At 51.2% G+C, this 57,671-nt stretch carries 56 protein-coding genes, 3 tRNA genes, 3 pseudogenes and 1 other annotated feature (1 of these 63 running past the window's edge); of the genes and pseudogenes, 31 read left to right on the top strand and 31 right to left on the bottom strand.

The window, feature by feature from the left end; genetic code table 11:
• Positions 1–1,484, top strand: the 3' portion of a protein-coding gene (gene pqqU, locus DW47_RS0107970; RefSeq protein ID WP_420911399.1) for a TonB-dependent receptor PqqU. 646 nt of this gene lie to the left of the window's left edge; only the last 1,484 of its 2,130 coding nucleotides appear in the window; the start codon falls outside the window, past its left edge; the stop codon is at positions 1,482–1,484.
• A gap of 38 nt (positions 1,485–1,522) precedes the next feature.
• Here the strand turns inward: pqqU and DW47_RS0107965 are convergent, their stop codons facing one another.
• Both DW47_RS0107965 and DW47_RS0107960 read right to left on the bottom strand, forming a co-directional pair.
• Entirely contained in the window at positions 1,523–2,581 is a 1,059-nt protein-coding gene (locus DW47_RS0107965) for an AbrB family transcriptional regulator (RefSeq protein WP_051150870.1), read from the bottom strand.
• 138 nt (positions 2,582–2,719) lie between these two features.
• Complete coding sequence (locus tag DW47_RS0107960; protein ID WP_029685872.1) at positions 2,720–3,274, bottom strand: helix-turn-helix domain-containing protein; 555 nt, start codon at positions 3,272–3,274, stop codon at positions 2,720–2,722.
• Between the two features lie 95 nt (positions 3,275–3,369).
• On the opposite strand from DW47_RS0107960, the gene DW47_RS0107955 reads away from it, so the two are divergent.
• Positions 3,370–4,629: a benzoate/H(+) symporter BenE family transporter gene (locus tag DW47_RS0107955; RefSeq protein WP_071846625.1), complete on the top strand. Its 1,260-nt coding sequence runs from the start codon at positions 3,370–3,372 to the stop codon at positions 4,627–4,629.
• A gap of 48 nt (positions 4,630–4,677) precedes the next feature.
• On the opposite strand, the gene DW47_RS0107950 is transcribed toward DW47_RS0107955, so the two are convergent.
• The 5 genes from DW47_RS0107950 to DW47_RS0107930 all read right to left on the bottom strand — a co-directional run bounded on the left by DW47_RS0107950 (position 4,678) and on the right by DW47_RS0107930 (position 7,731).
• Positions 4,678–4,956 (bottom strand): barstar family protein, encoded by a 279-nt coding sequence (locus DW47_RS0107950; protein ID WP_241430700.1) that lies wholly within the window; start codon positions 4,954–4,956, stop codon positions 4,678–4,680.
• Entirely contained in the window at positions 4,953–5,432 is a 480-nt protein-coding gene (locus DW47_RS0107945; RefSeq protein ID WP_029685869.1) for a ribonuclease domain-containing protein, read from the bottom strand. The genes DW47_RS0107950 and DW47_RS0107945 overlap by 4 nt, the downstream gene beginning before the upstream one ends.
• 234 nt (positions 5,433–5,666) lie before the next feature.
• A complete protein-coding gene (locus tag DW47_RS0107940) occupies positions 5,667–6,026 on the bottom strand; it encodes a helix-turn-helix domain-containing protein (RefSeq protein WP_029685867.1) in 360 nt (119 codons plus the stop codon).
• 174 nt (positions 6,027–6,200) lie between these two features.
• Positions 6,201–6,704: an RrF2 family transcriptional regulator gene (locus DW47_RS0107935; protein ID WP_029685866.1), complete on the bottom strand. Its 504-nt coding sequence runs from the start codon at positions 6,702–6,704 to the stop codon at positions 6,201–6,203.
• 97 nt (positions 6,705–6,801) lie between these two features.
• On the bottom strand, positions 6,802–7,731 hold the full coding sequence (locus DW47_RS0107930; RefSeq protein ID WP_029685865.1) for an ROK family protein: 930 nt from the start codon (positions 7,729–7,731) through the stop codon (positions 6,802–6,804).
• Positions 7,732–7,911: 180 nt separating this feature from the next.
• On the opposite strand from DW47_RS0107930, the gene tus reads away from it, so the two are divergent.
• Both tus and DW47_RS0107920 read left to right on the top strand, forming a co-directional pair.
• Positions 7,912–8,832 (top strand): DNA replication terminus site-binding protein, encoded by a 921-nt coding sequence (gene tus / locus DW47_RS0107925; RefSeq protein ID WP_029685864.1) that lies wholly within the window; start codon positions 7,912–7,914, stop codon positions 8,830–8,832.
• Between the two features lie 122 nt (positions 8,833–8,954).
• Complete coding sequence (locus DW47_RS0107920) at positions 8,955–10,454, top strand: YdgA family protein (RefSeq protein WP_029685863.1); 1,500 nt, start codon at positions 8,955–8,957, stop codon at positions 10,452–10,454.
• A gap of 140 nt (positions 10,455–10,594) precedes the next feature.
• Here DW47_RS0107920 and tnpA read toward each other — a convergent pair.
• Positions 10,595–11,052: pseudogene (gene tnpA, locus DW47_RS16310) on the bottom strand (IS200/IS605 family transposase).
• 179 nt (positions 11,053–11,231) lie between these two features.
• Positions 11,232–11,480, bottom strand: coding sequence for a hypothetical protein (locus DW47_RS0107910; protein ID WP_029685862.1), 249 nt, complete (start codon positions 11,478–11,480; stop codon positions 11,232–11,234).
• A 230-nt stretch (positions 11,481–11,710) separates the two neighbouring features.
• On the opposite strand from DW47_RS0107910, the gene add reads away from it, so the two are divergent.
• The 9 genes from add (at position 11,711) to dtpA (ending at position 21,426) form a co-directional block, all read left to right on the top strand.
• Positions 11,711–12,709, top strand: coding sequence for an adenosine deaminase (gene add, locus DW47_RS0107905; protein WP_029685861.1), 999 nt, complete (start codon positions 11,711–11,713; stop codon positions 12,707–12,709).
• 177 nt (positions 12,710–12,886) lie between these two features.
• Entirely contained in the window at positions 12,887–13,468 is a 582-nt protein-coding gene (gene rsxA, locus DW47_RS0107900) for an electron transport complex subunit RsxA (protein ID WP_029685860.1), read from the top strand.
• Positions 13,468–14,046 carry an electron transport complex subunit RsxB gene (gene rsxB / locus DW47_RS0107895; RefSeq protein ID WP_029685859.1) on the top strand — a complete coding sequence of 193 codons (579 nt, stop codon included), beginning with the start codon at positions 13,468–13,470 and terminating at the stop codon, positions 14,044–14,046. The genes rsxA and rsxB overlap by 1 nt, the downstream gene beginning before the upstream one ends.
• Positions 14,039–16,366 carry an electron transport complex subunit RsxC gene (gene rsxC, locus DW47_RS0107890; protein WP_029685858.1) on the top strand — a complete coding sequence of 776 codons (2,328 nt, stop codon included), beginning with the start codon at positions 14,039–14,041 and terminating at the stop codon, positions 16,364–16,366. Before rsxB ends, rsxC begins: the two co-directional genes overlap by 8 nt.
• The gene (rsxD, locus tag DW47_RS0107885; protein ID WP_029685857.1) at positions 16,367–17,425 is read left to right on the top strand and encodes an electron transport complex subunit RsxD; all 1,059 of its coding nucleotides are present in this window, start codon (positions 16,367–16,369) and stop codon (positions 17,423–17,425) included.
• A 3-nt stretch (positions 17,426–17,428) separates the two neighbouring features.
• Positions 17,429–18,058, top strand: coding sequence for an electron transport complex subunit RsxG (rsxG, locus tag DW47_RS0107880; protein WP_029685856.1), 630 nt, complete (start codon positions 17,429–17,431; stop codon positions 18,056–18,058).
• Positions 18,055–18,783: an electron transport complex subunit E gene (locus tag DW47_RS0107875; protein ID WP_051150869.1), complete on the top strand. Its 729-nt coding sequence runs from the start codon at positions 18,055–18,057 to the stop codon at positions 18,781–18,783. The genes rsxG and DW47_RS0107875 overlap by 4 nt, the downstream gene beginning before the upstream one ends.
• Positions 18,783–19,415: an endonuclease III gene (nth, locus tag DW47_RS0107870; RefSeq protein ID WP_029685854.1), complete on the top strand. Its 633-nt coding sequence runs from the start codon at positions 18,783–18,785 to the stop codon at positions 19,413–19,415. Before DW47_RS0107875 ends, nth begins: the two co-directional genes overlap by 1 nt.
• Positions 19,416–19,962: 547 nt before the next feature.
• Positions 19,963–21,426 carry a dipeptide/tripeptide permease DtpA gene (gene dtpA, locus DW47_RS0107865; RefSeq protein ID WP_029685853.1) on the top strand — a complete coding sequence of 488 codons (1,464 nt, stop codon included), beginning with the start codon at positions 19,963–19,965 and terminating at the stop codon, positions 21,424–21,426.
• Positions 21,427–21,474: 48 nt separating this feature from the next.
• On the opposite strand, the gene DW47_RS17360 is transcribed toward dtpA, so the two are convergent.
• The 5 genes from DW47_RS17360 to anmK form a co-directional block, all read right to left on the bottom strand.
• Complete coding sequence (locus tag DW47_RS17360; RefSeq protein WP_152473149.1) at positions 21,475–21,672, bottom strand: hypothetical protein; 198 nt, start codon at positions 21,670–21,672, stop codon at positions 21,475–21,477.
• A gap of 73 nt (positions 21,673–21,745) precedes the next feature.
• Positions 21,746–22,609 (bottom strand): pyridoxal kinase PdxY, encoded by an 864-nt coding sequence (gene pdxY, locus DW47_RS0107860; RefSeq protein WP_029685851.1) that lies wholly within the window; start codon positions 22,607–22,609, stop codon positions 21,746–21,748.
• Between the two features lie 67 nt (positions 22,610–22,676).
• Entirely contained in the window at positions 22,677–23,951 is a 1,275-nt protein-coding gene (gene tyrS, locus DW47_RS0107855) for a tyrosine--tRNA ligase (protein ID WP_038027353.1), read from the bottom strand.
• Positions 23,952–24,086: 135 nt separating this feature from the next.
• Positions 24,087–24,746, bottom strand: coding sequence for a pyridoxamine 5'-phosphate oxidase (pdxH, locus tag DW47_RS0107850; protein WP_029685849.1), 660 nt, complete (start codon positions 24,744–24,746; stop codon positions 24,087–24,089).
• Between the two features lie 63 nt (positions 24,747–24,809).
• Positions 24,810–25,946 carry an anhydro-N-acetylmuramic acid kinase gene (gene anmK / locus DW47_RS0107845; protein ID WP_029685848.1) on the bottom strand — a complete coding sequence of 379 codons (1,137 nt, stop codon included), beginning with the start codon at positions 25,944–25,946 and terminating at the stop codon, positions 24,810–24,812.
• Between the two features lie 252 nt (positions 25,947–26,198).
• Here anmK and DW47_RS0107840 point away from each other — a divergent pair, with 252 nt between their 5' ends.
• Entirely contained in the window at positions 26,199–26,666 is a 468-nt protein-coding gene (locus DW47_RS0107840) for an outer membrane lipoprotein (RefSeq protein ID WP_029685847.1), read from the top strand.
• Positions 26,667–26,788: 122 nt separating this feature from the next.
• Here DW47_RS0107840 and slyA read toward each other — a convergent pair whose 3' ends face one another.
• The gene (gene slyA / locus DW47_RS0107835) at positions 26,789–27,226 is read right to left on the bottom strand and encodes a transcriptional regulator SlyA (protein ID WP_029685846.1); all 438 of its coding nucleotides are present in this window, start codon (positions 27,224–27,226) and stop codon (positions 26,789–26,791) included.
• 184 nt (positions 27,227–27,410) lie between these two features.
• Entirely contained in the window at positions 27,411–27,650 is a 240-nt protein-coding gene (locus tag DW47_RS0107830) for a DUF1289 domain-containing protein (RefSeq protein ID WP_029685845.1), read from the bottom strand.
• A 232-nt stretch (positions 27,651–27,882) separates the two neighbouring features.
• Here DW47_RS0107830 and gloA point away from each other — a divergent pair, with 232 nt between their 5' ends.
• Entirely contained in the window at positions 27,883–28,290 is a 408-nt protein-coding gene (gloA, locus tag DW47_RS0107825; RefSeq protein ID WP_029685844.1) for a lactoylglutathione lyase, read from the top strand.
• A gap of 112 nt (positions 28,291–28,402) precedes the next feature.
• Positions 28,403–29,086: a ribonuclease T gene (gene rnt, locus DW47_RS0107820; protein ID WP_029685843.1), complete on the top strand. Its 684-nt coding sequence runs from the start codon at positions 28,403–28,405 to the stop codon at positions 29,084–29,086.
• Between the two features lie 80 nt (positions 29,087–29,166).
• Here the strand turns inward: rnt and DW47_RS0107815 are convergent, their stop codons facing one another.
• The gene (locus tag DW47_RS0107815) at positions 29,167–29,499 is read right to left on the bottom strand and encodes a Grx4 family monothiol glutaredoxin (RefSeq protein WP_029685842.1); all 333 of its coding nucleotides are present in this window, start codon (positions 29,497–29,499) and stop codon (positions 29,167–29,169) included.
• Positions 29,500–29,856: 357 nt separating this feature from the next.
• Between DW47_RS0107815 and DW47_RS0107810 the strand changes: the two genes are divergently transcribed.
• Both DW47_RS0107810 and DW47_RS0107805 read left to right on the top strand, forming a co-directional pair.
• Positions 29,857–30,651 carry a C40 family peptidase gene (locus tag DW47_RS0107810; RefSeq protein WP_029685841.1) on the top strand — a complete coding sequence of 265 codons (795 nt, stop codon included), beginning with the start codon at positions 29,857–29,859 and terminating at the stop codon, positions 30,649–30,651.
• Between the two features lie 51 nt (positions 30,652–30,702).
• Positions 30,703–30,999, top strand: a pseudogene (locus DW47_RS0107805) (helix-turn-helix domain-containing protein); the annotation flags it as partial.
• A gap of 87 nt (positions 31,000–31,086) precedes the next feature.
• Here DW47_RS0107805 and cydH read toward each other — a convergent pair.
• Positions 31,087–31,176, bottom strand: coding sequence for a cytochrome bd-I oxidase subunit CydH (gene cydH, locus DW47_RS17480; RefSeq protein ID WP_161606694.1), 90 nt, complete (start codon positions 31,174–31,176; stop codon positions 31,087–31,089).
• Positions 31,177–31,447: 271 nt separating this feature from the next.
• Here cydH and purR point away from each other — a divergent pair, with 271 nt between their 5' ends.
• A complete protein-coding gene (gene purR / locus DW47_RS0107795) occupies positions 31,448–32,473 on the top strand; it encodes an HTH-type transcriptional repressor PurR (protein WP_029685839.1) in 1,026 nt (341 codons plus the stop codon).
• Here purR and punR read toward each other — a convergent pair.
• The gene (gene punR, locus DW47_RS0107790) at positions 32,454–33,383 is read right to left on the bottom strand and encodes a DNA-binding transcriptional activator PunR (RefSeq protein WP_029685838.1); all 930 of its coding nucleotides are present in this window, start codon (positions 33,381–33,383) and stop codon (positions 32,454–32,456) included. The genes purR and punR overlap by 20 nt on opposite strands.
• 105 nt (positions 33,384–33,488) lie before the next feature.
• Between punR and punC the strand changes: the two genes are divergently transcribed.
• Positions 33,489–34,670, top strand: coding sequence for a purine nucleoside transporter PunC (gene punC, locus DW47_RS0107785; RefSeq protein ID WP_029685837.1), 1,182 nt, complete (start codon positions 33,489–33,491; stop codon positions 34,668–34,670).
• A gap of 305 nt (positions 34,671–34,975) precedes the next feature.
• Positions 34,976–36,124 carry a cyclopropane fatty acyl phospholipid synthase gene (cfa, locus tag DW47_RS0107780; RefSeq protein WP_029685836.1) on the top strand — a complete coding sequence of 383 codons (1,149 nt, stop codon included), beginning with the start codon at positions 34,976–34,978 and terminating at the stop codon, positions 36,122–36,124.
• A 76-nt stretch (positions 36,125–36,200) separates the two neighbouring features.
• On the opposite strand, the gene DW47_RS0107775 is transcribed toward cfa, so the two are convergent.
• Positions 36,201–36,842, bottom strand: coding sequence for a riboflavin synthase (locus DW47_RS0107775; RefSeq protein WP_029685835.1), 642 nt, complete (start codon positions 36,840–36,842; stop codon positions 36,201–36,203).
• Between the two features lie 181 nt (positions 36,843–37,023).
• Between DW47_RS0107775 and DW47_RS0107770 the strand changes: the two genes are divergently transcribed.
• The 6 genes from DW47_RS0107770 (at position 37,024) to DW47_RS0107745 (ending at position 41,208) form a co-directional block, all read left to right on the top strand.
• A complete protein-coding gene (locus tag DW47_RS0107770; RefSeq protein WP_029685834.1) occupies positions 37,024–38,397 on the top strand; it encodes an MATE family efflux transporter in 1,374 nt (457 codons plus the stop codon).
• A gap of 149 nt (positions 38,398–38,546) precedes the next feature.
• Positions 38,547–38,623: transfer RNA gene (locus DW47_RS0107765), tRNA-Val, on the top strand.
• 2 nt (positions 38,624–38,625) lie between these two features.
• Positions 38,626–38,702 (top strand) — tRNA-Val (locus DW47_RS0107760).
• An 18-nt stretch (positions 38,703–38,720) separates the two neighbouring features.
• Positions 38,721–38,797: transfer RNA gene (locus DW47_RS0107755), tRNA-Val, on the top strand.
• Positions 38,798–39,266: 469 nt separating this feature from the next.
• Complete coding sequence (pykF, locus tag DW47_RS0107750) at positions 39,267–40,679, top strand: pyruvate kinase PykF (RefSeq protein WP_029685833.1); 1,413 nt, start codon at positions 39,267–39,269, stop codon at positions 40,677–40,679.
• 292 nt (positions 40,680–40,971) lie between these two features.
• Positions 40,972–41,208 (top strand): major outer membrane lipoprotein, encoded by a 237-nt coding sequence (locus DW47_RS0107745; protein ID WP_029685832.1) that lies wholly within the window; start codon positions 40,972–40,974, stop codon positions 41,206–41,208.
• A 119-nt stretch (positions 41,209–41,327) separates the two neighbouring features.
• On the opposite strand, the gene ydiJ is transcribed toward DW47_RS0107745, so the two are convergent.
• Entirely contained in the window at positions 41,328–44,384 is a 3,057-nt protein-coding gene (ydiJ, locus tag DW47_RS0107740; protein WP_029685831.1) for a D-2-hydroxyglutarate dehydrogenase YdiJ, read from the bottom strand.
• Positions 44,385–44,566: 182 nt separating this feature from the next.
• Between ydiJ and ydiK the strand changes: the two genes are divergently transcribed.
• Together ydiK and DW47_RS0107730 are read left to right on the top strand one after the other, a co-directional pair.
• On the top strand, positions 44,567–45,715 hold the full coding sequence (gene ydiK, locus DW47_RS0107735) for an AI-2E family transporter YdiK (RefSeq protein ID WP_051150868.1): 1,149 nt from the start codon (positions 44,567–44,569) through the stop codon (positions 45,713–45,715).
• A 307-nt stretch (positions 45,716–46,022) separates the two neighbouring features.
• Positions 46,023–47,069, top strand: a complete 1,047-nt coding sequence (locus DW47_RS0107730) for a 3-deoxy-7-phosphoheptulonate synthase (RefSeq protein ID WP_029685829.1) — start codon at positions 46,023–46,025, stop codon at positions 47,067–47,069.
• A gap of 8 nt (positions 47,070–47,077) precedes the next feature.
• On the opposite strand, the gene DW47_RS0107725 is transcribed toward DW47_RS0107730, so the two are convergent.
• The 10 genes from DW47_RS0107725 to thrS all read right to left on the bottom strand — a co-directional run bounded on the left by DW47_RS0107725 (position 47,078) and on the right by thrS (position 56,492).
• Positions 47,078–48,517 (bottom strand): protein adenylyltransferase SelO, encoded by a 1,440-nt coding sequence (locus DW47_RS0107725; protein ID WP_029685828.1) that lies wholly within the window; start codon positions 48,515–48,517, stop codon positions 47,078–47,080.
• Between the two features lie 94 nt (positions 48,518–48,611).
• The gene (locus DW47_RS0107720; RefSeq protein WP_029685827.1) at positions 48,612–49,073 is read right to left on the bottom strand and encodes a C40 family peptidase; all 462 of its coding nucleotides are present in this window, start codon (positions 49,071–49,073) and stop codon (positions 48,612–48,614) included.
• Positions 49,074–49,325: 252 nt separating this feature from the next.
• Positions 49,326–49,625: an integration host factor subunit alpha gene (gene ihfA / locus DW47_RS0107715; RefSeq protein WP_029685826.1), complete on the bottom strand. Its 300-nt coding sequence runs from the start codon at positions 49,623–49,625 to the stop codon at positions 49,326–49,328.
• Between the two features lie 4 nt (positions 49,626–49,629).
• Positions 49,630–52,017 carry a phenylalanine--tRNA ligase subunit beta gene (pheT, locus tag DW47_RS0107710; RefSeq protein WP_029685825.1) on the bottom strand — a complete coding sequence of 796 codons (2,388 nt, stop codon included), beginning with the start codon at positions 52,015–52,017 and terminating at the stop codon, positions 49,630–49,632.
• A 14-nt stretch (positions 52,018–52,031) separates the two neighbouring features.
• A complete protein-coding gene (gene pheS / locus DW47_RS0107705; protein WP_029685824.1) occupies positions 52,032–53,015 on the bottom strand; it encodes a phenylalanine--tRNA ligase subunit alpha in 984 nt (327 codons plus the stop codon).
• A gap of 71 nt (positions 53,016–53,086) precedes the next feature.
• Positions 53,087–53,212 (bottom strand) — a sequence feature (Phe leader region).
• Entirely contained in the window at positions 53,163–53,207 is a 45-nt protein-coding gene (pheM, locus tag DW47_RS17350) for a pheST operon leader peptide PheM (RefSeq protein WP_152473150.1), read from the bottom strand. It overlaps the preceding feature by 45 nt.
• Positions 53,213–53,325: 113 nt before the next feature.
• Entirely contained in the window at positions 53,326–53,682 is a 357-nt protein-coding gene (gene rplT, locus DW47_RS0107700; RefSeq protein WP_025901912.1) for a 50S ribosomal protein L20, read from the bottom strand.
• 41 nt (positions 53,683–53,723) lie between these two features.
• The gene (rpmI, locus tag DW47_RS0107695) at positions 53,724–53,921 is read right to left on the bottom strand and encodes a 50S ribosomal protein L35 (protein WP_004157374.1); all 198 of its coding nucleotides are present in this window, start codon (positions 53,919–53,921) and stop codon (positions 53,724–53,726) included.
• Between the two features lie 99 nt (positions 53,922–54,020).
• Positions 54,021–54,560, bottom strand: coding sequence for a translation initiation factor IF-3 (gene infC / locus DW47_RS0107690; RefSeq protein ID WP_029685822.1), 540 nt, complete (start codon positions 54,558–54,560; stop codon positions 54,021–54,023).
• 3 nt (positions 54,561–54,563) lie between these two features.
• Entirely contained in the window at positions 54,564–56,492 is a 1,929-nt protein-coding gene (thrS, locus tag DW47_RS0107685; protein WP_029685821.1) for a threonine--tRNA ligase, read from the bottom strand.
• A gap of 422 nt (positions 56,493–56,914) precedes the next feature.
• Here thrS and DW47_RS0107680 point away from each other — a divergent pair, with 422 nt between their 5' ends.
• Positions 56,915–57,151, top strand: a complete 237-nt coding sequence (locus DW47_RS0107680; protein WP_029685819.1) for a hypothetical protein — start codon at positions 56,915–56,917, stop codon at positions 57,149–57,151.
• A 107-nt stretch (positions 57,152–57,258) separates the two neighbouring features.
• A pseudogene (locus DW47_RS0107675) lies at positions 57,259–57,671 on the top strand (transposase); the annotation flags it as partial.

Here is a 57,671-nt window from a genome sequence, read left to right as displayed (position 1 = left end):
CCACCCACGGTTACCGCGACCACAGCAGTGCCCAAAAAAATCTAGCCAATGCCCGTCTCGGCGTGCGTATTGATGACCAGAGCACCCTTACCCTGCTGGTAAACAGTACCCATATCCAAGCCAATGACCCTGGTGGGTTGACCGAGCAACAGTGGCGGGATGATCCAAAACAGGTGGCGTCTAACGTGTCACTGTATAATGCCCGTAAGACCGTCGACCAGACCCAGGCCGGTCTGCACTATGAGCGTTCGATGAGCCCTAACGATGACCTGAGTGTGATGGCTTATGCGGGTATCCGGGAGATGACCCAGTATCAATCCATCCCTTACAAAGCGCAATCTAATAAGAATAAGTACGGAGTTATTGACCTTACCCGTCATTATCAGGGGGTTGATACCCGCTGGACACACCGGGATACGCTGTTTACCCTGCCAGTAAGTGCCACCGTTGGTCTTGACTATGAAACCATGACCGAAGACCGTCAGGGCTATCAGAACTTTTATTACGGCTCTTCCGGCATTGTGACCGGCGAGAAAGGTGCTTTACGCCGTAATGAACATAACCTGATGTGGAACCTAGATCCTTATCTGCAGACGGCTTGGCAGTTGTCCGAGCGCTGGTCTCTAGATGCAGGGGTTCGCTTAAGTACCATCAATTTCGATTCGGAAGATCATTATCTGTCTGATGGTGATGACAGCGGCAGCAAACGCTATCACCAATGGTTACCTGCGGCCTCCTTGAAGTACGCCATTGATGATAGTTGGAATACCTATTTGTCTGCTGGGAAAGGTTTTGAAACACCAACCATTACCGAACTTTCCTACCGTCCTGATGGACAAGCCGGTCTGAACTTGGGCCTAAAACCGTCCACCAATAAGACCATTGAGTGGGGCACCAAAAAGCGCATCGGCTATGGCCTGTTAAATGCCGCTGTTTTCCAGACCGATACCCGTAATGAGATCGTTTCTGCCGACAGCACCGATGGCCGAGCCACCTTCAAAAACGCTGGGGAAACCCGTCGCCGTGGTCTGGAACTAGGCTTTGAGCAGCAACTGGGAGAAAACTGGCAGTTAAACACCTCTTGGACTCTGCTGGATGCCCGTTACCGCAGCAATGCCTGTACCTCCGGTGACTGTAACGGTAACCGTATTCCGGGAATTGCCCGCAGTATGGCTTACGCAGGCCTGGAGTATGCACCAGGAGCAGGTTGGTACGCGGGCGGCGATATCCGTTATATGAGTAATATCGAGGCCAATGATGCCAATACCGTCAGTGCGCCAGCCTACACGCTAACCTCTCTGAACACCGGATGTAAATGGCTGGTTGAGAACTGGACCGTTGATCTGTCTGGCCGAGTCGATAATCTGTTTAACCGCAAATATGTCGGCTCAGTGATCGTTAACGAAAGTAACGGACGCTACTATGAATCGGCACCAGGCCGTAACTACGGTGTTGGACTGAACGTTAGCTACGCCTTCCAGTAATGGTGTAAAAAGACCCGCCTAGGCGGGTCTTTTGGGTGTCATAGCCACCGTACCATCCAACGGGCCAATGCTGGCCCCATAATTAACACCACTATAAAACGGCCGGTCTGCATCGACATCACAAACGGCTGATCCACATGGCTAGATGACGCAATAATCGCCACCGAATCGGCGCCGCCAGGACTGGTCGCCAGATAGGCCGTCAGGGGATCAATACCGGCAAAATGCACCAGCATCCAGGCAAACCCACAACAAATCAGTAACAGGGCACACACCGACAGCAGTACCCCCGGTAGCGCATGTAACGCATAGCGCAGGATCTCACCACTAAAACGCAAGCCAATGCTCCAACCAATCAGCGTATAGGCAATCGCTAGAAACCACAGTGGCAGTTCAATTTTCATCCCCGCGAAATTCTGCAGCAGACATCCGGCAATCATACTCAGCAGCATCGGCCCTGCCGGTAATCGGATTTTCCCCGCCAACAGAAAGCAGAGGACTATCACCAGCACCGTCAGTAAAAAATGAGGAACCTGCAAGGCTGGGAACAGCACCAGTGGTGGTGATGACTGGCCGCTGCCCGCGGCAAACACATGACTGACCAGTGTCGCCAGCAGCGCGACCATCAGTACCCGCAGATATTGCATAAAGGCGACCAGTCGTGTATCTGCGCCAAAGTCACCGGCCATGAGGGTCATTACCGTCGCGGCTCCTGGCGAAGATCCCCACAGGGCGGTACTGCCAGGCAGGATCTTCAATTTAGCCAACATTCCACCGAGGAGCGTGCTAGCCGCAATCACGCTGAAAACACTCAATAGAAACAGCAGCCAGTTATGGGCCATAGCAGTGAATACCTGTGCAGGCATAGCTCGTGCAATCATCATCCCTACCACCGCCTGGGCTAATTGCTGAGATATACGTGACAGTGTCACCGGATGCCCGGTAGAGGAGAACAAGATCGCAGCGAACATCGGCCCCAGTAGCAGGGCGGCGGGAAGGCGGAGCAACTCGAAGAATGTTACCAAGCCGATTGAGCAGACCAGTAACAGCAGCCAACGGGCCAGTAAGCGCGGGGCAGCGGCAGGCAGGTTTAGCATCCGTGAACGCTCCTGATCCCAATGGGCAGATGACGTGCAACCATGGTGTTCTCCTTCAATTAACTGTCTGGTTTGACAGCTTAAAATACGCGTTTCTTGGCAAACGGATGTCACCGGAAATGCGGATTACTGCGTTTATCACCCGCCACTGGCCGTGGATAGTGGATAGTGGATCAAACTATGAAAACTGACGGGCACTTGCAGAGGATTATGATAACGGTGGCAAATGTCGGCAGCGAAGCGCTTCGCTTCGCCACTGGCGAGTGCATAGTCAGTCTCCTCCAGCGACAAAACCAGACGGCCGCTGACCACAATCACTTGCTCTATCGCGCCCGCCGCATGACATGACTCGTGACTAACCGCCCCAGGAGCCAAGGTGATCAACAGGGTATCCATAGCCAAGTCGGTATCATAGGGCAACAGACTGCGGACAGTGATCCCCCCACCCTCAGCTCCCTGAGGTAGCGTTGTCGAGTTTGAGGGTGGTGGTTGAATAAACCATGAGAAAGGCACTTGCAGCCCATCTGCGATTTTCCATAGAGTGGCAACCGTCGGACCTGATTCGTTACGTTCTATCTGACCGAGCATAGCTTTACTGACCCCGGTCAAGGCGGCACATTGTGCCAGGCTGAGTTGTCGCTGGCGGCGCAAATTTTTCAGTGCTGTCGCGACAAAATAATCAACAGTTTGCATAGTACCTCCCTGTTATTACCGCCAGTGTAGCACTTGTGCGCTATAACGCACGGTGCTATGTTGAGCGTCAGCCCGCTTCTCGGAGTTTTCCCCCCATGTCGTTACGCGAAGATATCTCGCAAATCACCCTGCCGATGATTATTTCCGGCGCTGTGGCCGTGCTTGTGGGATACGCTAGTTCTGCTGCCATTATTTTCCAAGCAGCACGTGCCGCCGGCGCCAGTACTGCCTTGACCGGTAGCTGGTTGGGGGTGTTGGGCATTGGCATGGGGCTAACCTCTTTCGCCCTATCGCTACGCTATCGGATGCCGATACTAACCGCCTGGTCAACCCCCGGAGCGGCCATGTTGGCCACCAGTTTATCCGGTGCCAGCTTATCGCAAACCGTCGGTTTGTTTATTTTTACTAATTTGCTGATTGTGATTTGCGGCGTCACTGGGCTTTTTTCACGTCTAATGCGTCATATTCCGGCTGCTATCGCCTCAGCGATGCTGGCTGGGATCCTGCTGCATTTCGGCTTACAGGCCTTCGATGGATTGAAACAAAACCTGCCACTCTGTTTGACCATGTGTTTGGCCTTTTTGCTGGCGCGCCGCTGGCAGCCACGTTATGCGGTATTTATGACCTTACTGGCAGGGATCTTAGTGGTCATTGCACAGGGAAAAACTTCACTGGACCAGGTCAGTTGGCAATGGTCAGCCCCAGAATTTATCCTGCCATCATTTGATCTACCGTTATTACTGGGGGTCGGGCTACCTTACTTTTTGGTGAGTATGGCCTCACAGAATGCCCCAGGGATTGCCACACTTAACGCTCATGGATATTCGGTGCCAGTTTCACCGGTGACCACCACTACCGGACTGGTCGCTTTACTATTATCACCGTTTGGCGGTTTCTCTATCTGTATCGCTGCCATCACCGCCGCTATTTGTATGGGTGAGGATGTGCATTCCAACCGTGATAAACGTTGGATGGCAGCCGCCATCGCCGGCCTATTTTATCTGGTTACTGGGGCATTCGGTTCGGCGATTGCGGTGCTATTCAGTGCCCTGCCACCGGTATTTATCCACACCGTTGCCGGTCTGGCCCTGCTGGCGACGCTGGCGGGCAGCCTGCACCGCTGTCTTGAACGTCCCGAACAGCGAGATACCGCCATGGTCACTTTCTTGATCACCGCCTCCGGTGTGTCAATTGGGGGGATCGGTGCGGCCTTCTGGGGAATGATTGGTGGCAGCCTCTGCCACATTATGCTTAGCCGCCGCGTGGTGGTGATTGGTCAGACATCTTCTCGGCAGATGCCTCCGATCAACAAACACCGCCAGCCTAAACTTCCGGGTCGCTGGCGCAGAAAGTAATCAGCTCAGTATACTTGAGTTCTGATACCCAGCTGGGACATTGGTTGATCAGTCCGGCTTTTCCATATCTTGCAAGGTCAGTAAGCCGTCCAGTTCGCTGGCAGCCTGTTCGATAACAGCCAGTACTGGCCGCAGTGGCTCTCTGATCTCCTTCAGCCCCTGCAACTCAAAGGTTGCCGGTAACGGCATGCCCCCTGTTAACCAGTCCCAGAGCGCATCAAGGTTATCGCCGAACACAGTGTCGCAGTGGCTGTGTTTAACCAAGTGGTGATAAAAATCCTGACGGCTGTGAAGCCGATGAAAGTCAAAACGTATCGTCAGCATCATGGGATCCGGGTAAAAGTGCGGTAGTGGTCAGTGGTTAGAAACACCAAGCCGTCAGAGGAATAGAGTAGACGGTCAGCGTTGCGATGCCCGCAACGGTAATTAACATCGGCTTCAAACCAACGTCTACCGTTGGCATCCGGTAAGCGCCCTTCCCGGTTAGAGAAGTGATCGCCGCCAATCGCCCTGCCAGGCAACACATCACAAAGGTTAGAACGCGAGGGTTCCCAGCCGTCACGGCGGGCGTCACTTTTACGGATGTAATAATCGGGTAAACGGTGATTCTGATGGATCCACGCCGCCACCTTTTGTGGATTTGTCAGCGCAGCAATATCACTGCCATCTGCCGTCTGCCGTGGTGTGGAAACCGTCTGAGAGGCCGACTCATTATGATGGGCGATAGGGTGCTGGCCCGGCTTTAGGCCCAACCAACTGGCAATCAGGGCAATAATTAATGCGCCCCACAGTTTTTTCGACATAGTGATTTCCCTAATTTTTAGGGCCTTACTATACCTGATTTCTGTGGCGCTGGCAGCGTGTGAAACTGCTACAGAGGATGTTAGCAGATAAAAAAAAGCGCCCTGGTGAGGGCGCAGAGGGTCATACTGCAAATTATAATGACGGGGATGGCGGCAGGCGTTATGCCCTGGTGTGGCGTCTTAGCTACCGTCCTCTATCCGGCTGTTAGACGTTTCTCAGACAGGAGTACAGGATCAATGCAAAGTGTGTGAAGCAGTGTGTGAGGCGTGCTCGCCTCCGGAACGACGCCAAGTTCCAGGGGCCATACCAAACTCACGTTTGAAGCTACGATTGAACGATTGCTGAGAATCAAAGCCCATGGAAATGGCGACACTTAAAATAGGCTCATTAGAGGTGGTTAACCGTGCCGCTGACTTCTCCAGTTTTTTCTTGCGGATGTACTCCCCAAGTGCGTAACCGGTATGCTCTTTGAACATCCGTTGCAGGTGCCATTTAGAATAGCCAGCACGCTCGGCGACCAAGTCGAGGTTAAGGCGGTTTTCAATATGGCTGTCGATCCAGCCGATCAGGTCGTTAAAAAATGCACTGTTCATCTGTCTCTCCGTCTGAAAAGAAATAGTATCTGTTGCAGTTGCATTTAATGATGCGCCTGATATCGATAAAATGCAAACATTATAGTTGCATTAAATGCCGTACAGATGTCAGGGATATTCCTATGCGTTGGGAAAGATGACTCAGGCAGCTGTTAGGCTGCACAGGAGAAGCGTTTAGGCGCTATCGGACTGGGACTCAGGACATGAGATTTCGGCTGCAGCACCCCTATCCGACGCTGTCTCATGGGTCGCCGCCCGGCCAGTAATTTCCAGCAAGGCATCGGCGACAGAACGCTTGGCTAACACGTTCAGCGACGCCTGCTCCGCCTCTTCTGCCAAGGATTTAAAATACCAGCAGACATTGGCGCTGACCACGCAACAAGGCTTTTTAACATCCGGTCGCGAGTTAAGCAGTTTCTTTTCATCGGTGACCGACAGGTAGATATCCCGCAGGCTGATTTCCTGTGGCGGACGCGCCAAGTGGATCGAACCGGTACGGCCGAGGGTGGTGGCAATGATACCATCACGGGTCAGGGGAACCATCAGCTTACGAATTAGACTGGGGTTCGATTCCAGGCCCTGAGCGAGAATAGCACTGGTCGAGCGTTTTCCCTGTTGCTCTGCCATAGCAACACTAAGGACCATCTGCAGTGCTGTAGGAAAGCGATAATCTAACATTGATATTCCTCTTGTAGTATCTGTCCGAAGACAACAGCGAGTTTATCAAACTTACGTAGTACTGAGAAGCAACCGCCCCGGCAGACCGCACAGAACTTTAAGTCAGAGTACGGCCAAGCCAGCCAGCCCCGAGTAATCCGCCCTGCTGCTGATGCTGCCCCGCCACGATCAGCGGCTGTGTGGTAGTCCGTAAAATACGGCGGCGTAATTGTTCATCGAGCAGTGTCAATAGCGGTGCAACGCCAGTTAGGCCGCCACCTGCCACAATCCGATCCGGACCTAAGGTATTCACCACCACCGCTAAAACTTCACTAACCAGCTCACTCCACAGGGTGATGACTTGAATTGCACGTTTATTACCCGCCAGCCAATCAGTGACGATTTGCTTACTGTCTGCCGCGTACTGATTAAGATGAAGCCACAACCGCTCAATTCCCCGGGCGGCACCTAAGGTATCCAAGCAGCCCTGCTGACCGCAGCCGCAGGCCAAACGCGGCAGTTCAATACGTTGCCCTCGATAGTCGAAGTGAGTGCGTGTTATCGGACCGTGGCCCCATTCACCGGTTAACCCACCGGCACCGGTGATCAATTGGCGATTAATGACCAATCCGCCACCAACACCGCTACCGAGAATAATGCCCAGTACACTATCTGCCCCCTGTCCTGCCCCGGTTGTGGCCTCAGCAAGGGTAAAACAGTCAGCGTCATTACCGATAATGACCCGCCGTCCCAGTAGACGACTCAGTTCAGCACTGACCTGATGACCGGCGAACGCCGAAATATTTCCCGCCAGAATGGTGTCCTGACGGCTGTCGACCACTCCAGCCGCCGACAATGCCACCGGGGAATCCGCTGTCAGTAACCCTGCTGCGTCCGCGATCTGATGGTGTAATGCCTGACAAAAAGCGGACCAGTCGCGGGCAGGCATCGCCACACTACCGATGGGCTGTAAGGTATCATCGGCGCGTAATACGCCACTTTTGATAAAACTGCCGCCGATATCGAAGCACATTACCGCTGGGTTCATAGGTCACTCTCTGTTTGTCAGGCTTATCCGGCCACAGAGTATAAAGGGATAAGCCAGTGACGGAAATCCCTGCACTGTTCCCTGCCAGACCTATTGGCACGGTGCTGATACTGGATAAAGATAATAATTAATAGTATGTTGTAACTAATTTGAGTGCTAAACCGCTATAAGAGGTCGCCAATGCGTTATACCCTGATTTCTGAAATACGCGACTGTGTGGAGCAAATAGAACATGGCCTGCAACACCTCACGGCTCAACTTGCTGAAATGCCACTGGTCAGCGCGCGAGCGTTCCGCCTACCTGGCGTGCAAAAAGGCGATGAACTTTCTGAGATCAGCAGCCTAAAGGTTCAGCCGTTTCACGGTGAAGGTGCCCGCCGTATGGCACTGGAGCATCTGCGCTTACTGTTTATGCAACAGCAGTCAGAGTCCCTGAGCACCCGCTCTGCTTCACGCTTACCCGGTATACTTTGTGTCAGCGCAGATGCCGAGAGTCGCGCACGGTTAACCGATCAGGCCCAACAGATTAACCAACAGAAAGCACTGCTGGAAAAGCTGATTACTCGCGATTCAGGGCTGGCTCCAGAAGCGCGCTTTCCTTTTGTCCATCAACACTTGCCGGGGCTAATTACCCTGAATGCCTATCGAACTCTGACCCTGGAGGCCGCTCCGGCATCGGTGCATTTCGGTTGGGCGAATAAACATGTCATCAAAAATGTCACCCGCGATGATATCTGCCGCCAGTTGGAAAAAAGTCTCGCCGCTGGACGCGCCCGTGCCCCTTGGACCCGGGAACAGTGGGCAGAAAAAGTGGCTGCCGAACTGGAACTGATTTCCGGATTGCCGGTGGATGCACCATTGAAAATTAAGCGGCCGGTAAAAGTACAGCCGGTGGCGCGGTTGCGGGCCGAAGGCAGTGCTCGACAGCGACAACTGCCCTGCCCAATGCCACTGATTTTTTGTTGTGAAGGGACTACTGGTCCGGTGATAGGGGATCTGGGTGATTACGATGAAGCTTTGATTACCCACCGCCATATTCCTAGGGCTATCCCCATGCAGCTGATGATCCCACGGCTGTGGTTATGGCTGGCGGATGAGTAAGTGGTTCGGCATCTTTTTAAAAAAATGCTAAGGTGGTGGCAGACTGGTATATTTACACTCTCCCCTGGTTTATGTAACGCCAACACCAGGAAATTTAAGATTATCAAAAGGATGACCCGGTAATGAAAAAATCAAAAATTGCTGTCGGCGTAATCGTCGCTCTGGGCGTGGTCTGGACCGGCGGCGCCTGGTTTACCGGTAAACAGGTGGAATCCCATATCGGTGAGATGGTCACTCGGGCCAATCAGCAACTTAACAGCGAGTTTCCTGGCAGCCATCTGCAACTGACCCAGCAAAACTTCCAACGTGGCGTGTTCAGTTCACAGGTCCAGTTAGTGCTACAGGGCACTGCGCAGGCTGGCGAAGATGATGCCCTGCCAGCCGAGCAGAAAGTGATTTTCAATGAGACGATCGATCATGGCCCTTTGCCATTCGCTCAGCTGAAACACTTTAATCTGATCCCCGCTGCTGCCTCCATCCATACCGAAATTGAGAAAAACGGTACGGTGCAGGGTCTGTTTAGCCTGAGTAACGGTAACTCACCACTGAGTGCCGAGACCCGTCTCGGCTACGACAAATCCAGCCAGACCGATATTTCTGTGAAGCCTCTCCAGTATAGTGATGATACAGGCAAAGTCTCGACGCAACCGTCACAACTGCACCTGTCGGTGGACGGTGAACAAAACAACATTCGGGTAAATGCCGATATCGGTGACTTGAATGCAGGCTTCACTAATGACAGCCATCAACCAGTGACTCTTCAGGTCAACGGCCTACAGTTCTCCGGCGATACCCACCTTAGCCCAGAAGGATTGCGGTTAGGGAAACAGTCACTGGATCTCAAAGCTCTGAGTACCTCGGTAAATGGACAACCGATGCTGGCGGTAAGCGGCGTCACCCTCAACAGTGATTTCAATAATACCGCTGGTAAGACTAATGGCCGTATTGATTACAATGTTGATGATCTACAAATGAAGCAGCAATCACTGGGCAGCGCAGCACTGAAAGTGACCCTCAGTAATTTTGATACCCAGTCAGTAAAAACCTTTTATGATAACTACAACAATATTGTAAAACAAAACTTGGCACTGGCAGCCAGTAACGGTCAAGCAGACCCTCAAGTCATGCAGCAGGCAGCTAATGCAGCACTTTTACAGAACCTGCCATTGTTACTGAAAGGCTCACCGGTGTTGTCTGTCGATTCTCTGACGCTGAAAAATGACAAAGGGGTAAGCAGTTTCAGCTTAAAGGCCGATTTCAACGATCCTTCGACGGTTACTCAAGCCCCGCAGTCACTGGGTCAGGTAGCTGATGGGTATATGAAAGATCTGAATGCCTCATTGAGCATCAGTATGCCGATGGCAGAGCAATTACTGTCGGTTGTGGGTCAGTCACAAGGTTATCAACCGCAAGACGCTGATAAACTGGCACAGCAGCAGATCCAAGGCCTGTCAGCGATGGGAGAAATGTTCCATCTGTCGACAGTCAAAGATCAAAATATCGTCTCTTCGCTTCAATACAGCCAGGGTGATGTAACGGTCAATGGCGCGAAGATGCCTCTTGACCAGTTTATTCAGCGATATGTGCCGATGATGCCAGACAGCGAGGGCAGCCCACAGTAACTCTCCGCGCCCTTGCCCGTAGGCAGCCCTGCGCTAAACACCTCCGGCATAACCGGAGGTGTTTCATATGCGCCTATAAGGCTCTATTACTAGCCGCGCCCCATCAGGCGCATACGATCTGACATTTGCATCATCAACCGTTACTTACGGCCCGTCGGTATCGACAGTTGCTCTCCTAGCTTGTCCTGAGACAGTTGATGTCTTATATATTCCTGTATCTTCGTCGTTTTTTTTCCGCCGTATCAACATAATACCCATGGCACCAAAACTCCCTGTTTCGGTATTTAAATTTCAAATCGCCGAACTGCTCATACAGCATCAGGCCACTTTTACTTTTCAAGTACCCCATGAAGCTTGATGCACTCATCTTCGGCGGGATCTCAAGAAGCATATGAATGTGATCTGCACAATATTCAGCCTCACCAATGTGTACATTTTTCCACTCACACAACTTCTTCAAAATACGGCCTACAGCCCTACGCTTTTCCCCATAGAACACCTGCCGTCGGTATTTGGGTGCAAAGACGATATGATATTTACAGTTCCAGCGGGTGTGCGCTAAGCTTTTTTCGTCCCCCCATTGGGACCCCCTTTTGATTTCTTGTTGAACATTTGCAGTTGCCAGACCGCAAGATGTTTTAACAAGTCAAAAGGAGTTTTTATATCCGGCCGAAAGCTAAAAGCTTTACTGAACCCCATGGGGTTCTAGGCAAAAAAAAACGAACCCCATGGGGTTCGTTATTCACAAGCCAGCTAAGCTGGCGATCAGTATGGCGCTTAGAGCGCATCAGTCAGGCGGTCAACCACGATACGCCCGCTATTATCACGCTGGGTAATACGATAGTTGGCGGAATAAGAGCGACGACCATTCAGCTTATCAGACAGAGACACGGTGCCCTTGGGCTGACCATCTTTGCCGATAATCGTCCACTGGTTCACTTCTTCCTGACCTCGGTTTTTAAGCTTTACGACCTCTGCATGCTGCAGTTGGTCGCCATCTTCGATCTTAAGATAATCTTTTAACATTTTACCGCCCCCCGTTTGGCCTACCTACTATATTGCGATGCATTTATCTATTCAATCGAATATGCTAATCGAAATAGCCACATTATCGCTATGGTTATCTAGATTATTAATTAATACTAATCAATTGTATGAGGGATAAAAATGCCCTGAATGACGCTAAAAGTCTGGTATTTTACCTAAGGATATTTTTATAATGTGCCGCACTTTATTGATGATTTTTCGGGTGCACGATGATTGATACCACACTTCCCCTGACCGACCTCCACCGTCACCTCGACGGAAATATCCGCGCCGCCACTATTCTCGACTTGGGAAGAGAGTTTAATATCGCCTTACCTGCTGATAACCTCAGCGACTTGCTGCCGCATGTGCAGGTGATGTCGACTCAGCCGGATCTGGTTAGCTTTCTGCAAAAACTAGACTGGGGCGTAAAAGTGCTGGGTAACTTGGATGCCTGTCGTCGCGTAGCCTTTGAAAACGTTGCAGATTTAGCGATTGCAGGTATCCATTATGCTGAACTGCGCTTTTCACCAGGCTATATGGCAATGAACCATGGACTGCCCGTGGATGCAGTGGTCGAGGCGGTGATTGAAGGGGTACGCCAGGGCTGTGCTCAGTACGATGTACAGGTAAAACTGATCGGTATCATGAGCCGTACCTTTGGTGATAAAGCCTGTCTGCAGGAGCTGAATGGCCTGCTGGCGCACCGTGATCACATTACCGCCATTGATTTGGCCGGTGATGAGCTCGGCTTCCCAGGTGACCAATTCCGCAGTCACTTTACTAAAGCCCGCGACGCCGGTTTCCGTGTGACGGTACATGCGGGTGAAGCCGCAGGCCCAGAAAGTATCTGGCAGGCGATCCGTGAATTAGGCGCAGAGCGTATCGGTCACGGTGTCAAAGCGGTTCAAGACCCCGCATTGATGGATCATCTCGCCGAATATGGTATCGGTATTGAGTCCTGTCTGACCTCAAATATTCAGACCAGCACGGTGGCTTCGCTGGACGTGCATCCGCTGAAGCGCTTTTTACAACACGGCGTGATGGCCTGCCTGAATACCGATGATCCCGCGGTTCAGGGCATCGAGTTAGGCCATGAATATCAAGTCGCTGCGCCGGCGGCTGGCCTGAATGCCGAAGAGATCCGTCAGGCACAAGAAAACGGCCTGTTTATGGCGTTTCTCAGCGCCGAGGAGAAGCAGGCACTGCGCGCCAAAGTCGCCGCCTGACACTCCCTACCGACATCTCGTTGCTGACGGGGTGTCGGTTTTGGCCGCTATTTTTAGCCTCAGAGCTGTCACAATTTAATTCTGAGTGCGAAACGCTGTTACCAAGAGGTTCACAAGGTTGTTATACCGCGCCTTATCCCTGATAATACACACCTTTCAAACCCCCATGGCACGACAATGACTGATTATCTCTTGCTCTTTATTGGCACAGTATTAGTGAATAACTTTGTGCTGGTGAAGTTTCTTGGCCTCTGTCCCTTTATGGGCGTTTCCAAAAAACTGGAAACTGCCATCGGAATGGGGCTGGCGACCACCTTTGTTATCACACTGGCATCGATCTGTGCGTGGCTGGTGAACGATCTGATCTTGGTTCCCCTGGATTTGGTCTATCTGCGTACTATGGCCTATATCTTGGTGATTGCGGTAACCGTACAGTTCACCGAAATGGTAGTACGTAAAACCAGCCCGTCGCTGTATCGCCTGCTGGGAATTTTCCTGCCGCTGATCACCACTAACTGCGCCGTACTCGGTGTGCCGCTTCTGAGCGTCAACCTGAAACAGACCTTTTTGCAGGCAGCCCTCTACGGGTTTAGCGCCTCTCTCGGCTTCTCACTGGTGATGGTGCTGTTTGCTGGTATCCGCGAACGTCTCGTGTTAGCGAACGTCCCTGCTCCGTTTAAAGGTTCTTCGATTGCGCTGATTACCGCGGGTCTGATGGCACTGGCGTTTATGGGCTTCTCAGGACTGGTGAAATTCTGATGAGTGCCATTTGGATTGCGATAATTTCCCTGAGTCTATTGGCTCTGGTGTTTGGGGCCCTGCTGGGCTATGCGTCTCGCCGCTTTAAAGTCGAAGAAGACCCAATTGTTGAACAGATCGATGAACTGCTGCCACAGAGCCAGTGTGGTCAATGCGGCTATCCGGGCTGCCGTCCCTATGCGGATGCGGTGGGTAACCAGGGTGAGATGATCAACAAATGCGCGCCAGGGGGTGAGCAAACCATGCTGAAACTGGCCGCCCTGTTGAATGTTGAGCCACAACCGCTTGATGGCGATGAAGAGGCCAAAACGCCGATGCGCAAAGTCGCCTGGATCGATGAAGCCAACTGTATCGGTTGTACCAAATGTATTCAGGCCTGTCCGGTCGACGCTATCGTCGGCGCCACCCGTGCCATGCACACGGTGATGACCGATCTGTGTACCGGTTGCGATCTCTGTGTGGCCCCCTGCCCGACAGACTGTATTGAGATGCGTCCGGTGGCGACCACCACTGCAAACTGGAAATGGGATTTAGCCACCATTCCTGTCCGTGTTATTCCGGTAGACAATCATGTTTAATCTGTTTTCCCGTTTTCGTGCTGACAAAATTTGGGACTTCAAAGGGGGCATTCACCCGCCGGAGATGAAAACCCAATCAAATGGCACCCCGCTGGCAGAGATCCCGCTGCCAGCACAGTTTATCCTGCCCCTAAAACAGCATATTGGGCAAGAAGGCGAGTTATTGGTTAAAGCCGGTGATCAGGTGTTACGCGGTCAGCCGCTGACCTTCGGTAACGGCCGGATGTTGCCGATCCATGCCCCCACCTCAGGCACCGTCACCGCCATTGCACCCCATATGACGGCACATCCCTCCGGGTTGTCGGAGCCTTCGGTGTTTATACGTCCCGACGGCGAAGACCGCTGGATCGAGCGCCAACCTATTGCCGATTATCAGCAGGTCGATCGTCAGGTCCTGATCACCCGTATCCATGAAGCCGGTGTTGCCGGTCTAGGTGGCGCTGGATTCCCGACAGCGACCAAGTTGAAAGGTGGCCACGGGGTCAAGACCCTGATTATCAATGCGGCGGAATGTGAGCCATATATCACTGCCGATGATCGTTTGATGCAGGATTGCGCGGCTGAGATCCTGACCGGCTGCCGTATTCTGCGTTACGTGCTGCAAGCGGAAGAGGTGCTTATCGGCATCGAGGACAACAAGCCAGAAGCTATCCGTGAGTTGAAAGCGGCACTCGGTCAGGATACTGACCTGATTATTCGTGTTATCCCAACCAAGTATCCGTCGGGTGGCGCGAAACAGCTGACCCGTATCCTGACCGGACGCGAAGTACCGCATGGTGGCCGCTCCGCAGATATCGGTGTTCTGATGCAGAACGTCGGCACCGCTTATGCAGTAAAACGCGCCGTTGTTGACGGAGAGCCGTTAACCTGCCGCGTCGTCACCCTCACCGGTGAGTCTCTACGCCAGCCACGTAATGTCTGGGGTCGTCTGGGAACTCCAGTCAGTCATCTGTTACAACAGGCAGGTTTTACGGCCAGTGAACAGCAGATGGTGATCATGGGAGGCCCTCTGATGGGCTTTACACTGCCTTCTCTTGATGTCCCGATGGTTAAAATTACTAACTGTCTGCTGGCTCCCTCGGCAAGTGAGATGGGCGAAAAACAAGCAGAGCAATCCTGTATCCGTTGCAGCGCCTGTGCCGATGCCTGCCCTGCTGGCTTATTGCCGCAACAGCTGTACTGGTATTGTCAGGGTGGCGATCATGAGAAAGCCCGTGCCTACAACCTCAATGATTGTATTGAATGTGGGGCTTGTGCGTATGTCTGTCCAAGTAATATTCCACTGGTTCAGTATTATCGACAGGAAAAAGCGGAACTGCTTGAAATTGATCTCGAAGCACAGCGTACCGCCGAAGCCAAAGCACGTTTCGAAGCGCGTCAACAGCGTTTAGAACGCGAGAAACAGGCCCGAGAGGCCCGTCATGCGGAAGCGAAGCGTCGTGTCTCCTCGACAGACCAACAGCAAATCACGGCAGCATTAGAGCGGGTGAAGGCCAAAAGCGCCCCGGCCGGTGATGATGTGGTGGTGCAAGCCGGAGCCGTACCGGATAACAGCGCGGTGATTGCCCAACGCGAAGCACGCAAAGCGCAGGCGAAAGCCCGTCAGGCAGAGAAAACAGCCACTACTGCGTGCGACGAGGGTGATGCCCGTAAAGATGCCGTCGCTGCTGCCATTGCCCGGGCCAAAGCCAAAAAAGCGGCACAAGCGGCGGAAAGTGAGTCTGCCAGTGCTGAACCGGCGACAGTGGAAGAGGATCCACGTAAAGCCGCGGTAGCCGCCGCCATTGCCCGGGCCAAAGCCAAAAAAGCGGCACAAGCGGCGGAACCTGAGGCTGTCAGTGCTGAACCGGCGACAGTAGAACAGGATCCACGTAAAGCTGCGGTAGCCGCCGCCATCGCCCGGGCCAAAGCCAAAAAAGCGGCACAAGCGGCGGAAAGTGAGTCTGCCAGTGCTGAGTCGGCGACAGTGGAACAGGATCCACGTAAAGCCGCGGTAGCCGCCGCCATTGCCCGAGCCAAAGCCAAAAAAGCGGCACAAGCGGCGGAACCTGAGTCTGTCAGTGCTGAACCGGCGACAGTGGAACAGGATCCACGTAAAGCTGCGGTAGCCGCCGCCATTGCCCGGGCCAAAGCCAAAAAAGCGGCACAAGCGGCGGAACCTGAGTCTGCCAGTGCTGAGTCGGCGACAGTGGAACAGGATCCACGTAAAGCCGCGGTAGCCGCCGCCATTGCCCGTGCCAAAGCTAAAAAAGCGGCGCAGAGACAAGAACATCAACCTTCCGCGACGCCTGAGTTGCAAAAGACGACATCTGAGGACTAAATGGCTTTTCGTATAGCAAGCTCCCCCTATACCCATAACCGACGCAGTACTGACCGAATTATGACTCTGGTCCTGCTGGCTGCGGTGCCGGGTGTGGCGGCTGAATGGGTCTTTTTTGGTTACGGTAGCCTGATCCAGGTAGCACTGGCCGCCATTACCGCCTGGGTCTGTGAAGGCCTAGTCTTAACATTACGCAAGCAGCCGGTGATGCCGGTATTAAAAGATAACTCTGCCCTACTGACTGCACTGTTATTGGGGGTGAGTTTACCGCCGCTGGCCCCTTGGTGGCTGATTGTTCTTGGTACTGCCTTTTCAATCATTATTGCCAAACAACTATACGGCGGCCTCGGCCAGAACCCGTTTAACCCTGCAATGGTCGGTTATGTGGTGCTGCTGATCTCTTTCCCAGTGCAGATGACCAGTTGGTTACCGCCGGAATCACTGCAATCGGTCACTCCGGGACTGGCAGATAGCCTGAGTATGATTTTCACCTCTCACACCAGTAGTGGCTTGGGGATGCAGGCTCTGCAAATGGGGGTCGATGGCGTCAGTCAGGCCACGCCATTGGATGGTTTTAAAACCGGACTACGCGCTGGACACTCCGCTGAACAGCTGCTGGCTGAGCCTATCTTCCATGGTGTACTGGCGGGTCAAGGTTGGCAGTGGATCAACATTGGTTTCCTGTTAGGTGGGTTATTTTTACTGTCAAACAACACTATCCGCTGGCACATCCCGGTCAGTGTGCTGGCGTCACTGGCAGTCTGTGCCACCCTGGGATGGTGGCTGTCACCGGGAACCTTAGCGTCACCGATGATCCATCTGTTCTCCGGTGGCACCATGTTGGGGGCATTCTTTATCGCCACCGACCCGATTTCAGCGTCAACCACCGACAAAGGCCGCCTGATTTATGGGGCGTTAATCGGCCTGCTGACTTGGCTTATCCGCAGCTTTGGTGGCTATCCAGACGGCGTGGCATTTGCTGTATTGCTGGCAAATATCTGTGTTCCGCTTATTGATTACTACACTCAACCCCGGGTGTATGGCCATCGCAAGGACTAACCGATGCTCGATACTATCCGCAAAAATGGCGTTACCCTGGCGGTGTTCGCCGCCATTACCACCGGTATGACCGCGGTGATTAATATGGTGACCAAACCGACCGTGGAACATCAAATGGCCTTAGAGCAGAAATCTCTACTGGATCAGGTGGTCCCGCCTTCACTGTATAATAATAGGCTGCAGAAAGAGTGCTACGTGGTGCGTAACGCCGCATTGGGTAATATGGACCCACACCACCTCTACCTGGCCAGAAAAGATGGGAAACCGGTGGCAGTCGCACTAGAGACTACAGCGCCGGATGGTTATTCTGGTAATATTCAGATGTTAGTGGGTGCCGATTTTAGCGGCAAGGTGTTGGGAGTACGTGTTACCGAGCAACATGAAACCCCAGGACTGGGCGATAAGATTGAGTTACGTATTTCGGATTGGATCACCCATTTTGCTGGCGTAGTGGTGCATGGCGCTGACGACAAACATTTTGCAGTGAAAAAAGACGGTGGTGACTTTGACCAGTTTACCGGCGCCACCATTACGCCGCGCGCCGTGGTGAATGCCACTAAACGAACAACCCTGTTTATTGAAACGCTGCCTTCGCAGCTTTCATCGCTGCCTGATTGTGGAGATAACCCATGAGTGAAGCTAAAAAACTGGTGATTGGCGGGTTATGGAAAAATAACTCAGCACTGGTTCAGCTGCTGGGCCTGTGCCCACTGCTGGCAGTCACCTCGACTGCTACCAACGCCTTGGGACTGGGTCTGGCTACTACCTTAGTATTGACCATTACTAACAGTGCCATTTCGTTATCCCGCCGCTGGATGCCGGCGGAGATCCGTATTCCTATCTACGTAATGATCATCGCCTCGGTGGTGAGTTGCGTGCAGATGGTGATCAGCGCCTATGCCCACAGCCTTTATCAGTCACTGGGGATTTTTATTCCGCTGATCGTCACTAACTGCATTGTAGTTGGCCGTGCTGAAGCCGTCGCCTCTAAGTCGAATGTCGCGCTGTCGGCATTGGATGGCTTCTCGATCGGTATCGGCGCCACCTTTGCCATGGTCACCCTCGGCTCACTGCGTGAAGTGATCGGTAACGGCACTATTTTCAATGGTGCAGACCAGCTACTGGGGCCTTGGGCAAAAGTTCTGCGGGTACAGGTCTTCCATTTTGATTCACCGATGTTGCTGGCCATGTTACCGCCGGGGGCCTTTATCGGTCTGGGCATGTTGCTGGCGGCTAAATACCTAATTGATCAACGTAGCCGTGAACGTGCAGCCCGTAAGGCAGAGCAGGCGGTGAGCCAGCAGTCAGCAGCCCCTGCGGCGATGACCACGGCACAGGCTGGCTCAGGGAAAGCGTAGTGAATAAAGAAAAGCGTTATCAGATTTTAAGCCGGTTGCGGGACAACAACCCGCACCCCACCACCGAGCTTAATTTCTCATCACCTTTCGAGCTGTTGATCGCCGTACTGTTGTCCGCCCAAGCAACCGATGTCAGCGTCAATAAAGCGACAGTCAGTTTATTCGCTCAGGCGCCGACGCCAGAAAAAATGCTGGAACTCGGCGAAGAAGGTGTTCGCGAGGCGATTAAAACCATCGGCCTATTCAATACCAAAGCGGTCAATGTTATCAAAACCTGCCGCATACTACTGGAAAAGCATCAGGGCCAGGTACCGGAAAACCGTGAAGCGTTGGAAGCGCTACCTGGCGTTGGACGTAAAACCGCGAATGTAGTGTTGAATACCGCCTTTGGATGGCCAACTATTGCCGTCGATACGCATATTTTCCGCGTTTCTAATCGCACGGGGTTTGCTGTGGGCAAAAATGTGGACCAGGTAGAAGAGAAGTTACTGAAAGTGGTGCCAGCAGAATTTAAGGTCGACTGTCATCATTGGTTGATTTTACACGGTCGTTATACCTGCATTGCTCGTAAACCACGCTGTGGTTCCTGTCTGATTGAGGATCTTTGCGAGTATCGAGAAAAAACCGAATAGTCTCTCTTTCACCATCAATCCCGCTAAAACGTACCGTTTTTGCGGGATTTTTTTTATCTCAAATCAGTGAGTTAAGCGAGTTCTTTTTTAAAAGGCTAAAATAACCTTGTGATCCCTGCCTTTTTTTGTCAGATTTGACTCAGATTCCTCCTATCTTACATCAGAATACAATAAGCTAAAAATGGCATAATGGTAGGATAATTCACTTTGCATTAATCATTCGATGACATATTAAGTAATAGTTTTGCGATATAAATAGCACAGCATGCTTATTATATCTTTTTTGCATTCCGAGCGTGAATTTATTATGCTCCGCTGCGGAGAAATCATCACTTCACAACATTAAATAACACCGGGACCGGGGTTTTTGATGTTAACAGCTACCTTATCCTTCATGGGCGTGATTAAATCATAACCTGTGCACTGAGATGCCGTTGACTTCATCAAAACTCTGACTCTCATAAAACCACAAAGTCATGCCCGACATGAGGCATGGTATGTACTTAATTCCTGTCAAAAAACAGGAATACTTTACACAGAGGTAAATGTGTCCACTGCAAACAAACAAAATCAGGCACCCAGCCTGAATGCTTTTCGGCAACCTAAAGCGTTCTATCTCATCTTTACCGTTGAGTTGTGGGAACGTTTTGGTTATTACGGGCTACAGGCCATTATGGCGGTCTACCTAGTCAAACAACTGGGTATGTCGGAAGCCGAGTCGGTCACCCTGTTCTCTTCATTCAGCGCACTAGTTTATGGCCTGATCGCTATTGGCGGCTGGTTAGGGGATAAAGTCCTCGGTACCAAACGTGTTCTGACCTTGGGTGTGATTGTGCTGGCCATTGGCTATGCCTTCATTGCCTTCTCTGGCCACCAGACATCGATGGTTTATATTGGCATGGCGGCCATCGCAGTGGGTAGCGGTCTGTTTAAAGCCAACCCATCTTCCCTGCTGTCGACCTGTTATGAAAAAGGTGACTCCCGTCTCGACGGTGCCTTCACCATGTTCTATATGTCGATCAACATCGGTTCTCTGTTCTCGATGATGCTGACCCCGTGGCTGGCAGCCAAATACGGCTGGAGTGTTGCGTTTTCCCTGTCAGTGATCGGTCTGGTCATCACTCTGATCAACTTCTTAAGCCTAAAGTCGCTGGTAAAAAACCACGGCTCAGCGCCGGACTTCGCACCGGTCAATATGGGCAAGTTGTTGACCACCATCGTCGGCGTAGTAGTGCTGGTTGTGATTTCGACCTGGTTGCTGCACCACCAGCAGGTGGCTCGCTGGGCATTATTAGTAGTGGCAATTGGTATTCTGCTGCTGTTTGCTAAAGAGACCTTCGCGCTGAAAGGTGTTGCCCGTCGTAAGATGATCGTCGCCTTTGTACTGATGCTGGAAGCTGTGGTGTTCTTCGTGTTGTACATGCAGATGCCAACCTCTTTGAACTTCTTTGCTATCCGCAATGTTAGTCATGAGATTTTCGGGATCACCTTCGAGCCTGAACAGTTCCAAGCCTTGAACCCGTTCTGGATCATGGTGGCCAGCCCATTACTGGCGGCGACGTACAACAAGTTAGGTACTAGCCTGCCAATGCCGATGAAATTTACCATTGGTATGTTCCTGTGTTCAGCCGCCTTCCTGGTGCTGCCACTGGGTGCAACTTACGCGAATGAACAGGGTATCGTCTCGGTAAATTGGCTGATCTTAAGCTATGCACTGCAGAGCGTGGGTGAACTGATGATCTCTGGTCTGGGCCTGGCGATGGTGGCACAACTTGTTCCGCAGCGCCTGATGGGCTTCATTATGGGCTCTTGGTTCCTGACGACCGCTTGTGCGGCAGTGGTTTCCGGATTTGTCGCCAGTAAAATGGCTGTTCCTGTGGGGATTACCGATGCACATGCTTCTTTGCAGGTCTACAGCGAAGTCTTTAAACAGATCGGTGAGGTGACGCTGGTGATTGCAGTGGCCATGCTGCTGTCAGCCCCGCTGCTGAATAAGATGATCCGCGATTAATCTTCTTCCCTCGATATCTCAGCCAGTCAGTTCACTGACTGGCTTTTTTTATGGTCGATGCCCCAGTTTTTCTCGCAATATTCTCGTCAGATAGTCAAAGCGCCTAACACGATGCAGGATGTGACGGCGCTGCGGATAGAGCAGTGATACGGTGGTGTAGTCTGCGCCATGCTGAGTGATCTGACGAATTGGATCACCGTACAGCGTGTTGAAGTGTCCAGCGATCAAACACTGTAGCTTGCTCACAGTGACTGAGGTGGATTATGTCATCTATCTGAACCTGTCAAAAAGGCCCGCAAGATATCACGGGCAGAACGGATTAGCTGATTTTTTCAGCCTTGAAAACATGCACTGGGCGGGCAATTTGATCTTGGGCGGCTACCAATTGCAGCTCATATTCGCCCATCTGGTGGGTTTTAATCATCACTTCATAGACCGCTGCTGTGACATGTTCCAGTGCATCTTGCAGGGATTCACCGTGCAGTAGGTCCACCAGTAGCAGTCCACTGGTCAGGTCACCGACACCAACCGGCTGACGGACCCCAAAGTCCACCAGCGGCCGATGAATATGCCACGCTTCGTCAGCAGTCACCAGCAGCATCTCGAACTGATCACTGCGTCGCCCAGCGCGGGACAGATGTTTCACCAGTACAATACGTGGTCCGCGTTCGATCAATTGGCGGCAAGCTTGGATACATTCATCGATATCACTGACCTGACGGCCACTGAGCAATTCCAGCTCCAGCAGGTTCGGCGCAACAATGTCACTGGCTGGCAGGGCTGAATGGCAGTGAAACTCGGCAACGCCTGGTGCCACGATACAGCCTTTCTCCGGATGGCCCATAACCGGATCACAGAAATACCATGCATTGGGGTTGGCAGCTTTCACTTGACGAACAATCTCTAAGATCTGTTCGCCCTGCTCCGCCGACCCCAAGTAACCACTCAGCACTGCATCACAGGTTTTAAGTCGGTCAATGTCGGCAATGCCTTTAACAATATCTGTCAGATGGCTAGCCGGCATGACCGTTCCGGTCCAATGCCCATATTGCGTGTGATTAGAAAACTGTACCGTATTCAGTGGCCAGACATTGGCCCCCATACGGCGCATTGGGAACTCTGCCGCTGCATTACCTGCGTGCCCGTAAACAACATGAGATTGTATTGCCAGTATATTTTTCATTATTAGACGCTGTCATACCCTATCAGAAATAAAAAAAGGCCGGAAACCGGCCTTTTTCGTACATGCATTATTGCCAGTTGATCAGGCAGTAATGTTTTTTACCACGACGTAGAACGGTAAAACGCCCGTGCAGTTTATCGTCGTCACTGAAACGGTATTCCGCATCAGATTGTTTCTCGCCATTTACCGAGACCGCGTTAGAAGAGATCAGGGTCCGTGCTTGTCCACGAGAAGGCACCAGACCGGCAACCACCAGCGCTTGCTGCAGATCATCTTCTGCATTGAGGCTGATAGACGGCATACCATCCTGAGCCAGTTGCAGCAGATCCGCTTCGCTCAGTGCACTTAAGGTGCCCGCAAACAGGCTTTCAGTAATACGTTTGGCCGCCTTGAGGCCTTCTTCACCGTGCACCAGACGGGTAACTTGCTCCGCCAGAACATATTGCGCCCGTGGTGCTTTACCGCTGTTAGCGTCTTCCGCCTGCAGGGCATCGATCTCTTCAATGCTCATAAAGGTAAAGAATTTCAGGAAGCGGTAAACGTCTGCATCGGCAGTATTGATCCAGAATTGATAGAACTTGTAAGGACTGGTTTTAGTCGCATCCAGCCACACTGCACCACCTTCGGTTTTACCGAATTTAGTGCCATCAGATTTGGTGATCAGGGGAACTGTCAGGCCGAATACCTGATTTTGATGCAGACGACGAGTCAGGTCGATACCAGAGGTGATGTTGCCCCATTGATCCGAGCCACCAATCTGCAGGCTAACGTCGTGGCGCTCGTTGAGACAAGCAAAGTCATAGCCCTGCAGCAAATTGTAGGAGAACTCAGTAAAAGAGATACCCTGATCATCACGGTTGAGGCGCTGTTTAACCGCTTCTTTATTAATCATCTGATTAACAGAAAAGTGTTTACCGATATCGCGCAGGAAGGTCAGCACATTCATGCCGCCAAACCAGTCGTAGTTATTGGCCGCAATCGCGCTATTATCACCGCAGTCGAAATCCAGGAAAGGCGCGACCTGATTGCGGATTTTCTCGACCCACTCACCGACGGTATCCGCAGTGTTCAGCTTACGCTCGCTGGCTTTAAAACTTGGATCACCGATAAGTCCCGTTGCGCCGCCGACCAGTGCTACCGGTTTATGACCAGCATCCTGAAAACGCTTCAGGCAAAGTAACGGCACCAGATGGCCCAGGTGCAGGCTATCAGCGGTCGGATCAAAACCGCAATACAGTGCAATCGGCCCTTCTGCCAGTCGCTCTGATAACGCCTTTTCATCCGTTACCTGGGCGATCAGGCCCCTTTCCTGTAATTGTTGTATCAGGTTACTGCTGGTCATCAACGACTCCAAATTAAGCAGACTGCACCTGTGCTGCCATGCAGCGTACCGCGCAGTCGCAGAAAAAAAATCAGGGACATAGAATAAAACGCGAAACCGAACTGTTCCAGCCCTGCATAGGCTTATTTTACTAAATCAGGGTGCTAGGCGATCAATTTTCCAGCACTGATCCTGATATTGATAGATAAAGCGGTCGTGAAGACGGCGCGCGCCCCCCTGCCAGAACTCCATGGTATTAATTTTTACCCGGTAGCCGCCCCAGAAATCAGGTAGTGGCACTTCACCGCGCATAAACTTCTGACTGATTTCGAGAAACTTTCCTTCCAGCACACCACGTGCCGAAATACGGCTCGACTGGCGAGAGACCCAGGCTCCGATCTGACTGTCTCGCGGGCGGCTGTGGAAATATTTAATCACCTCGGTCGCAGACAGTTTTTCAACCTCTCCCAACACCATGATCTGGCGGTCCAGCATTTGCCAAGGAAAATGCAGGGAAATTTTCGGGTTCTGGCTGAGATGCTGTGCTTTGCGGCTGCCAAGGTTGGTATAAAAGATCATACTGTTATCATCATACTCTTTGAGCAGGACAATACGCTGATAGGGCTGGCCGTCAGCATCCACAGTCGCCACACACATCGCCGTAGGATCTGGCAGCTGCGCTTCGCAGGCTTGCGTCAGCCATTGGCTAAACAGCGCCATCGGTTGCTCGGGGAGGTCGTTACGGCGCAAACCACCACGGGTATACTCGCGCCGTAAATCAGCGATATGTTGTAAGGATTGCTGTGGGTCAGTCATGATATGTGGCTCTTTTTATAGAGGGATAAAGAGCGGCACCTGTCCGCCCTCCTGTTCCCAGAGTTAACGTTGTATTCGAGTGTGTTGATTGCCGACATTGGCTGGGAAAATTGCTCCCAGCAGGGTGAAATCCCGCGCTCCGGTGACCGCTGGCAGGTTACCCGGCAGCCCTGACAGGGTCCGGAATGCCAGCCACGCAAAGGCCAGTGCTTCCATATCGTCACTGCTGATCCCGACATCATCGGTAGTGCCGACGTGGGTGGCGGGTAGCAGTGCTACCAGACGCTGCATCAATAGCCGGTTATGATAGCCGCCACCACAGACCAACAGTCTGTCACAGCCACCGTTCAACGTAATTTCGCGAACAATGGTGTGTGCCGTCAGTTCGGTGAGTGTCGCTTGTATATCTTCTGCAGCCAGTGCTGAGAACGGCTGTAACTGCTTTTCAAGCCATGCCAGATTGAAATGTTCACGACCGGTACTTTTCGGAGCTGGCAGCGCAAAATAAGGATCCTGCAACATCTGCTCCAACAGTGCTGGCACAACCTGACCACTGGCACCCCAATCACCGTTACGGTCGTAACGCAACTGTTTCTGCTGCCAGACCCAAGCATCGATCAACATATTGCCCGGCCCGGTATCGTAGCCCCGGCTGTTTTGACCCGGAAATAGCAAAGAAATATTAGCAATTCCCCCAATATTAAGGATCACCCGCCGCTCGGAGGGATGCATCAATACCGCGCGATGAAAGGCGGGTACCAGTGGGGCGCCCTGACCGCCCATCGCCATATCACGACGTCGGAAGTCCCCGACCACTGTCACGCCGGTACGCGCGGCAATCTGATTATTGTCCCCGAGTTGCAGGCTGAACGGTGCCTCTCCCGCGGGTTGATGCCAGACAGTCTGCCCATGGCAGCCAATACCGGCAATATCTGCGGCTGACAAGGATTCGCGCTGCATTAGCGTTTCGATAGCTTCACTGAATAAGCGGCCCAAGCGGGTATCTAACTGGCCTATTTGTGACAGTGTCACTGATTGCCCCTGACTTACATCGAGGATCATCTGGCGGATTTCTAGTGGCATAGGATGGCAATAGCTGGCTTGCTGCGCCACAATATGCTGGTCTATCGCCGCCAACACTACATCAACGCCATCCAAACTGGTGCCGGACATAACTCCGATATAACGTCCTGACTTCATAGTCACCTCACCCCTGCACGATACATATTCTGTTAAGTCTGCCAATTCTTGGTCGCGAATACTATGAATAAGATAACAACTGATCACGGTTTTCCCGATAGAGTGTCGAATCATTTATTTTCCGTTATGCGGGACAGAGTTATAATAAGCTGTCATAGATTTGCTAACATCACTTAGGTTGGCCTTAACAACCCTGAACGGGGACCACGTCATAAGGGTGCGCGTTGCGCAAATGACTGAAAGGAGTTTCTGATGATTAAACGTTTAGCTACTTTGGCTGTTGCTGCCAGCCTACTGACCGGCTGTGTGAACGATAATTCACTGTCCGGCGATGTCTATAGCGCAAATGAAGCCAAGCAGATCCAGAGTGTTACCTACGGGACCCTAATTTCCGTTCGTCCGGTTAAAATTCAGGGCGGTGACAGCAGTAGCCCACTGGGAGCCATCGGCGGTGCTATCTTGGGCGGCTTCCTCGGTAATACTATTGGTGGCGGTGCTGGCCGTAGCTTGGCAACTGCCGGCGGCGCAGTACTGGGGGGCTTGGCCGGTCAGGGCGTACAGAGTAATATGAATGTCTCCAACGGTGTTGAGCTGGAAATCCGTAAAGACGATGGCAACACCATTATGGTAGTACAGAAACAGGCTGCCACCCGCTACTCCCCAGGAATGCGTGTGGCAATGGCCACCGATGGCAGTCAGGTTACTGTTTCACCACGTTAATCTCCTAACGTGTTAACGCAATCCGCTGCCGTGACTGCATAAAAAACCCGTCGTAATGACGGGTTTTTTAATCGGTAACGGCGAGAGCTGTTTGATGTTCAACAGCAGGTGGGTGAGAAAGCTCAGCCTTCATTACGCTGAAGTTCGCTGATATTTTTTTCCAGTCGGCTGATCAGGCTGATCATAGTATTGATCTCAGTATCAGACAGTCCTTGAAGGATATCTTCACGGCTGCGATTAATCACCCCTTCCAGTTCTTGGATAACCGGTGTGGCTTTGTCTGTCAGGGTAATGCGTTTGGCCCGTCGATCTTCCGCACAAGGCGTACGGCTTATTAGACCTTTCTTTTCCAATTGATCGAGGGTTCTTACTAAAGAAGGCTGTTCTACACCGATGGCCTTCGCCAGCTGGATCTGAGACTGCTCCGGCGGTAACTGGCTAATATTGTGCAGCGTTACCCACAATGTCTGGGTGAGGCCAAGTGGTTTTAAACGGTTATCAATGACTGCACGCCAAGTACGTACCAACCGGGCCAAATCAGTGCCCAATGACGATTCCATATAATCCCCCTTATTATTAGTATTTTATCAAATCTATTGTCAGTTGACTATTTTGCGGCTTTCAGAGGTTAATTACAAACTCCTGATGAAATGACAGTGAATAAGCGATGCATAACGTGACAAATTAGGCCGATATTTATACCGTGAGTATAAAAAGCAAGCAATCGGCTTTGCGCGGAAGCATTCAAAACAACGAATGTTGCTGATCATTGTCCTGACCATCTTCGTTGCTGACCCGTCGCCGCCGCAATCGTCGCTGTTGGCACAGGCGTAGGATATTACGTTTCTGAGTGTCACTGAATGACATCCACTGAAAACGCTCTTCACGGCTGCGGAAACAACCAACGCAATAGCCTTTATTGTCAGTCCGGCAGATGCCGCGACAGGGACTCGGGACAGGGAAAAACTCCAGTTGTTCTGCCATGGATATCTCCAAAATCCTCTGACTCGGGGTAACAGGTAATGGCCTACTGAGTCGAGGTGACGGTTACCTGCGCTAAGTATAGCCGTTCGGCTCGCCGTTTTACCTAACTAGACAGCAGTCACCCTTTTCTCTTCAATCAGAGATTACCGCAGACGTTTTCCCTGTTACACTTAAATATCTTTATCACCCTGTCAGCCGTCATGGACTGACTTCTGAAACCTAAGAGGACGATATGCGTTTACTTCACACCATGCTGCGTGTCGGCGATATGCAACGCTCGCTAGACTTCTACACCCGTGTTTTAGGCATGAAACTGCTGCGTCAGAGTGAAAATACTGAATATAAATACTCGCTGGCGTTTGTCGGTTATACCGAAGAGAGCGAAGGTGCGGTCATCGAACTGACCTATAACTGGGGTGTTTCTTCCTACGATATGGGTGATGCCTACGGCCATATCGCCCTGGGCGTTGATGATGTTGCTGCCACCTGTGAACGTATTCGCCAGAGCGGCGGCAATATCACCCGCGAAGCCGGTCCTGTGAAAGGTGGCAGCACCATTATCGCCTTTGTCGAAGATCCAGATGGTTACAAGATTGAACTGATTGAGAATAAACACGCAGGTCAAGGACTCGGCCACTGATCCTCTACCTGCCCTTTGAGGGCAGGTATTGCCCTCAGCCAAGTTCACCTACTGCAACGCCGTATTTTTTTTGCGATACTATCGCCAGATATTCCCGCTCAACGAGATTCTGATGCCCGACACTTCCTCACCGAATGCCCTGAACCAACGATTTCGTGGTTTTTTTCCCGTCGTCATAGATGTGGAAACCGCCGGTTTCAACGCCGGGACTGATGCCCTCCTGGAAATTGCTGCTATCACGCTGAAGATGGACGATGAGGGTTGGCTGCAGCCGGATCAGACCCTGCATTTCAATGTCACACCGTTTGAAGGGGCGATCCTTCACCCCGAAGCGTTGGCCTTCACGGGAATAAATCCTGACGATCCACAGCGGAATGCAGTTAGCGAACATGATGCCCTGCATGCCATTTTCAAAATGGTACGTAAAGGCATGAAAGACAGTGACTGCGCCCGGGCAGTGATGGTGGCGCACAATGCCAATTTTGATCACAGCTTTGTGATGGCAGCTGCCGAACGCAGCCACCTGAAACGCAATCCGTTTCACCCATTTGCCACCTTTGATACCGCCGCGCTCAGCGGATTGGTGCTTGGCCAGACCGTGCTGGCCAAGGCCTGCAAAACAGCAGGTATGGAATTTGACAGTCATCAGGCGCACTCTGCGTTGTATGACACGCAACAGACTGCCACCCTATTCTGTGAGCTAGTCAATCGCTGGAAGCGCCTGGGTGGTTGGCCACTTCCCGAGCCAGTAGCGCCGGATAAAGCTCCGGCGCTAGACTCTGAACAGGCAAACTAACGCCTCGGTGGTGGTTATCATCTGCCATAAAAAATGCCCGGGTCAGCGGGCATTTTTATCTCTTGCGATCACCGCAGCCTTTATTCAGCAGCTGGATGCTTGTCTGCAGTCTCTTTGATCAGTTGCTGCAGTTCGCCGCGCTGATACATTTCCATAATGATGTCGCAGCCGCCAACCAGTTCACCTTCGACCCACAGCTGTGGAAAGGTCGGCCAGTTCGCGTATTTCGGCAGTTCAGCACGGATATCCGGATTCTGCAGAATGTCGACATAGGCAAAACGCTGACCACAGGCAGAAAGTGCCTGAACTGCTTGGGCAGAGAAGCCGCAGCTTGGCAGCTTCGGAGACCCTTTCATATACAACAGGATCGGGTTTTCTGAAATCTGGGTCTGGATCTTTTCTAACGTGCTCATTTTACTTCCTTCACAACGTAACGACATGTCTACGTATTGTAAGCGAGAACGCCTTCGGAATGAAAATGACATTTTAAACTAACAGGGAAAACCGTTGTTGCATCGCATCAGCGGTTAAAATGTCCCTCATGGTCAACAGGGAAAGATAAGAGAAACATATAAAACTGGTGTGTTAATTGTCTGTTTATGTTCATTTTTACCGCAAAAAACTTCTCGTAACAGATTCTGATAAAAAGACCTTAACTTTTGCAGAAAAACTGGATTAGAATGCCTTTCGGGACTGGCTGAGAGGTCAGATGTTATTTTTTAATTTTGTCCTGTTTTTATATGGGGCATTTAACCTGTAACCTGACAATTATGCGTCTACTGATAACGCTTTTCGTGCTTGCCTTTGCACAACTTTTCTTTAATGTCGCGGAAGCCGCGCCGCGCTCACAGGTTAACGCCTCTCATCATAAGGTGGCGCGTAAAACTGTCACCGAAGACCAGCGGCGAAAGCGCAAACCTGTTAAAGCGATCAGCTCCCGACACAAAACTCGGCAACCCCTGACCCACCGAGTCAGAGAAGTGACACGCTCCCGCCAGTCAAAGTTACATCAGTCCCGTCATGAAGTTCATCGTATTGCCTCCCGTCACCAGGTATCAGCCAAAACCTATGGCCACCGCCGTGTTGCTAAGAATAAGCAACCCGCTCCTTCTGCCCGACTGACCGCAATCCGCATGAGTCCAGTTCACAAATTACGCTATCAAAAAGCTCGCCAGACAGCGATGGTAAAACTGATGGATCAGTTAGGTAAGCCTTACCAGTGGGGTGGCACCTCGCCACATACTGGTTTTGATTGCAGTGGCTTGGTCTACTATGCATTTAAAGACTTAGTCAATTTCCGCATTCCGCGTACCGCTAACGCCATGTATCATCTGCGCGATGCGGCCCCGATTAGACGCAATCAGTTGGAAAAAGGTGACTTGGTTTTCTTCCGTATTCATAGCCGCGGTGCCGCCGACCATGTGGGCGTCTATCTAGGTAATGGTAGATTCATTCAGTCGCCACGCACCGGTGAAGATATCAAGATCAGTGCTCTCAGCAATGAATACTGGCAGAGCCACTATATCGGAGCCCGTCGAGTCATGACCCCCGGCACCGTACGCTGAGCCCGTCCTGAATAGCGTCGACACGTTCCTGATTTAATTTCGGAGAACGTAATGATGGCAGAGTTCAAACGCACCCAACGAGATTATCCTCTATCCTTTAAAATAGCGGTTGTTGAGCAGGTTGAAAAAGGCGAAATGACCTACAAACAGGCTCAGCAACGATATGGTATCCAGAGACGCTCCACTGTTCTTGCCTGGTTGCGTAAATACGGCCGGCTTGACTGGAACCCCAGGTCTAAGAGGAGACTGTCCGTGGCTAAGATAAACATACCTCTGACACCTGAACAAAAAATCAGAGAACTGAAAGAACAGCTAAAACAGGCATATCAAAAAGCTGAGTTAATACAAAACGCCCGATGAAGTTCATCAGGCATTTTACAGTCAGAAAACTGTCAATCTATATCAGGACTCGTCAACGGTGACTAAGCGCCGCTATCAGTGCATCACAGCGGTAAAGCTGAACGCACAAATCATTGCCAGCACTGCCACAACCGTCGTCAGAGCGAATTTCAGGTCAGTATCCATAATGCCTCCTTTAGGCGCACTTATTGTGTGGTTTTTGCTATAATCCCACAGAGTTGCGCAAAAATCTCGTTTTATTGCGCTACCCTTGCTAGAATTAGCCCCCTTTGTTGCGCAACCGCCGTTTCTGCTGAGTTTTCCAGCGCTTTCCGGCAGCCCTTTTCGGGTCAGATACTGCCGGCTTCCCATGTTTTTTAATGATGATTGCCGGTGATTAGTGCAACGCAAACGATTAACCTGATGATAAATCATTACAAACCGGAGTAACCAGCAGATGGCAACTATTAAAGACGTGGCGAAGCGAGCCGGGGTTTCCACCACTACCGTTTCACATGTCATTAATCACACCCGCTTTGTGGCAGAAAACACCTGTAAAGCTGTGTGGGAGGCTATTAATGAATTGCACTATTCCCCAAGTGCGGTGGCACGTAGCCTGAAAGTCAATAACACCAAAACAATTGGTCTGCTGTCGACCTCTCTTGAAGCACCCTATTTCGCAGAAATCATCGAAGTTATAGAGAAAAAGTGTTTCGCTCACGGCTATACACTGATCCTTGGCAATGCCGATAATGATCTCACCAAACAGCGCGCTTACCTGTCGATGATGGCGCAGAAGCGTGTTGATGGCCTGCTGGTGATGTGTGCCGAGTATCCGCAAGATCTGCTGAAGATGCTGGAAGAGAATCGTAATATCCCGATGGTAGTAATGGATTGGGGCGTGCAACGCGGTGACTTTACTGACACTATCCTTGATAACGCCTTCCAAGGCGGCTACATGGCAGGTCGTTATCTCATCGATCGTGGTCACCGCGATATAGGATGTATCCCCGGCCAGATGGAACGTAACACCGGGGGCGGACGACTTTCTGGTTTTCTCAAAGCCCTCAGCGAAGCGGGGATCACCTTGCGTGATGAATGGCGAGTCCAAGGTGATTTCGAACCGGAATCCGGTTACTTGGCCATGCAGCAGATCCTGGCCCAGCCACAACGTCCAACGGCAGTGTTCTGTGGCGGCGATATCATGGCGATGGGGGCGCTCTGCGCTGCCGATGAAGCCGGTTTACGGGTGCCTCAGGATATTTCCATTATCGGTTACGATAACGTCCGCAACTCCCGTTACTTTACCCCTGCACTGACCACTGTCCACCAGCCAAAAACAGAGCTCGGTGAAAAAGCACTGGAGATGTTATTTGACCGTATCGTGAATAAGCGTGAACAGTCGCAGACCATCGAGGTGTATCCTAAGCTAATTGAACGCCGCTCGGTAGCAGATGGTCCGTTTATGGATTACCGCCGCTGAATATTTTATCCTCCCTGAGCCATTCTTGGTTCAGGGTATCAGTATCTCCCAGATAATCGAGGATCCAGGAAAGAGCCGGAGACATCTGCTCCTCAGCCCAACTGACACAGCAAGGGCTTTCCGGAAAGGGCGAAGGCAATTGCAATTCTGTCACCTCACCCGCCGCCAGTAACGGGGCCGCCAGGTGCCCCGGAACCATCGCCACACAGAGTCCAGCTTTGACACAATTTAGCCCCGTCTGCCAATCAGGGACCGGCATACGGTGCTGATTATCCAATGTCCAAGTGATGCGCCTGGGTAACGCTCGTGAGGTATCCTCCAGTAACAGTGACGGCCAAGCTCTGATCAACTCTTCGCCGGGCTGGCCTTCAGCGGCCAGCGGGTGGCCCGCGCTGACAATACACCGCCAGTTAAGCCGTCCCATATCGCGGAAAGCAAAACGTCCTGTGACTGGAATCGCCTGGGTGGCACCGATGGCCATATCTACCCTACCGTCCGCCAGTGCATCCCATACACCATTAAAGACTTCTTCAGTAATCTGCAGTTCGATATCCGAAAAGTGGCGGTAAAAATCCAGCACCAGTTGTTGCATACGCGGTCTTTTCACAATGCAGTCTACCGCAATCGACAACTGCCCCCGCCAGCCGTTTGCCAATTGCTGGCACTGATGACGCGTGGATTGCATTTTTTTGATAATAGTACGACTTTCCCGCACAAAATGCTCACCCGCTGGCGTTAATACCACGTCGCGATGCTGACGTTCAAACAGCGGCACTGCCAGCCATTCTTCCAATTGCCGGACGGTGTAACTGACGGCTGACGGCACGCGGTGAAGCTCCCGAGCCGCAGCACTAAAACTGACATTGCGTGCCACCGCATCAACCACTTCCAGGGCGTACTCTGACCACATAATAACCTTTCAATTTTTTTCACAGCGGATAGCAAATATTACCGGTTCACAACCGGTTGTGCACCCTTTTACACTCGTGGCAAATTTTTTCACACAGGAGATGTCATGAGACATCCGGTTCTTTTCCTTTTTTACTTGGCATTGCTGAGTATGTTGGGTTTTCTCGCAACGGATATGTATTTACCTGCCTTTGATGCAATGAAACAGGACTTAGCCACCAGCGCGGGAACAATCAGTGCCAGTCTGAGCCTGTTTTTGGCCGGATTTGCCTGCGGTCAGCTGTTCTGGGGGCCGTTATCCGATCGCCTAGGCCGGAAACCGGTATTACTTGCTGGCTTAGGGATTTTTACAGTGGCCTGTCTGGCTGTTTGCTTGACAGCGTCGCCGCTGATGTTGCTGATATGGCGTTTCGTCCAAGCGTTTGGGGTCTGTGCAGCCGCCGTCAGTTGGCAGTCACTAGTGATGGATCACTATCCTGCACACCGACGCCAGAAAATTTTCGCCACGGTCATGCCTCTGGTTGCGCTTTCTCCGGCATTGGCTCCGCTGCTAGGTGCGTGGCTATTAGAGCACTATCACTGGCGCTCGGTGTTTGTGGTACTGGCCGCGATTACCCTATTGCTGATGGCCGCCACCCTACGAGTACCCCGCCCTCGTCAACAGGATGTATCGGTCACAGACCGAGTAGCGGCGGATACTGATGTGAGCTTTTTGCAACTGCTCAAAGATAAAGGTTACCGTGGAAATGTGACCCTCTATGCAGCGTGCTCTGCCAGTTTCTTTGCCTGGCTGACCGGTTCGCCATTTATCTTGACTGCCCTTGGCCTGTCACCGGCCGATATTGGACTGAGCTATCTGCCACAAACACTGACCTTTCTAGCGGGGGGCTTTGGCTGCCGCATGCTGATGAACCGTTTCTCTAGCCGTCAGCTTTTGCCTTGGCTGCTGGCCATGTATGGCGTCAGTATCGCGCTGATTATGCTAGATGCACTTGCCGGGCAGCCTTCTTTGGCTGGTCTGTTGATCCCGTTCTGCGGCTTAGCGATGGCCAACGGTGCTATCTACCCGATCGTGGTCTCTGCGGCGCTGTCCCGTTTCCCTGGGGTGAGTGGTAAAGCCGCTGCCTTACAGAATACCCTGCAGTTGGGACTGTGCTTTCTGTTCAGCCTGTTCGTTTCTTCACAGCCACAGGCAACCCTTGTGACCACCGTCTGTGCAATGGGTGTCACCGTTATGTTGGCCCTGTATGGGTATTGTCAGCAAAAAGATTTCTCAAACCGCACTTAGTCTTTCCCCTTCCCTTTTCTTGCAGCTAAGGATGAATTTTTCTTCATTCTTAGCTGACTTACTGACAATCATTGAACATTCATAATGTCAGGCTTATAATCACTTTAGTGACAAAATAATAATTCAGTCACACTTATCATAATAAGATTTTTAAGGTGTATACAGCACCGCCTATTTTGTAGATTTTTACTCTATCCTCTGCTTTTCAAAATCATAAATGCACGTTTTTTGTGAGTTTACTCACGAACTATAGAAAATTGACTATTCTTTTTTCAGGTTCAAATAGAACAGGTGATTAAAAGCGTATGAGTTCATCATGTGTAGCAGAAGTCGGCCTTAAGGAAAATCATTGGTATCGCATTGCCGCTGAAATGTTGGCTATGGCTGATATCTCCATCAATGGCGATCGCCCTTGGGATATTCGGGTTAAAAATCCTGATTTTTTCAAGCGTGTATTGCAGGAAGGATCTCTCGGTTTAGGTGAGAGTTACATGGACGGCTGGTGGGAATGTGACAGGCTGGACCAGTTCTTTTATCGGGTGCTCAAAAATAAGCTTGATAAACAGCTACCGCACCACTTTAAAGATACGTTACGCATCGCCACTGCCCGTTTCACTAACCTTCAGTCTAAAAAACGTGCCTGGATTGTCGGTAAAGAACACTATGACTTGGGTAATGATCTCTTCAGTCTGATGCTCGACCCTTATATGCAGTATTCCTGTGGCTACTGGAAAGAGGCGACGACCCTCGAGGCTGCACAGGAAGCGAAGTTGGATATGATTTGCCGTAAATTGCAACTGAAGCCTGGCATGTCACTGCTGGACATCGGCTGTGGTTGGGGTGGATTATCCGAATATGCAGCCCGTCATTACGGTGTCAGTGTTTATGGGGTCACTATCTCTGCCGAACAGCAGAAAATGGCGCAGGAACGCTGTAAAGATCTCGATGTGACTATCCTATTGCAGGACTACCGTGACCTAAATCGTTCCTTTGATCGTATCGTCTCTGTCGGTATGTTTGAACATGTCGGGCCGAAAAACTACGCCACTTATTTCGATGTGGTCGCCCGTAATCTCAAGCCTGACGGCATTTTCCTGCTTCATACTATCGGTTCTAACCATACGGATCTTAATGTTGATCCGTGGATCGATAAATATATTTTCCCTAACGGTTGTTTGCCTTCGGTCAGTCATATTGCCCAGACCAGTGAACCGCACTTTGTGATGGAAGACTGGCATAACTTCGGAATCGATTACGATACCACCTTGATGGCTTGGTATGAACGTTTCTTGGCAAGCTGGCCACAGCTTGAACATAACTATGATGAACGCTTCAAACGTATGTTTAGCTATTACCTGAATGCCTGTGCTGGCGCGTTCCGTGCCCGTGATATTCAGCTGTGGCAGGTGGTATTCAGCCGTGGTGTGGATGGCGGTTTGCGGGTTGCTCGTTAATCCGGTGTTGTACCACTCAGCACGACAAGAATGTCTAGGCCGCACCCTCGGGTGCGGCCTTCTTTTACAGCGCCTGTTACTCCGGTTGCAGTGATACCGAGGCCTTGATCTCCCGCGACGCTAATACCCGTTCAACGGTGTCTATGATTGCCTGAGTCTGAGTATCAATTTCTATATTCACGCGGTTACCCAGTTTTTTGACACCCAGCAGTGTCCGCTCCAAGGTTTCCGGGATCAGGTGCACACAGAATTTACTGCCACTGACATCACCAATAGTCAGACTGCAACCATCTACGCCAATAAAGCCCTTATGCAGGATATATTTACTTAGGCTGGCATCTTGCAATTTAAACCACAGCTCACAGTTATTCTCTGACCGAATAACCTTGACGATTTCAGCAGTGGTCATAATGTGGCCGGACATCAGGTGCCCACCAATTTCATCGCTGAAACGGGCAGCCCGCTCGATGTTCACCAAACTTCCGACTGTCACTTCATCCAGATTGGTCACCCGCAGGGTTTCTTTGATGAGATCAAAACTCACTCGATCACCGTCGATCGCAGTGACTGTCAGGCAGCATCCGTTATGCGCAACGGAGGCACCAATCTCCAGCCCCGGTAACCATTCTTGTGGAAAGCGCAGCGTATGGGTACGAAATAACGGTTTTTCTTCGATGGCCACCACTTCTGCCGTGCCCTGTACAATACCGGTAAACATAACTTTTTTCTCCCTTACTGTTTACCTCAGAATATCACAGCCACCTGCTGCTGTTGACGGATTAATGACAGGAGTCTCGCGCTCCTAAACTTCTCTGGTTGCTTAGTTTTGTCAGCCCGTTACACTAGGCGACGATCCTGCTTTCCCTTCCGTCACTACGATAATTAATACAGGTGTATGTGTGCAGACCTATTTTACTGAGGCACGGCGACTGCTGGCGCTTGCCATTCCCGTCATTCTCGCCCAAGTAGCGCAAACTGCGATGGGATTTGTCGATACGATTATGGCCGGTTCTGTCAGTGCCACCGATATGGCCGCCGTCGCGGTCGGTACGTCAATCTGGCTGCCGGTGATCCTGTTTGCCCATGGTTTATTGCTGGCCCTGACACCGATTGTGGCGCAACTGAATGGCTCGGGACGACGTAATAAAGTGATTTATCAGGTACACCAGGCTACTTGGTTGGCTCTATTTTTATCGGTGCTGGTGATTGTGGTATTAACCATTGCCGGGGCAGTGCTGGAAAAAGTGTCCTCTATCGACCCCGCACTGGCAGCCAAGGCTGGGCGTTATTTGCATGCCTTGATGTGGGGAGCACCCGGCTACCTGTTATTTCAGGTGTTGCGTAACCAGTGTGAAGGCTTATCCAAGACGCGCCCGGGGATGGTGCTGGGCTTTATCGGGCTATTATGTAATATCCCTCTTAACTATATTTTTATCTATGGCCATTTTGGTATGCCTGCCCTAGGCGGAGTTGGCTGTGGGATTGCTACCGCATCAGTATTCTGGGTCATGTTTTTCAGCATGCGCTGGTGGGTGAAACGGATGCCTTCGATGCGTGATATTCAGCACCTGACGGTACGTTCTGCGCCGGATCGGCATATCCTAAAACGTCTGATTTCGTTGGGTCTGCCGGTGGCGCTGGCGCTGTTCTTTGAAGTTACGCTGTTTGCGGTGGTGGCACTGTTGGTGTCGCCATTAGGCATTGTCGATGTGGCCGGCCACCAAATTGCCCTCAATTTTGCCTCAATGATGTTTGTACTACCAATGTCACTGAGCGTAGCGGCCACCATCCGGGTCGGGCACTGCTTGGGCGAAGGTAATACCCATGGCGCCGCCATGGCCGCCTGGACCAGTCAAGGCACCGGCCTGTTACTGGCCTGTATGACTGCTTGCATGACTCTCATTTTCCGCGAGAAAATTGCCCTACTGTATAATGATGACCCGCAGGTAGTCATGTTGGCCGCTCATTTGATGCTATTGGCAGGTTTGTACCAAGTTTCTGACAGCCTGCAGGTTATTGGCAGTGGTATTTTGCGTGGCTATAAAGATACCCGTTCAGTGTTCTTTATTACCCTCGTCGCTTATTGGTTGTTAGGCCTGCCAGTAGGCTATTTGCTGGGCCTGACCGATTGGCTGGTACCCCGTATGGGCCCGGCAGGTTTTTGGTGGGGCATTATTCTCGGCCTAACTGCGGCCGCGATCATGATGATCTGGCGTATTTTACGGGTACAGCGTCTGCCGGTTGCAATCATATTACAGCGTGCCGAACACTGATCAGTGGGGAGCCCTGCTCCCCACTGATTAAAAACAGCGCTTATCGCGCAGTTGCTGCGCAGTCAGCAGTAAAAAACCGTATTTCCCCTTGCCAGAATCTCCGGCTGCCGCTAATATTCGTCCCCGTTGTCAGGCAGACTGATAATAAAGCGTTCTTAGCTCAGTTGGTTAGAGCACCACCTTGACATGGTGGGGGTCGGTGGTTCGAGTCCACTAGAACGCACCAGTGCGTCCGTAGCTCAGTTGGTTAGAGCACCACCTTGACATGGTGGGGGTCGGTGGTTCGAGTCCACTCGGACGCACCATTTCTTCTGCATCCTGATGCGCTCTTAGCTCAGTTGGTTAGAGCACCACCTTGACATGGTGGGGGTCGGTGGTTCGAGTCCACTAGAGCGCACCATTCCGCAATACTTCTTTACTGTCCCTTATCTGTTTCCGTAAGTACTGTTAATTTTTGCTCTTCCCTGTCCGCCATCGTTTCGCTGATACCGCGCTTACTGCAACCAACAGACTGAAAAAAAATAAATTTGCATAACCGTTGCGCAATATCATTATTCAGGCGATCTAGTGTCTGAGTCACTGAATTATGTTTGGTTTTCCCTGCGGGTTGTGACTATACTGTTTGCGTTGTCCACTAAAATGGTTTTCGCGAATAACGTGATAAGTGTCGAAAGTTACACCGTTTGCGCAACATCTGATCCCGCTCTTGCTCCGGATGCTTTACCTGCTACCGCTGAGAGTGGTGTAACCCTTATCTCCGCTTTTCGCGCCATTAAGCCCGTATCATCCAGGCCCCATATTATTTCCCTTTGGCCCGTGGCTAGGGGTTTATATCTTCCTCGTTCCTTACAACCTGTAGATGACCCGTCATGAAAAAAACTAAAATCGTCTGTACTATCGGCCCGAAAACTGAATCGGAAGAGATGCTGACTCACCTGCTGGATGCAGGTATGAACGTGATGCGTCTGAATTTTTCTCATGGTGACTACGCGGAGCATGGTCAGCGCATTGCTAACTTGCGTGCGGTGGTCAGCAAAACCAACCATAACGCCGCCATCCTGCTGGATACCAAAGGCCCTGAAATCCGCACCATGAAACTGGCAGGGGGTAACGATGTCTCCCTGACTGCCGGTCAGACGTTTACCTTTACCACTGATCAATCAGTGATCGGTGACCAACACCAAGTAGCGGTCACCTACCCTGGCTTCGCCGCTGACTTGGCTGTCGGCAATACCGTGCTAGTTGATGACGGCCTATTAGGGATGGAAGTGATCAAAGTCACTGAGAACACTGTCGAGTGTAAAGTGTTGAATAACGGTGACCTCGGCGAAAATAAAGGAGTAAACCTGCCCGGTGTCTCAATTCAATTACCTGCACTGGCCGAAAAAGATAAACGTGACCTGATTTTTGGCTGTGAACAAGGTGTAGACTTTGTGGCTGCTTCCTTTATCCGTAAACGTTCTGACGTGCTGGATATCCGTGAGCACCTAAAACAACATGGCGGCGAACATATTCAGATTATTTCTAAAATAGAAAACCAAGAAGGTCTGAATAACTTTGATGAAATCCTCGAAGCCTCGGATGGCATCATGGTTGCCCGCGGGGATCTAGGGGTTGAAATCCCAGTAGAAGAAGTTATCTTTGCCCAGAAGATGATGATTAAAAAATGTAATAAAGCCCGTAAACTGGTGATTACTGCGACCCAGATGCTGGACTCTATGATTAAAAACCCGCGCCCTACCCGCGCCGAAGCCGGTGATGTCGCAAACGCCATTATTGATGGTACCGATGCCGTCATGTTGTCCGGTGAAAGTGCTAAAGGTAAATACCCATTGGAAGCGGTCACTATTATGGCGACGATTTGTGAACGTACTGACCGCGTCATGGGCAGCCGTATTGATGAACTTAAAGATCATCACAAATTGCGTATCACCGAAGCGGTATGTCGTGGTGCCGTTGAAACGGCTGAAAAGCTGCAATCTTCATTGATCGTGGTAGCAACCCAAGGTGGTAAGTCGGCGAAATCCATCCGCAAATATTTTCCGGATGCGACTATCTTGGCCCTGACCAACAACGAAACCACCGCCCGCCAATTGCTGTGTACCAAAGGGGTTGAAACCCATCTGGTGGACACAATTGAATCGACCGATGATTTTTATCGCATCGGTAAAGAGATAGCAGTTAGCGCAGGCTTCGCTTCTACGGGCGATGTTGTGGTAATGGTTTCCGGTGCTTTAGTACCAAGCGGTACAACAAATACTGCGTCAGTTCACGTTATTTAATCATTCAATTAATAAAGGCACTTCAATGAGTGCCTTTTTTTATGCTTTTTTATTTTAAGAAATAACTAAAGTCGTTAGAAAACAGCTAAAAAACCGAGGTTCAATTAAGGTAAATCCGATTAAATAATGCTGTTTTAGTTAAAAAATTTATCAACAGTTATTAATCGCTGTTTCTTTGAGCAAATAATTCAATTTAAGCATCTTCTCATAAAAAATTTATTCTCAAGTGAAAATGCTTTGTGTAATACTTATCCCGCTACATGGAGATTAACTCAATTTAGAGGGTAAAATAATGAATCGTACTAAACTGGTACTGGGCGCGGTAGTTCTGGGTTCAACTCTGCTGGCTGGTTGTTCTAGCAACGCTAAAATCGACCAACTGTCGAGCGATGTTCAGACTCTGAACACCAAAGTTGACCAGCTGAGCAACGACGTAAGCGCAGTGCGTTCTGACGTTCAGGCTGCTAAAGATGACGCAGCTCGCGCTAACCAGCGTCTGGACAACCAAGCTCACGCATACCGCAAGTAAGCGTACTGGTAATGAAAATGGCGCCCATGAGGCGCCATTTTTTTGTGCTGTACGATCAAGCTGAGTACTCAAGGCCCTTTTCACTCGCTGCGCCGAGAGCCTAAGCCCTAGACAACTCTTCAGCTGATAATTTCCAGCAACGCCTGTAACGGATGGCGTACCGGCTTTCCTTCAACACGTTTGATCTGACTACGGCACGAATATCCGGTCGCCAGACAGCGGTGAGCAGGACGCTTATCCAGTTGTGGCTGCCAAGACAACCCATAAATCCCCAATGAATTTTCTAGGTTACGGGTTTCGTGACCATATGTCCCTGCCATTCCGCAACAGCCGGTGCTAACGGTTTCCAGACGAGCACCAAAGCGGCTGAAAATCGATGCCCAGCGGGCCTGAGCCTGTGGCAGCGCGGTGTTTTCAGTACAGTGCGGGAACAGATACCAACTTTCCCCTTCGCTGGCCCTTTCTGCCCGCTCAGCGGTGACGCTATCTAGCCACTCATGAGAAAGCATCACTTGGAAGTCACCACGTTTATCCCCCAAGATCTCGCAGTATTCATCACGGTAACACAGTACCAACGCCGGGTCGGTACCAACCATCGGTAATCCGAGTTGCGCAACCTGATTAAGGAAATCTGCACTCTTTTGTGCAGTTTTAGCAAAACGGGTAAGAAAGCCTTTAACATGTTGGGCTTTACCGTTCGGCGTGAACGGTAGTAATACCGGTTTATAGCCCAATGCCGCTACGAGGCGTACGAAGTCGCTAACTAAGGTCGCTTCGTAATAGCTAGTGAAGGGGTCCTGGACCACCAGCACATACTCCTGACGCTGTTCAAGGCTCATGGCCTGGAGATCCTCCAGAGTGGTGGTCACTGCCTGATGGCCCGCTAGTTGCTGTTTCAGTCCCGGTGAGGACAGCGCCGGCAGATCCACCATCCCAATATATTTTTTACTCAGTGACTGTATGGCCGGATGGGTCAGGAAGAAGTTAAACAGCTTAGGCGCTGTAGCCATCAGAGGGGTGTAACTTTCAACCGAGGCCACTAGGTGGTCACTGAGCGGACGCAAATAGCGGCTGTGATACAACTGTAAGAAACGAGAGCGAAAGGAAGGGACATCAATTTTAATCGGACATTGGGTGGAACAGGCTTTGCAGGCCAGACAGCCGGACATTGCTTCTTTGACTTCGTGAGAGAAATCGTAGTCACCCCGCGCCGCATGACGACTGTTTTTCAGCTTGGTGATAAAACCCCGCAGGCTCAATGAATTTTGCGGCAGCGTCTGTTCCAGTTGCTGAGGGTCAACGCCCTGGTCCGCCAGAAGACGCAACCACTCACGGGTTAACGTAGCGCGCCCTTTTGGTGAATGCAGACGGTTGCTGGTGATTTTCATTGATGGGCACATTGGGCTATTTACATCAAAGTTAAAGCACAAGCCGTTACCGTTACATTCCATCGCGCCGCGCCAACTTTCGCGAACAGAGACCGGAATTTGGCGATCAAAACTGCCACGGGTCGGGCTCTCGATGGGGATCAATGTTGCCTGACTGTCCAACGGGGTACAAATTTTACCTGGATTAAGACGGTTCGCGGGATCAAAAGCAGCCTTCACTTTGCGTAGCTCTGCAAAGAGCTGGCTACCAAAAAAATCTTCGGTATAGGCACCGCGGTAGCCTTTACCGTGTTCGCCCCACAGTAATCCGCCATAACTGGCGGTGAGCGCAACCACCTCATCGGAGATCTGCTTCATCAGTTTCTCCTGCTGTGGATCACACATATCCAAGATGGGTCGTACATGCAAAACACCGGCGTCCACGTGACCGAACATGCCATATTGCAGGCCATGCCCGTCAAGTAGCGCACGGAAATCGGCAATATAATCAGCCAGATATTCAGGTGGCACCGCAGTGTCCTCCACAAACGGCATCGGTTTGGCGTGGCCTTTGGTATTGCCTAATAGGCCAACTGATTTCTTACGCATTCCATAGATACGTTCGACTTGTGCCAGTTCGGTACAACACTGATAACCGATCACCCCCGCTTCACCGGCCTGCATCAGTGCCTCGAGGCGTTGACATAAGTCGGCAACCTGCCCTTCAATTTTGCCTCTATCATCGCCGGCAAATTCGACGATATTCAAGCCCAGCATCTCCCGGCCTTCCACCGGGGTGATCAACTCTTGGACCGAGTGCCACACAATGTCCTCTCGAGCCAACCCAAGGACTTTGGAATCCACCGTTTCCACCGACAGTGCCTGCGCCTGTACCAAGAATGGTGCATTGCGCAGGGCCGAGTCAAAGCTATCGTATTTGATATTGACCAGTTGTCGCACTTTCGGGATCGGAGTGATATCCAGTTTAGCCTCAGCGACAAAGGCCAGTGTACCTTCAGAACCACAGACAATACGCGTCAGGTCGAAGGATTGCAGATCGTCGCTAAACACATGTCGTAGATCGTAACCGGTCAAGAAACGGTTCAGTTTTGGGAATTTGTCGAGGATCAACTGCCGGTTATCACGGCAGCTGTCGATAACCTGGCGATAGATCTGCCCTTCACGGGTGTTCTGCTGCGCCATATTTTCCGCTAAGGCCACCGGCATCTCACGGGTATCGAGGATATCGCCACCGTCAATCACGGCGCGGACACCCAGCACGTGGTCTGAGGTCTTACCGTACACCAGTGAGCCCTGTCCGGAGGCATCGGTATTGATCATCCCGCCGAGGGTAGCACGGTTACTGGTAGAGAGTTCTGGGGCGAAGAAAAAGCCATAGGGTTTCAGCCACTGGTTAAGCTGGTCTTTCACCACACCGGCTTCTACCCGAACCCACCCCTCTTCGCAGTTAATTTCTAAGATCCGATTCATATACCGAGAGAGGTCGACAATCACCCCCTGGTTAAGGGATTGACCGTTAGTACCTGTCCCCCCGCCGCGCGGAGTAAAGGACAATACCTCGTAGGCTGGGTCGGCCGCCACACGGCTCAGTAATGAAATATCCGCCACCGATCGTGGGAAAACGATTGCCTGCGGCATACTCTGATAGAGGCTATTGTCGACGGCCATGGTCAACCGCGAGCCATAATCAGTAGCAATATCGCCGGTAAAGCCTTGGTTTTTCAGTGTATCGATATAGGAGAGGACTTCAGGGCTAAGCCCCGGTGCCTGCTGAATCTTAGGGATCATGTGCTAAAACCAGATGTCGTGTCATTGTCATTATCAGAATAATTTGTTTTACCATATTTTCGGCGCTGTGGCTGGAGTTAGTGTGTGAAAAAGTTGCTTTTATCCCCTATTGTATTTAGCAGAAATACCGCATCATTAGCTGCACTCTGATATCGGGTGAACTACATAAGGTTGAGGACGTTATGAAATTACGCTCAAAGGACGGGGATTTACCGCAAAAGTTATTTACCCTCATGTTTTTCGGATTAATGATCCTGGCCTGCTTCTGGGTGGTTCAGCCGTTTATCCTCGGCTTTGCTTGGGCTGGGATGGTGGTGATCGCCACTTGGGGCCTGATGCTGCGTATCCAGAAAATGCTATGGGGGCGACGCTCCTTAGCAGTGCTGGCGATGACACTAATCTTACTGCTAGTGTTTATTCTGCCCATCTCTCTGCTGATTAGCAGCGTGCTGGAGAACAGTGGCCCGGTGATCGCTTGGCTGAGTTCCGGACATATTGAAATCCCGCAAATGGAGTGGCTGCATAATGTGCCCTATATCGGCGACAGACTGTCAGACTCCTACCATAAAATGATCACCGGCGGCGGCACCGCCATGATGGCCCGTATTCAGCCGTATATTGGGCGAACCACCAGCTTTTTTGTGGCCCAGGCCGGACACTTTGGCCGCCTGATGGTCCACTTAGCGCTGATGCTATTGTTTAGTATTTTGCTGTACTGGCGTGGTGAGCGGGTCGGCCAAGGGATCAGGCATTTTGCCTACCGTTTAGCGGGCCGCCGGGGGGATGCGGTGGTGCTGTTGGCTGGGCAAGCGATTCGTGCCGTCGCTCTAGGTGTGGTGGTTACCGCTCTTTTACAAGGGGTAGTAGGCGGTATCGGTTTGGCGATTAGTGGTATTCCTTATGCCACCATCCTCACGGTAGTGATGATCCTGTGTTGTCTGATCCAGATTGGTCCGTTACTGGTATTGGTCCCGGCCATTATCTGGCTTTACTGGAGTGGTGATACCACCTGGGGCACGGTACTGCTGGTGTGGAGTTGTGTGGTTGCCACCATGGACAGCTTTGTGCGGCCGATGTTGATCCGCCTAGGTGCCGACCTACCGATGCTGATCATCCTTTCCGGAGTGATCGGCGGTCTAGTCGCCTTCGGCATGATCGGACTGTTTATCGGTCCGGTGGTACTGGCAGTTTCCTACCGACTGGTATCAGTGTGGATGCACGAAGCGCCAGAGCCCCACGACGACCCGGATTTAGTGGTGGAAGAGTTGCTGGAAGATGCCCGCAAAACCGCGGAACAGGAGCGTCAGGCACGCCAAGAACCGCTGGCCTAAGGCTATCCTGACCGGCACTTTTTGAAGAGGGGTGCCGGTTACCCCTTCCTCTAATGGGATAAATCTTACAGATTTACTACAAATTTAACATTAATCTGACTCTATCATTTCCTCTCCGGCATTAGCTATTACCCCCTTATTGCTGTGTGTAGTCTTTGCCCCCTTCCGAGGGGCTTTTTTTTGTCCGTTTAAGGTTGATCCTCATCCTAGGCTTTACGTCTAACAGTTGAAAAGATCATCGGTTTCGCTACTCTGATGTCCATATCTTTCCGGCATTGTGCCGCTGAAAGCAGACTCCGAGACCACTATGACTAAAACCGATGAATTACGCACCCGCCCAGTTGCGCCGCTGGTCGCTCCAGCCACGTTAATGCAACAGTTTCCGGTCAGTGACACCATCAGTCACACTATCCTTGCCACCCGCCAGCGTATCAGCCGCATCCTCCAGGGCTTGGACCGTCGCCTGCTAGTGGTAATCGGACCTTGTTCGTTGCACCACCCACAGTCTGCTCTTGACTATGCACAACGATTGAACAGGTTGCGTGAACGTTATCAGGGGCCGCTTGAGATTGTGATGCGTACCTATTTTGAAAAACCCCGAACCATTACCGGCTGGAAAGGACTTATCAATGATCCAGGCTTAGACGGCAGCTACAACATCAATCAAGGACTTGCCATTGCCCGCCAATTATTGCTGGATATTAATGCGCTGGGCATGCCAACTGCGACCGAATTCCTCGATATGGTTAACGGCCAGTATATGGCGGACCTGATCAGTTGGGGGGCCATTGGTGCCCGTACTACCGAGAGCCAAATCCATCGTGAGATGGCTTCTGCGCTCTCTTGTCCGGTGGGCTTTAAGAACGGGACTGACGGTAATATCCGTATTGCTATCGATGCGGTAAGGGCTGCACAGGCTTCACATATGTTCTTATCCCCCGATAAACAGGGACAAATGACCATCTATCAGACCAGCGGTAACCCTGATGGACATATTATTCTGCGTGGCGGTCAGCAGCCTAACTACAGCCAGCCACATGTTCAGGCCAGCCGTGAACAGTTACAAGCGGCTGGACTGTCTCCTAGATTGGTAGTCGATTTCAGTCATGCTAATTGTCAGAAGCAACATCGCCGGCAATTGCAGGTGGCTGAGGATGTGGCTGCACAGATCCGCAACGGTGAGCACGCCATTGCCGGTGTGATGGTTGAAAGCTTTATTGAGGAAGGCCGTCAGGACGTGGTCCCCGGACAACCTCTGCGTTATGGGCAGTCTATCACTGACCCCTGCCTCAGCTGGCAGGACAGCGAAATGTTGCTGGCTCTTTTGGCTGAGGCAGTAGAGTCAGTACGCTAACGGATAACTTAACTTGAGCAACTGATTTCCAGTGATTGACTCCACTCTGGAGGGCGGTTAAATAGAGATTGGTGGTCAGCGGCCAGCTGATAGGGGTTTCGCAGCGCTTGGTGCAGTTCTGCCAGCCGCTGTGGATCCCCCTGCTCTGCTCCGTTGATCGCCTCTTGGGCTAGGTAATTACGCAGGACCACGACAGGGTTAATCCCCTGCATACGGTCACGCCGTTTCGAGTCACTGACCTGCTCCTGTACCAGTCGCTGGCGGTATTTGCTGAACCAGTGATCAAAGGCCGCTCTATCGATAAACTCATCGCGTAGAGGTGACTGTGCTTGGTGTTGTTCAGTCTCGCTGAGCAGTCGGAAAGTACGGGTATAATCGCTGCCCTCAGCAGCCATCAGAGCTAACAATTCACTCAGCAAATCATTATCCTGCTCTGTCGCAGTAAACAGACCGAGTTTCCCGCGCATCTGTTGTCCCCAAGTGTTCATCAGCTCGCTTTCATAGCCTGACAGCGCCTGTTTAAGCTGCTCAGTGTCCATTAATGGTGACAAGGCATGAGCCAAACGGTGGAGGTTCCACAGCCCCGCTGAGGGTTGATGTTCGAAGCTGTAGCGCCCTTGATAATCACTGTGGTTGCAGATAAAGCTCGGCGCATACTTGTCGAGAAAACCATAGGGGCCGTAGTCAAGGGTCAGACCGAGCAGCGACATATTATCGGTATTCATCACTCCGTGGGCGAAGCCAACGCTCTGCCACAAGCCAATCAGCCGCGCAGTACGCCGAACGATGTCGGCAAACCACAGTTGATAGCGGTCAGCCTGCTCGGCCAACTCAGGCCAATGATGGCGAATAGCATAATCTGCCAGTTGTTTAACCTGGTCTGGCTGATTGCGATAGAAGAAGTGCTCAAAATGTCCAAAGCGCAGATGACTGTCCGCAATACGCACCAGCATAGCGCCGCGTTCAGTCTGTTCACGCCGCACCGGCTCGTCGCTGATGGCAAGGGTTAACGCCCGAGTGGTGGGAATTCCCAGCCCATGTAGCGCTTCGGAGGCCAGAAACTCCCTGACGGTAGAACGGATCACTGCCCGACCATCACCGCTGCGCGAATAGGGGGTCAAGCCGGCACCTTTTAAATGCCAGTCCACTTTACCGCCATCGCTGAGGGATTGCTCGCCGAGCAATAGTCCCCGTCCGTCGCCCAACTGCCCCGCCCAGACACCGAATTGGTGCCCACTGTACACCTGGGCCAGCGGTTGCATGTCGGCAAGAAGCTCGCCACCACTGAACAGCGGATGCCCTTGTCCTTCGAACAGTTGCGGATCCAACTGTAATTGCTGGCTAAGAGGGGCGTTATGATACAGCAGGCGCCCATTTTGCAGGGGCGTAGGGGTTACTGACTGATACATTTCAGGCAGTTCATTAAACCAAGTATTGGTAAAGCGCATAGCAACTCCGCAGGTGTCTGAACAGCGTTCTGGTGGGCTGTTCGGGGCAGTTTACCCTGCCTGTGAGCAACTTAATAGGCCATACCGTAAAGGATCACAGTCGCCGTGCCTGCCAAAACACCTTGCGCCAGTAGACATTGTTCAATGAGGAGCGCATCACGCCACGGCTGGTGGAGGCATGAATAAACTGATTATTGCGGTCATAGATACCGACATGCAGGCCGTCACCGCCCCAGCTGGTTTTGAAGAATACCAAGTCACCCGGTAACAGTTCACTTTTTTTGATGCGGGTGCCGACTTCACTCTGTTTCTCGGTGGTTCGGGGTAATAGGATGCCAAAACGGTCACGGAAGGTGCGATAAACGAAGCCTGAACAATCGACGCCTCGGCGACTGAGTCCGCCGAAACGGTATGGAGTGCCGCGCCACTCGTTCAATTGATAATTAAGCACTGTACGGACTTTGGCTGAATCGGATAAGCGGGCATCCGGCGCGGGTGCCCGAGAACTGCAACCTGCCAGTAACAAAATCAGAAGTGCCACTGCTATCCTTACCATTGCCCTGCTCCCTGAGTCACAGATTACGCGGATGTTGGGGCGGATACCTGCCGCTGGCAAGCAGATCCACTGCAAATTGATGCCATAATCTGCGCAGTTTGGCAACTTCCTTGCGTGCCTTCTATGAGGGCCATTACAGAGAAACCCGCTGCGGATAACCCATTTTTCCAGCACTGAAAGCGTAACATTTTAATCTCGAGCATAAAAAAAAGGCCGCTGAGCGGCCTTTTTCACATTACACGAGCAGTAATATCAGCTTTTTTTAGGCGCGGCATTTTCTACACGACTCTTTAATTTCTGCCCTGGGCGGAACGTCACCACCCGACGAGCAGTAATCGGAATATCTTCACCGGTTTTCGGGTTGCGCCCGGGCCGTTGATTTTTATCCCGTAAGTCGAAATTGCCAAACCCGGACAGTTTTACCTGCTCACCATTTTCCAGCGCCCTACGGACTTCTTCAAAAAACAGTTCCACCAGATCTTTCGCATCTCGCTTGCTTAGACCCAGCTTTTCAAACAGATACTCTGACATTTCAGCTTTTGTAAGCGCCATAGGTTCAATCCCTCAAGGTTGCCTGGAATCGCTCTTTTAATGCCGCAACACAGTTGGCTACAGTGGCGGCAATTTCCTCTTCTTCGAGTGTCCGGCTGGTATCCTGCAAAATCAGGCTGATTGCAAGGCTCTTATAGCCCTCACTCACACCCTTACCGCGGTACACGTCAAACAAGTTTACGCCAACTATCTGATTTACGCCAACTTTCTTACACTCTGCAATCACATCTGCTGAAGGAACGCTTTCAGCGACCACCACAGCAATGTCGCGACGGTTAGCCGGGAAGCGAGAAACCTCTTTCGCAGCAGGTAGCAGGCGATCTGCAACCTTATCCCATAGCAATTCAAATACCACTGTCCGGCCGTTCAGGTCAAGCTTACGTTCTAGTTCTGGGTGAATTACGCCAATAAAACCAATATATTGATCCTGCAAATAAATTCCAGCACTTTGGCCCGGATGCAGGGCAGAATGTTGCTCTGCACGGAAATCAATCTGCTCCGCTTTACCAGTTAGGTCCAGCAGTGCTTCCAGATCACCTTTCATGTCAAAGAAGTCAACGCTGGCACGTTCCTGATCCCAGTGCTCTTCGACACGGGTACCGGTGATGACACCCGCTAACATCAGTTGCTGGCGGATACCCAGTTCGGCATTAGCATCCGGCACAAAACGCAGACCACTTTCAAACAGACGCACACGACCCTGCTGACGGTTCTGGTTATACACAACCGCGCCCAGCAGACCCGTGAGCAGCGATAAGCGCATCGCCGACATATCAACGGAGATCGGGTTCGGCAAAGTCAGCGCTTCTTCACTTGGATGGACCAGAGCCTGAATTTTCGGGTCAACAAAGCTGTAAGTGATGGCTTCCTGATAGCCTTTATCGACCAGCAACGCTTTGACGCGGGACAGAGGCAGGTTTGCTTCACGGTGAGCTGGCATGACCAGATCTGCACGTACCGGTACATCAGGAATGTTGTTGTAACCGTAAATACGGGCAACTTCTTCCACCAGATCTTCTTCAATTTCCATATCGAAACGCCAGCCTGGTGCGGTCGCTGTCCACTGGTCTGGCGCGGTAGTCACGTCACAGCCCAGACGGGTCAGAATATCCGTGACTTGCGCATCCTCAATATGATGGCCGATCAGACGATCTAACTTGCTACGACGCAGGGTAATAGTGGCCGGTGCTGGCAGGTCAGCTTCACTGGTACGATCAATCACTGGGCCGGCAACACCGCCACAGATTTCAAGTAACAGTGCGGTAGCACGTTCGATAGCTCGATACTGCAAGGTAGAGTCAACACCGCGCTCGTAACGGTGCGACGCATCGGTATGCAGACCGTAACGGCGAGCACGTCCGGTAATGGCTAACGGTGCGAAGTAGGCACATTCAAACAGAATATTGGTGGTGGTGTTACTGACGCCAGAGTCTGCTCCGCCAAAGATACCGGCCATCGCCAGTGGCTTGTGTTGATCCGCAATGACCAGAGTATCGGCGGTCAGGGTCACTTCGTTGCCGTCCAGCAGGGTCAGTTTTTCCCCTTCTACGGCCTGACGCACCACAATCCCCTGATCCAGACGATCCAGGTCAAAGGCATGCATTGGCTGACCCAACTCCATCAGCACATAGTTGGTGATATCCACCACCGCATCAACAGAACGTATACCACAGCGGCGCAGTTTTTCGGTCATCCACAGTGGGGTAGCTACCGTGACATCAATGCCGGTAACCACACGGCCCAGATAACGTGGACAAGCTTCTGTCGCTTGCACCTCAATCGGGAAGGTTTTGTCACTACCCGCCGCCACTGCTTCACAAGGTGGAACTGTCAGGGACAGACCATTGAGCACTGCCACATCACGGGCCACCCCCTGAATACTCAGGCAGTCTGCACGGTTCGGGGTGACACTGATTTCTATGGTGTTGTCGTCGAGTTTCAGGAACTGACGGAAATCGGTCCCCGGTACGGCAGCAGCCGGTAATTCCATGATCCCTTCTGATTCGACATTGATGCCTAACTCAGAGAAAGAGCACAACATCCCTTCAGATGGCTCACCGCGCAGTTTGGCAGCTTTAATTTTGAAATCGCCTGGCAGCACTGCGCCGACAGTGGCCACCGCCACTTTCAAGCCTTGACGGCAATTCGGTGCACCACAGACGATATCCAGCAGACGTTCACCGCCGACATTGACTTTAGTGACTCGGAGTTTGTCAGCATTGGGATGCTGACCGCACTCGACGACCTCACCGACAACAACGCCAGTAAAAGCACCAGCAACCGGGGTCACATCGTCCACTTCCAGGCCCGCCATGGTGATCTGTCCGGAGAGTTCTTCACTGTTCAGGGCCGGATTTACCCATTCACGTAACCAGAGTTCACTGAATTTCATTGGATAACCTGCCCTTATTTAAACTGTTTCAGGAAACGAAGATCATTTTCGAAAAATGCGCGCAGATCGGTGACGCCGTAGCGCAGCATAGTCAGACGCTCAATACCCATCCCGAAGGCAAAGCCGGAGTATACTTCCGGGTCAATACCGACGTTACGCAGCACATTAGGATGGACCATTCCGCAGCCCAAGACTTCCAGCCACTTACCATTTTTACCCATAACATCCACTTCCGCAGAAGGCTCAGTGAAAGGGAAATAGGATGGACGGAAACGTACCTGCAGATCTTCCTCAAAGAAGTTATTCAGGAAATCGTGCAGCGTACCTTTAAGATTGGTAAAGCTGATATTTTTATCGACCATTAGCCCTTCCATCTGATGGAACATCGGGGTATGGGTCTGGTCGTAGTCATTACGGTAAACGCGGCCTGGTGCCATGACACGGATAGGCGGTGCGCTATTCTCCATGGTACGGATCTGCACCCCAGAGGTCTGGGTACGCAGCAAACGCTTAGCGTCGAACCAGAAGGTATCATGATCGGCACGGGCCGGGTGGTGACCAGGGATGTTCAGGGCATCGAAATTATAGTAAGCATCTTCGATTTCCGGGCCATTGGCCACACTGAAGCCTAATTCACCGAAAAAGCTTTCGATACGGTTGATGGTCCGGGTCACTGGGTGCAGTCCGCCATTTTCGATACGACGACCTGGCAGGGAAACATCAATGGTTTCGGCAGCCAAACGGGCGTTCAGGGCATCAGATTCCAACGCCTGCTTACGGCCGTTCAAATGTTCCTGAACTTGCTGCTTAGCCTCGTTGATCACCGCACCGGCAGCCGGACGCTCTTCCGCTGGCAATTCACGCAATGTCGTCATCTGCAGAGTCAGATGGCCTTTTTTACCCAGGTATTCGACGCGAACAGCGTCAAGGGCGGCGATATCCGTCGCCTCGTCTATAGCGGCCCGGGCGCGGGCAACTAATTCTGCGAGTTGGGACATGTTTTCCTCTTTATCCGGTTAGTCTCGGTTATGTTCTTATCCCGGGTGACCCCGGGTCTGTATCGCCAGAAAACAAAAAAGCCTCCACCAGGGAGGCTTTCAGCGCGATTTTTCGTTTCTTTTCTGCTGCGCAAAAGCCCCCGGAGATCAGGTGCTAAAGTAAAAAAAGAAACGGAAAATAGCAGTATTCAAACTTGCGTTACCTTAATGGTTGATATGGAAGCCAGTTGCTATGATAACAGATAACTGTCAACGCGTTAGCCTTTGATTGCAGAATAAAAAAGGGAGCAAGCTCCCTTTTTCATCTGACTTATGCCAGAACTGATTTCGCTTTTTCGACCAAAGCAGTAAATGCTACTTTGTCGAATACGGCGATGTCAGCCAGGATCTTACGGTCGATTTCAATAGAGGCTTTTTTCAGGCCATTGATGAAACGGCTGTAAGACATGCCATTCTGACGGGCTGCAGCGTTGATACGTGCAATCCACAGCTGACGGAACTGACGCTTACGTTGACGACGGTCGCGGTATGCGTACTGACCAGCTTTGATAACAGCCTGGAAAGCAACACGGTAAACACGTGAACGTGCACCGTAGTAGCCTTTAGCTTGTTTTAAGATTTTTTTGTGACGAGCGCGGGCGATAACACCACGTTTTACACGAGCCATTTTGACTCTCCTGTTTTATATTCTGTGAAAAAAAAGTTAACTTATGCGTATGGCAGGCAGGCAATAACCAGACCCAGATCGCCTTTAGACACCATGCCTTTCGGACGCAGGTGACGTTTACGCTTAGTAGACTTTTTAGTCAGAATATGGCGCAGGTTAGCGTGTTTACGCTTGAAGCCGCCAGAAGCAGTCTTCTTGAAGCGTTTCGCCGCTCCACGTACAGTTTTAATCTTTGGCATTTTAAAAATATCCACTTCGCATTGTTAATAAAATGAACCAATAGGCGAATTCAACCGCCCTACCCGATGGGTTGAGCGGTCAAATTACTTGAAGGCCTATTACTTCTTCTTGGGTGCGAGCACCATGATCATCTGGCGTCCTTCAATCCTTGATGGGAAGGATTCAACAACAGCCAGTTCAGACAGATCTTCTTTCACGCGGTTAAGCACTTCCATACCGATCTGCTGGTGCGCCATTTCACGACCGCGGAAACGCAGTGTGATCTTGGCTTTATCGCCCTCTTCGAGAAAACGAATCAGGTTGCGTAGTTTGACCTGATAGTCGCCTTCATCTGTTCCGGGACGGAATTTAATTTCCTTCACCTGAACAACTTTTTGCTTTTTCTTCTGTTCCTTAGAAGATTTGCTTTTTTCATAGAGGAATTTGCCGTAATCCATGATGCGGCAAACCGGCGGCTCGGCGTTAGGGCTGATTTCAACTAAATCCACGCCGGCTTCTTCAGATTTTTCTAAAGCTTCACGCAGGCTGACAATGCCCAGCGGCTCACCGTCAACACCCGTCAAACGAACCTCAGTTGCACGGATTTCACCGTTGATACGGTTCGGACGTGTTGGTTGTACTCTTTTTCCGCCTTTAATACCTTACTCCTCCAATTGATTAAGATTTCTGCTACTAATTTCCTGTTGCAGAGCATCTATAAATACATCGACATCCATTGAACCTAAATCTTTTCCGCGGCGGGTACGCACGGCAACTTTACCGGCCTCCACTTCTTTCTCACCACAGACCAGCATATAGGGAACGCGACGTAATGTGTGTTCACGAATTTTAAAGCCAATCTTCTCGTTTCTCAAGTCCGCTTTTACACGAATACCAGCTTTTTGTAATTTCCGGGTCAATTCGTTGACATAATCCGCCTGATTATCTGTGATATTCATCACAACAACCTGCAGCGGTGCCAGCCAGCTTGGGAAGAAGCCCGCGTATTCTTCGGTCAGGATACCGATAAAGCGCTCCACAGAGCCCAGAATGGCGCGGTGGATCATTACCGGAGTCTGACGTTCGTTGTTTTCGCCCACATAGGTGGCATCCAGACGGCCCGGTAATGAGAAATCGAGCTGTACTGTACCACACTGCCAGGCACGATCCAGACAATCATATAAAGTAAATTCAATTTTAGGACCGTAGAACGCCCCTTCTCCCGGCTGGTATTCAAATTCAATACCGTTAGCGTTCAGTGCCTCTGCCAAGTTTTGCTCAGCACGATCCCACAGCTCATCGCTACCGATACGTTTTTCCGGACGGGTTGACAGCTTAACGACGATTTTCTCGAAGCCGAAGGTACCGTACATATCATAGATCATACGGATACAGCTGTTCACTTCATCCAGAATTTGATCTTCGGTGCAGAAGATATGCGCATCATCCTGGGTAAAGCCGCGCACGCGCATAAGACCATGTAGCGCCCCTGATGGCTCGTTACGGTGACAGCTGCCGAACTCTGCCATCCGCAGCGGCAGGTCACGGTAAGACTTCAGACCCTGATTGAAGATCTGTACGTGGCCCGGGCAGTTCATAGGCTTGATGCAGTATTCACGGTTCTCGGAGGAGGTGGTGAACATTGCCTCTTTGTAGTTTTCCCAGTGCCCAGTTTTTTCCCACAGCACTCGGTCCATCATAAACGGACCTTTCACTTCCTGGTACTGGTACTCTTTTAGCTTAGTGCGGACAAAGACTTCCAGTTCACGGAAAATGGTCCAGCCGTCATTGTGCCAGAATACCATGCCTGGCGCTTCTTCCTGCATATGGTACAAGTCAAGCTGCTTACCGATTTTACGGTGATCACGCTTAGCCGCTTCTTCCAAGCGTTTCAAATAAGCGGCCAGCTGCTTTTTATCGGCCCAGGCCGTCCCATAAATACGCTGCAGCATTTTGTTGCTGCTATCGCCACGCCAGTATGCACCAGCGGTTTTTTGCAATTTGAAATGATGGCAGAAACGCATGTTTGGTACGTGCGGACCGCGGCACATATCAACATATTCTTCATGATGGTAAAGTCCTGGACGGTCATCATGGCTGATATTTTCGTCAAGGATAGCCATTTTGTAGCTCTCGCCACGGGCTTCAAAGGTATCTCGTGCTTCTTGCCAGCTGACTTTCTTCTTGATGACCTCGTAGTTGGTCTCAGCCAGCTCGTGCATCCGTTTTTCGAGCCGTTCCAGATCTTCCTGCGTCAGGGTATGATCCATGTCGACATCATAGTAAAAACCGTGATCGATCACCGGCCCGATGGCCATTTTGGTATCCGGCCACAGCTGCTTGATGGCATGACCCAGCAGGTGAGCGCAGGAGTGACGAATAATTTCCATCCCTGCTTCATCTTTAGCGGTAATAATCGCTACCTGCGCGTCTTCGGTAATAGGATCGACAGCATCCACCAGCTCGCCGTTAACACGACCGGCAATACAGGCTTTTGCCAGACCCGGGCCGATATCTTGGGCAATATCCATCACGCTTACTGCGTGGTCAAAAGAACGCTGACTTCCGTCAGGAAGAGTTATAACTGGCATTTCATATCCTTAATTGCAGTGGTAACCCACACCAAAGGCTACATGCAAATATTGATTTTTATTTAAATTCAGTAAATTGCAGTAACGCCAACAACTGCTACTCCTCATTTTGGACTGTATTTGGTACAAAAAAAGCGGAGTTGTTGTCAGTGGCTATACTGCTAAGGATGTTATGGTACATGTTAATCAGGGTGGCGAAAAGAACTGGCTGAAAATCAGCAGCATTGGCGCGTCAGTCAGCCTATCATTAACTAGGATCTGCAGCGGTTTATCACACGAATAGATGCCCTGCACTTTTAGCCGGAAAGGACAGTTACACTGTTAGAGTTCTGACACAGTTATATAAGAATTTTAATACTTTAACAGGCTGTACAATCGTGCAGGGGTGTTACTCTCTGCCTGCATTAACAGGAGAAATGATTATGAATAAAACACTTTCCGCTCTGGCGCTGGCCGGAACTTTACTGCTTTCCCAAACTGCGATGGCCGCTGGTTGTATCAAAGGCGCTGTTGCAGGTGGCGTAGCCGGTCACCTGGCTCATCATCATGGCGTGATTGGTGCGGTAGGTGGATGCTTTATTGGTCATCACATGGCGAAAAAAGCAGCACAAAAGAAAGCCGCTGAAGAAAAAGCCCAACAGCAGCAACACGCCCAGTAATCACTGATGACTTTGGTCAATAAAAAGCCCCATAAGGGGCTTTTTTTATGTGTGTGACCCGTCCTGAATAGCGTTGACACGTTCCTGTTCTAATTCTGGAGAACGTGATGATGACAGAGTTCAAACGCACCCAACGAGATTATCCTCTATCCTTTAAAGTAGCTGTTGTTGAACAGGTTGAAAAAGGCGAAATGACCTATAAACAGGCTCAGCAACGATATGGTATCCAGGGACGCTCTACTGTTCTTGTCTGGTTGCGTAAGTACGGCCGGCTTGACTGGAACCCCGGGACTCTAGGTCTTTCAAAGAGGAGACTGTCCGTGCCTACGATAAACATGCCTCTAACACCTGAACAAAAAATCAGAGAACTGGAAGAGCAGCTTAAACTGGCAAATCAAAAAGCTGAGTTTTTTGAAGCGGTTATTAACGTTCTAAAAAGTGATTACGGAGTGAGTATCGTTAAAAAGCGGCCCAGCAAGTCCTCTCGCAAAACCAGGGCTCCGGAGTCACCGTAACTCGG

The sequence above is a fragment of the Tatumella saanichensis genome, from assembly GCF_000439375.1.
In the GTDB taxonomy this organism is placed as follows: domain Bacteria; phylum Pseudomonadota; class Gammaproteobacteria; order Enterobacterales; family Enterobacteriaceae; genus Tatumella; species Tatumella saanichensis.
This window is presented reverse-complemented; position numbering and strand designations above follow the sequence as displayed.

Coding starts and splice junctions, on each gene's coding strand:
- cfa (WP_029685836.1), top strand. CDS start 34,976: ATGAGTTCATCATGTGTAGCAGAAGTCGGCCTTAAGGAAAATCATTGG.
- DW47_RS0107935 (WP_029685866.1), bottom strand. CDS start 6,704: ATGTTAGATTATCGCTTTCCTACAGCACTGCAGATGGTCCTTAGTGTT.
- rsxC (WP_029685858.1), top strand. CDS start 14,039: ATGTTTAATCTGTTTTCCCGTTTTCGTGCTGACAAAATTTGGGACTTC.
- DW47_RS0107920 (WP_029685863.1), top strand. CDS start 8,955: ATGAAAAAATCAAAAATTGCTGTCGGCGTAATCGTCGCTCTGGGCGTG.
- DW47_RS0107810 (WP_029685841.1), top strand. CDS start 29,857: ATGCGTCTACTGATAACGCTTTTCGTGCTTGCCTTTGCACAACTTTTC.
- DW47_RS0107965 (WP_051150870.1), bottom strand. CDS start 2,581: ATGCTAAACCTGCCTGCCGCTGCCCCGCGCTTACTGGCCCGTTGGCTG.
- rnt (WP_029685843.1), top strand. CDS start 28,403: ATGCCCGACACTTCCTCACCGAATGCCCTGAACCAACGATTTCGTGGT.
- DW47_RS0107940 (WP_029685867.1), bottom strand. CDS start 6,026: ATGAACAGTGCATTTTTTAACGACCTGATCGGCTGGATCGACAGCCAT.
- pdxH (WP_029685849.1), bottom strand. CDS start 24,746: ATGACTGACCCACAGCAATCCTTACAACATATCGCTGATTTACGGCGC.
- thrS (WP_029685821.1), bottom strand. CDS start 56,492: ATGCCAGTTATAACTCTTCCTGACGGAAGTCAGCGTTCTTTTGACCAC.
- DW47_RS0107720 (WP_029685827.1), bottom strand. CDS start 49,073: ATGGTAAGGATAGCAGTGGCACTTCTGATTTTGTTACTGGCAGGTTGC.
- DW47_RS0107830 (WP_029685845.1), bottom strand. CDS start 27,650: ATGGCAGAACAACTGGAGTTTTTCCCTGTCCCGAGTCCCTGTCGCGGC.
- add (WP_029685861.1), top strand. CDS start 11,711: ATGATTGATACCACACTTCCCCTGACCGACCTCCACCGTCACCTCGAC.
- punR (WP_029685838.1), bottom strand. CDS start 33,383: ATGTGGTCAGAGTACGCCCTGGAAGTGGTTGATGCGGTGGCACGCAAT.
- ihfA (WP_029685826.1), bottom strand. CDS start 49,625: ATGGCGCTTACAAAAGCTGAAATGTCAGAGTATCTGTTTGAAAAGCTG.
- DW47_RS0107875 (WP_051150869.1), top strand. CDS start 18,055: ATGAGTGAAGCTAAAAAACTGGTGATTGGCGGGTTATGGAAAAATAAC.
- DW47_RS0107960 (WP_029685872.1), bottom strand. CDS start 3,274: ATGCAAACTGTTGATTATTTTGTCGCGACAGCACTGAAAAATTTGCGC.
- DW47_RS0107950 (WP_241430700.1), bottom strand. CDS start 4,956: ATGATGCTGACGATACGTTTTGACTTTCATCGGCTTCACAGCCGTCAG.
- rplT (WP_025901912.1), bottom strand. CDS start 53,682: ATGGCTCGTGTAAAACGTGGTGTTATCGCCCGCGCTCGTCACAAAAAA.
- tyrS (WP_038027353.1), bottom strand. CDS start 23,951: ATGACCAGCAGTAACCTGATACAACAATTACAGGAAAGGGGCCTGATC.
- DW47_RS0107730 (WP_029685829.1), top strand. CDS start 46,023: ATGACTAAAACCGATGAATTACGCACCCGCCCAGTTGCGCCGCTGGTC.
- punC (WP_029685837.1), top strand. CDS start 33,489: ATGAGACATCCGGTTCTTTTCCTTTTTTACTTGGCATTGCTGAGTATG.
- pykF (WP_029685833.1), top strand. CDS start 39,267: ATGAAAAAAACTAAAATCGTCTGTACTATCGGCCCGAAAACTGAATCG.
- cydH (WP_161606694.1), bottom strand. CDS start 31,176: ATGGATACTGACCTGAAATTCGCTCTGACGACGGTTGTGGCAGTGCTG.
- DW47_RS0107815 (WP_029685842.1), bottom strand. CDS start 29,499: ATGAGCACGTTAGAAAAGATCCAGACCCAGATTTCAGAAAACCCGATC.
- tus (WP_029685864.1), top strand. CDS start 7,912: ATGCGTTATACCCTGATTTCTGAAATACGCGACTGTGTGGAGCAAATA.
- pdxY (WP_029685851.1), bottom strand. CDS start 22,609: ATGAAAAATATACTGGCAATACAATCTCATGTTGTTTACGGGCACGCA.
- rsxD (WP_029685857.1), top strand. CDS start 16,367: ATGGCTTTTCGTATAGCAAGCTCCCCCTATACCCATAACCGACGCAGT.
- purR (WP_029685839.1), top strand. CDS start 31,448: ATGGCAACTATTAAAGACGTGGCGAAGCGAGCCGGGGTTTCCACCACT.
- rsxG (WP_029685856.1), top strand. CDS start 17,429: ATGCTCGATACTATCCGCAAAAATGGCGTTACCCTGGCGGTGTTCGCC.
- DW47_RS0107840 (WP_029685847.1), top strand. CDS start 26,199: ATGATTAAACGTTTAGCTACTTTGGCTGTTGCTGCCAGCCTACTGACC.
- rpmI (WP_004157374.1), bottom strand. CDS start 53,921: ATGCCAAAGATTAAAACTGTACGTGGAGCGGCGAAACGCTTCAAGAAG.
- rsxA (WP_029685860.1), top strand. CDS start 12,887: ATGACTGATTATCTCTTGCTCTTTATTGGCACAGTATTAGTGAATAAC.
- DW47_RS0107930 (WP_029685865.1), bottom strand. CDS start 7,731: ATGAACCCAGCGGTAATGTGCTTCGATATCGGCGGCAGTTTTATCAAA.
- DW47_RS0107725 (WP_029685828.1), bottom strand. CDS start 48,517: ATGCGCTTTACCAATACTTGGTTTAATGAACTGCCTGAAATGTATCAG.
- slyA (WP_029685846.1), bottom strand. CDS start 27,226: ATGGAATCGTCATTGGGCACTGATTTGGCCCGGTTGGTACGTACTTGG.
- DW47_RS0107680 (WP_029685819.1), top strand. CDS start 56,915: ATGAATAAAACACTTTCCGCTCTGGCGCTGGCCGGAACTTTACTGCTT.
- DW47_RS0107775 (WP_029685835.1), bottom strand. CDS start 36,842: ATGTTTACCGGTATTGTACAGGGCACGGCAGAAGTGGTGGCCATCGAA.
- gloA (WP_029685844.1), top strand. CDS start 27,883: ATGCGTTTACTTCACACCATGCTGCGTGTCGGCGATATGCAACGCTCG.
- DW47_RS0107745 (WP_029685832.1), top strand. CDS start 40,972: ATGAATCGTACTAAACTGGTACTGGGCGCGGTAGTTCTGGGTTCAACT.
- DW47_RS0107955 (WP_071846625.1), top strand. CDS start 3,370: ATGTCGTTACGCGAAGATATCTCGCAAATCACCCTGCCGATGATTATT.
- anmK (WP_029685848.1), bottom strand. CDS start 25,946: ATGAAGTCAGGACGTTATATCGGAGTTATGTCCGGCACCAGTTTGGAT.
- pheS (WP_029685824.1), bottom strand. CDS start 53,015: ATGTCCCAACTCGCAGAATTAGTTGCCCGCGCCCGGGCCGCTATAGAC.
- ydiJ (WP_029685831.1), bottom strand. CDS start 44,384: ATGATCCCTAAGATTCAGCAGGCACCGGGGCTTAGCCCTGAAGTCCTC.
- ydiK (WP_051150868.1), top strand. CDS start 44,567: ATGAAATTACGCTCAAAGGACGGGGATTTACCGCAAAAGTTATTTACC.
- pheT (WP_029685825.1), bottom strand. CDS start 52,017: ATGAAATTCAGTGAACTCTGGTTACGTGAATGGGTAAATCCGGCCCTG.
- DW47_RS0107945 (WP_029685869.1), bottom strand. CDS start 5,432: ATGTCGAAAAAACTGTGGGGCGCATTAATTATTGCCCTGATTGCCAGT.
- DW47_RS0107910 (WP_029685862.1), bottom strand. CDS start 11,480: ATGTTAAAAGATTATCTTAAGATCGAAGATGGCGACCAACTGCAGCAT.
- rsxB (WP_029685859.1), top strand. CDS start 13,468: ATGAGTGCCATTTGGATTGCGATAATTTCCCTGAGTCTATTGGCTCTG.